Origin of the sequence: Methylobacterium sp. J-001 (genome assembly GCF_022829565.1) — a bacterium.
Lineage (GTDB): Bacteria > Pseudomonadota > Alphaproteobacteria > Rhizobiales > Beijerinckiaceae > Methylobacterium.
The window spans coordinates 1-43,550 of sequence record NZ_JAKSYN010000193.1 but is presented as its reverse complement, the minus strand read 5'-3'; the positions used below and the strand labels follow the sequence as shown (position 1 = coordinate 43,550).

At 66.1% G+C, this 43,550-nt stretch carries 43 protein-coding genes, 1 tRNA gene and 2 pseudogenes; 22 read left to right on the top strand and 24 right to left on the bottom strand.

From position 1 onward, the window contains the following. Positions 1 to 122, top strand: a pseudogene (locus tag MKK65_RS22810) (IS630 family transposase); the annotation flags it as partial. A 338-nt stretch (positions 123 to 460) separates the two neighbouring features. Here the strand turns inward: MKK65_RS22810 and MKK65_RS22805 are convergent. The 3 genes and pseudogenes from MKK65_RS22805 to MKK65_RS22795 all read right to left on the bottom strand — a co-directional run. Continuing rightward, positions 461 to 595: pseudogene (locus MKK65_RS22805) on the bottom strand (cupin domain-containing protein); the annotation flags it as partial. 77 nt (positions 596 to 672) lie between these two features. Beyond that, the gene (gene mdoH, locus MKK65_RS22800) at positions 673 to 2,838 is read right to left on the bottom strand and encodes a glucans biosynthesis glucosyltransferase MdoH (RefSeq protein ID WP_243960328.1); all 2,166 of its coding nucleotides are present in this window, start codon (positions 2,836 to 2,838) and stop codon (positions 673 to 675) included. Between the two features lie 40 nt (positions 2,839 to 2,878). Next, on the bottom strand, positions 2,879 to 4,456 hold the full coding sequence (locus MKK65_RS22795) for a glucan biosynthesis protein D (protein WP_243960327.1): 1,578 nt from the start codon (positions 4,454 to 4,456) through the stop codon (positions 2,879 to 2,881). Between the two features lie 158 nt (positions 4,457 to 4,614). Between MKK65_RS22795 and MKK65_RS22790 the strand changes: the two genes are divergently transcribed. From MKK65_RS22790 to MKK65_RS22780, 3 genes are all read left to right on the top strand, one after another. Beyond that, positions 4,615 to 5,211, top strand: coding sequence for an HPF/RaiA family ribosome-associated protein (locus tag MKK65_RS22790; RefSeq protein WP_243960326.1), 597 nt, complete (start codon positions 4,615 to 4,617; stop codon positions 5,209 to 5,211). A 134-nt stretch (positions 5,212 to 5,345) separates the two neighbouring features. Further along, entirely contained in the window at positions 5,346 to 5,813 is a 468-nt protein-coding gene (gene ptsN / locus MKK65_RS22785; RefSeq protein WP_243960325.1) for a PTS IIA-like nitrogen regulatory protein PtsN, read from the top strand. Beyond that, positions 5,813 to 6,139, top strand: a complete 327-nt coding sequence (locus MKK65_RS22780) for a hypothetical protein (RefSeq protein ID WP_243960324.1) — start codon at positions 5,813 to 5,815, stop codon at positions 6,137 to 6,139. The genes ptsN and MKK65_RS22780 overlap by 1 nt, the downstream gene beginning before the upstream one ends. A gap of 46 nt (positions 6,140 to 6,185) precedes the next feature. Here the strand turns inward: MKK65_RS22780 and MKK65_RS22775 are convergent, their stop codons facing one another. From MKK65_RS22775 to ftsE, 3 genes are all read right to left on the bottom strand, one after another. Further along, positions 6,186 to 6,968 (bottom strand): YdcF family protein, encoded by a 783-nt coding sequence (locus MKK65_RS22775; RefSeq protein ID WP_243960323.1) that lies wholly within the window; start codon positions 6,966 to 6,968, stop codon positions 6,186 to 6,188. A 152-nt stretch (positions 6,969 to 7,120) separates the two neighbouring features. Beyond that, positions 7,121 to 8,089, bottom strand: coding sequence for a cell division protein FtsX (locus tag MKK65_RS22770; protein WP_243960322.1), 969 nt, complete (start codon positions 8,087 to 8,089; stop codon positions 7,121 to 7,123). Beyond that, positions 8,086 to 8,778 (bottom strand): cell division ATP-binding protein FtsE, encoded by a 693-nt coding sequence (gene ftsE, locus MKK65_RS22765; protein ID WP_058193336.1) that lies wholly within the window; start codon positions 8,776 to 8,778, stop codon positions 8,086 to 8,088. The genes MKK65_RS22770 and ftsE overlap by 4 nt, the downstream gene beginning before the upstream one ends. 198 nt (positions 8,779 to 8,976) lie before the next feature. Here ftsE and MKK65_RS22760 point away from each other — a divergent pair, with 198 nt between their 5' ends. The 3 genes from MKK65_RS22760 (at position 8,977) to MKK65_RS22750 (ending at position 12,428) form a co-directional block, all read left to right on the top strand. Then, positions 8,977 to 9,753: a zinc-ribbon domain-containing protein gene (locus tag MKK65_RS22760; protein WP_243960321.1), complete on the top strand. Its 777-nt coding sequence runs from the start codon at positions 8,977 to 8,979 to the stop codon at positions 9,751 to 9,753. Between the two features lie 537 nt (positions 9,754 to 10,290). Then, positions 10,291 to 11,247: a helix-turn-helix domain-containing protein gene (locus MKK65_RS22755; RefSeq protein WP_243960320.1), complete on the top strand. Its 957-nt coding sequence runs from the start codon at positions 10,291 to 10,293 to the stop codon at positions 11,245 to 11,247. 224 nt (positions 11,248 to 11,471) lie between these two features. Continuing rightward, positions 11,472 to 12,428 carry a helix-turn-helix domain-containing protein gene (locus tag MKK65_RS22750; RefSeq protein WP_243960319.1) on the top strand — a complete coding sequence of 319 codons (957 nt, stop codon included), beginning with the start codon at positions 11,472 to 11,474 and terminating at the stop codon, positions 12,426 to 12,428. A gap of 5 nt (positions 12,429 to 12,433) precedes the next feature. Here the strand turns inward: MKK65_RS22750 and MKK65_RS22745 are convergent, their stop codons facing one another. The 3 genes from MKK65_RS22745 to MKK65_RS22735 all read right to left on the bottom strand — a co-directional run bounded on the left by MKK65_RS22745 (position 12,434) and on the right by MKK65_RS22735 (position 14,559). Continuing rightward, positions 12,434 to 13,606, bottom strand: a complete 1,173-nt coding sequence (locus MKK65_RS22745; protein ID WP_243960330.1) for a glycosyltransferase — start codon at positions 13,604 to 13,606, stop codon at positions 12,434 to 12,436. Between the two features lie 140 nt (positions 13,607 to 13,746). After that, positions 13,747 to 14,139, bottom strand: a complete 393-nt coding sequence (locus MKK65_RS22740) for a thioredoxin family protein (RefSeq protein WP_243960318.1) — start codon at positions 14,137 to 14,139, stop codon at positions 13,747 to 13,749. Positions 14,140 to 14,262: 123 nt separating this feature from the next. After that, a complete protein-coding gene (locus tag MKK65_RS22735; RefSeq protein ID WP_243960317.1) occupies positions 14,263 to 14,559 on the bottom strand; it encodes a hypothetical protein in 297 nt (98 codons plus the stop codon). A 263-nt stretch (positions 14,560 to 14,822) separates the two neighbouring features. Here MKK65_RS22735 and MKK65_RS22730 point away from each other — a divergent pair, with 263 nt between their 5' ends. Together MKK65_RS22730 and MKK65_RS22725 are read left to right on the top strand one after the other, a co-directional pair. Further along, the gene (locus tag MKK65_RS22730; protein WP_243960316.1) at positions 14,823 to 15,470 is read left to right on the top strand and encodes a TetR/AcrR family transcriptional regulator; all 648 of its coding nucleotides are present in this window, start codon (positions 14,823 to 14,825) and stop codon (positions 15,468 to 15,470) included. Positions 15,471 to 15,527: 57 nt separating this feature from the next. Next, positions 15,528 to 15,989 carry a DUF2852 domain-containing protein gene (locus tag MKK65_RS22725; RefSeq protein ID WP_058193329.1) on the top strand — a complete coding sequence of 154 codons (462 nt, stop codon included), beginning with the start codon at positions 15,528 to 15,530 and terminating at the stop codon, positions 15,987 to 15,989. A 52-nt stretch (positions 15,990 to 16,041) separates the two neighbouring features. Here the strand turns inward: MKK65_RS22725 and MKK65_RS22720 are convergent, their stop codons facing one another. Next, entirely contained in the window at positions 16,042 to 17,733 is a 1,692-nt protein-coding gene (locus MKK65_RS22720) for a methyl-accepting chemotaxis protein (RefSeq protein ID WP_243960329.1), read from the bottom strand. 556 nt (positions 17,734 to 18,289) lie between these two features. Here MKK65_RS22720 and upp point away from each other — a divergent pair. The 4 genes from upp to MKK65_RS22700 all read left to right on the top strand — a co-directional run bounded on the left by upp (position 18,290) and on the right by MKK65_RS22700 (position 21,847). After that, positions 18,290 to 18,925 carry a uracil phosphoribosyltransferase gene (upp, locus tag MKK65_RS22715; RefSeq protein WP_058193327.1) on the top strand — a complete coding sequence of 212 codons (636 nt, stop codon included), beginning with the start codon at positions 18,290 to 18,292 and terminating at the stop codon, positions 18,923 to 18,925. 160 nt (positions 18,926 to 19,085) lie between these two features. Further along, positions 19,086 to 20,324 carry an ABC transporter substrate-binding protein gene (locus tag MKK65_RS22710; protein ID WP_058193326.1) on the top strand — a complete coding sequence of 413 codons (1,239 nt, stop codon included), beginning with the start codon at positions 19,086 to 19,088 and terminating at the stop codon, positions 20,322 to 20,324. Positions 20,325 to 20,429: 105 nt separating this feature from the next. Then, positions 20,430 to 21,443, top strand: coding sequence for an NAD(P)H-quinone oxidoreductase (locus MKK65_RS22705; protein WP_243960315.1), 1,014 nt, complete (start codon positions 20,430 to 20,432; stop codon positions 21,441 to 21,443). 98 nt (positions 21,444 to 21,541) lie between these two features. Then, positions 21,542 to 21,847 carry a hypothetical protein gene (locus tag MKK65_RS22700; protein WP_058193324.1) on the top strand — a complete coding sequence of 102 codons (306 nt, stop codon included), beginning with the start codon at positions 21,542 to 21,544 and terminating at the stop codon, positions 21,845 to 21,847. Between the two features lie 60 nt (positions 21,848 to 21,907). Here the strand turns inward: MKK65_RS22700 and MKK65_RS22695 are convergent, their stop codons facing one another. From MKK65_RS22695 to MKK65_RS22650, 10 genes are all read right to left on the bottom strand, one after another. Beyond that, entirely contained in the window at positions 21,908 to 22,789 is an 882-nt protein-coding gene (locus MKK65_RS22695; RefSeq protein ID WP_058193323.1) for a 3-hydroxybutyryl-CoA dehydrogenase, read from the bottom strand. Positions 22,790 to 22,979: 190 nt separating this feature from the next. Continuing rightward, complete coding sequence (locus MKK65_RS22690; protein ID WP_058193322.1) at positions 22,980 to 23,933, bottom strand: electron transfer flavoprotein subunit alpha/FixB family protein; 954 nt, start codon at positions 23,931 to 23,933, stop codon at positions 22,980 to 22,982. 72 nt (positions 23,934 to 24,005) lie between these two features. Continuing rightward, positions 24,006 to 24,755: an electron transfer flavoprotein subunit beta/FixA family protein gene (locus tag MKK65_RS22685; RefSeq protein ID WP_243960314.1), complete on the bottom strand. Its 750-nt coding sequence runs from the start codon at positions 24,753 to 24,755 to the stop codon at positions 24,006 to 24,008. Positions 24,756 to 24,963: 208 nt separating this feature from the next. Further along, positions 24,964 to 25,536: a cob(I)yrinic acid a,c-diamide adenosyltransferase gene (locus MKK65_RS22680; RefSeq protein ID WP_243960313.1), complete on the bottom strand. Its 573-nt coding sequence runs from the start codon at positions 25,534 to 25,536 to the stop codon at positions 24,964 to 24,966. Between the two features lie 92 nt (positions 25,537 to 25,628). Then, positions 25,629 to 26,255, bottom strand: a complete 627-nt coding sequence (locus tag MKK65_RS22675) for an acyloxyacyl hydrolase (protein WP_243960312.1) — start codon at positions 26,253 to 26,255, stop codon at positions 25,629 to 25,631. Positions 26,256 to 26,431: 176 nt separating this feature from the next. Then, entirely contained in the window at positions 26,432 to 26,617 is a 186-nt protein-coding gene (locus tag MKK65_RS22670; protein ID WP_058193319.1) for a twin transmembrane helix small protein, read from the bottom strand. Between the two features lie 139 nt (positions 26,618 to 26,756). Continuing rightward, a complete protein-coding gene (locus tag MKK65_RS22665) occupies positions 26,757 to 29,387 on the bottom strand; it encodes a TIGR02302 family protein (protein WP_243960311.1) in 2,631 nt (876 codons plus the stop codon). 135 nt (positions 29,388 to 29,522) lie between these two features. Beyond that, positions 29,523 to 30,731 (bottom strand): polyhydroxyalkanoate depolymerase, encoded by a 1,209-nt coding sequence (locus tag MKK65_RS22660; RefSeq protein WP_243960310.1) that lies wholly within the window; start codon positions 30,729 to 30,731, stop codon positions 29,523 to 29,525. A 246-nt stretch (positions 30,732 to 30,977) separates the two neighbouring features. Then, positions 30,978 to 31,223, bottom strand: a complete 246-nt coding sequence (locus tag MKK65_RS22655) for a hypothetical protein (protein ID WP_243960309.1) — start codon at positions 31,221 to 31,223, stop codon at positions 30,978 to 30,980. A 161-nt stretch (positions 31,224 to 31,384) separates the two neighbouring features. Continuing rightward, positions 31,385 to 31,594, bottom strand: a complete 210-nt coding sequence (locus MKK65_RS22650; protein ID WP_243960308.1) for a hypothetical protein — start codon at positions 31,592 to 31,594, stop codon at positions 31,385 to 31,387. 372 nt (positions 31,595 to 31,966) lie between these two features. On the opposite strand from MKK65_RS22650, the gene MKK65_RS22645 reads away from it, so the two are divergent. The 6 genes from MKK65_RS22645 to MKK65_RS22620 all read left to right on the top strand — a co-directional run bounded on the left by MKK65_RS22645 (position 31,967) and on the right by MKK65_RS22620 (position 35,724). Further along, a complete protein-coding gene (locus tag MKK65_RS22645; protein ID WP_058193315.1) occupies positions 31,967 to 32,620 on the top strand; it encodes a Maf-like protein in 654 nt (217 codons plus the stop codon). Continuing rightward, positions 32,617 to 32,814, top strand: a complete 198-nt coding sequence (locus MKK65_RS22640; RefSeq protein ID WP_243960307.1) for a DNA gyrase inhibitor YacG — start codon at positions 32,617 to 32,619, stop codon at positions 32,812 to 32,814. Before MKK65_RS22645 ends, MKK65_RS22640 begins: the two co-directional genes overlap by 4 nt. Positions 32,815 to 32,920: 106 nt before the next feature. Beyond that, positions 32,921 to 32,996 (top strand) — tRNA-Phe (locus MKK65_RS22635). A 485-nt stretch (positions 32,997 to 33,481) separates the two neighbouring features. Then, positions 33,482 to 34,531, top strand: a complete 1,050-nt coding sequence (locus tag MKK65_RS22630; protein WP_058193313.1) for a ketopantoate reductase family protein — start codon at positions 33,482 to 33,484, stop codon at positions 34,529 to 34,531. A 129-nt stretch (positions 34,532 to 34,660) separates the two neighbouring features. Then, complete coding sequence (locus MKK65_RS22625) at positions 34,661 to 34,876, top strand: hypothetical protein (RefSeq protein ID WP_058193312.1); 216 nt, start codon at positions 34,661 to 34,663, stop codon at positions 34,874 to 34,876. A gap of 359 nt (positions 34,877 to 35,235) precedes the next feature. Next, on the top strand, positions 35,236 to 35,724 hold the full coding sequence (locus MKK65_RS22620; protein WP_313902058.1) for a PAS domain-containing protein: 489 nt from the start codon (positions 35,236 to 35,238) through the stop codon (positions 35,722 to 35,724). 18 nt (positions 35,725 to 35,742) lie between these two features. Here MKK65_RS22620 and MKK65_RS22615 read toward each other — a convergent pair whose 3' ends face one another. Next, positions 35,743 to 36,495, bottom strand: coding sequence for a Crp/Fnr family transcriptional regulator (locus MKK65_RS22615; RefSeq protein ID WP_243960305.1), 753 nt, complete (start codon positions 36,493 to 36,495; stop codon positions 35,743 to 35,745). A gap of 422 nt (positions 36,496 to 36,917) precedes the next feature. Here MKK65_RS22615 and MKK65_RS22610 point away from each other — a divergent pair, with 422 nt between their 5' ends. Further along, positions 36,918 to 37,907: a phosphoribosylaminoimidazolesuccinocarboxamide synthase gene (locus MKK65_RS22610; protein ID WP_243960304.1), complete on the top strand. Its 990-nt coding sequence runs from the start codon at positions 36,918 to 36,920 to the stop codon at positions 37,905 to 37,907. 39 nt (positions 37,908 to 37,946) lie between these two features. Here MKK65_RS22610 and MKK65_RS22605 read toward each other — a convergent pair whose 3' ends face one another. The 3 genes from MKK65_RS22605 to MKK65_RS22595 all read right to left on the bottom strand — a co-directional run bounded on the left by MKK65_RS22605 (position 37,947) and on the right by MKK65_RS22595 (position 40,910). Further along, positions 37,947 to 38,228, bottom strand: a complete 282-nt coding sequence (locus tag MKK65_RS22605) for a DUF2312 domain-containing protein (protein WP_243960303.1) — start codon at positions 38,226 to 38,228, stop codon at positions 37,947 to 37,949. A gap of 55 nt (positions 38,229 to 38,283) precedes the next feature. Continuing rightward, the gene (locus tag MKK65_RS22600; RefSeq protein ID WP_243960302.1) at positions 38,284 to 39,453 is read right to left on the bottom strand and encodes an alpha/beta hydrolase; all 1,170 of its coding nucleotides are present in this window, start codon (positions 39,451 to 39,453) and stop codon (positions 38,284 to 38,286) included. 92 nt (positions 39,454 to 39,545) lie between these two features. After that, a complete protein-coding gene (locus tag MKK65_RS22595) occupies positions 39,546 to 40,910 on the bottom strand; it encodes an MFS family transporter (protein WP_058193306.1) in 1,365 nt (454 codons plus the stop codon). Between the two features lie 240 nt (positions 40,911 to 41,150). Between MKK65_RS22595 and MKK65_RS22590 the strand changes: the two genes are divergently transcribed. Together MKK65_RS22590 and MKK65_RS22585 are read left to right on the top strand one after the other, a co-directional pair. Further along, positions 41,151 to 42,014, top strand: coding sequence for a DUF1236 domain-containing protein (locus MKK65_RS22590; protein WP_243960301.1), 864 nt, complete (start codon positions 41,151 to 41,153; stop codon positions 42,012 to 42,014). 420 nt (positions 42,015 to 42,434) lie between these two features. Beyond that, the coding region (locus MKK65_RS22585; RefSeq protein WP_243960300.1) for a cache domain-containing protein at positions 42,435 to 43,550 on the top strand (1,116 nt) is incomplete at its 3' end.

The following is a 43,550-nucleotide window of genomic DNA, read 5'->3' as shown; positions in this document are numbered from 1 at the left end:
ACCGCGTCTTCAAATCCTACGCCGACATCCTCGACCACTGCTGCCACGCCTGGAACACCCTCATCGACCGACCCTGGCGTATCATCTCCATCGGACTGCGCGCCTGGGCTCATGGGTTCTGATCAATGAGGATCGGTATAAGCGCTATCCCGGCTCGGCCGCTGCCAGGCCATCGCCCGTGAAAGCCGGAAACCGCGTGGCGGTAACGGCGCAGAACAGTCGTCCTCTCGCAGCGATCGATCCACGCTTGCGCTCGCTTCGACCCGGTAAGACAGTACCGCTCACCCCGATCCTTGCGTCACAATGTGAGGGTTCGAGCCGACGGAGCACTCGCGCCGCCGAGCCCTGGTCCGGAAGAGCACCTTTTGTCGCTCGGCTCGCGCGCCCAAGCATTCGCGGCGCGGAGGCTTTCATCGTACGCCCACCGACGGCAGCGGCGCTCCGGACAGAACGCGGCGCGTCAGCTCACCCGCCCACGATACTGATCGTCGCTCACCGCCTCTAGCCACGTCATCGCCTGTCCATCCAGACGCTCTTGAATCGCGATATGGCCCATTGCCGTCGTCGCGGTGGTGCCGTGCCAGTGCTTCTCGCCGGCCCGCACTTGAGAGGGCCGGCCGGCCATCATGAGGTCGCTCGTCGTCGCATTCTTTTCGCAACAGGCATAGCGGTCTAATTCAGCCGCACCAGCCGGTCGAGAAGCGCTCGGTCGTGAAGCAGCGCCATGCGTTCTTTCGGCGTGAGCCAAGCCTGAGCCTCAGTCACGGTCTCGGCCTCGCAGACCTTGGCGGTGGCAAGGGTCTGATCCGGATCGATGACGCCCCGGGGCCGGGACACACCGACCGGCAGCATGCGGGCATGCGCCTCGGCCAGGTCCGGGTCGGCGTGGAGGGCCGCCAGCGCGTCGGCATCGTCGAGACCCTGAGCGGCGTTGCGCGCCGCCAGGATGCCGGCCCGGACTGCAATTTCGGGCGGCGATGCCTCCTCGGGGGTGGCGAGCAGGAGGCGGCGCTTGAGGGCGAGGCCGAGCCCGAGCTGGCCACTCGCCCAGGAGATCGGGATCGCCAGCACGAGGCCCAGGATCGTCGGGCTCATCCAAAGGAACAGCGAGGTCGCGAGAGCGAATGCCGCTATCCCGGCAACGAGGCCGAGGGCCATGTGCCAGCGATGCCGGGCGACGATGTCCCGCATCGGGATCGAGCCGTCGTCGCGGCGCTGCGGGTTCCAGCCTGTGTCGCGCCCGAGCAGGATGCCCATCACCGAGCCGGACTGGATCACCATCGCCACCGGAGCGACTAAGGCCGAAAGCAGGATCTCGACCAGGCTCGACAGGACCAGCCGGCCGGCACCGCCGCAGGCCCTACGTACCGGACCATTAAGCAGGGCGAGGATCAGGCCGAGGAGTTTCGGCGCCAGCAGCACCGCCATGGTCAGGCCGAACAACTGGAGCGCGCGGACCGGGTCGAACCGCGGGAAGACCGGCGAGAAGCCGGCGCCTCCGAAATAATCCGGCCGCTCGGTGGCGGTCTGTAGGACGAGCAGGATGCCGACCACGAGCTGACACAGCCAGAGCGGGGAGGCGAGGTAGCCGGCGATGCCGGTGGCGAAGTGCTGGCGGGTCGCCGGATGCAGGCCGGCGGCGCTAATCACGCGAGCATGCTGGAGGTTGCCCTGCGCCCAGCGGCGGTCGCGGACCGCGACGTCGATTAGGGAGGGCGGGCTCTCCTCGTAGGAGCCGGGAAGTTGCGGCAGCATGTAGACCGCCCAGCCGGCCCGGCGGATCAACGCCGCTTCCACGAAGTCGTGGGACAGGATGTGGCCGCCGAAGGGCGGCTTCCCGGGCAGGTCCGGCAGGCCGCAGGATTGCGCGAAGGCCCGGGTCCGGATGATGGCGTTGTGGCCCCAGTAATTGCCGTCCCGGCCCGACCAGGCGGATAGCCCGGCGGCGATCACCGGCCCGTAGATCCGGGCGGCGAATTGCTGGAGGCGGGCGAACAGGGTGTTGCGGTTGATGATCAATGGCAGGGTTTGGATGATGCCGGCATCCGGGTCGGCCTCCATGGCGGCCGCGAGCGCCACGATCGCCGGGCCACTCATCAGGCTGTCGGCGTCGAGCACCAACATGTGGTCGTAACGGCCGCCCCAGCGGGTGACGAAATCGCCGATGTTGCCTGCCTTGCGGTGATGGTTCTTGGGCCGGTGCCGGTAGTAGAGCCTGGCGTCCGGGCCGAGGCGACGGCGTAGATCGAGGAAAGCGCGCTCCTCGGCAATCCAGGCATCGGCTTGCGTCGAGTCCGAGAGCACGAACCAGTCGAAATGGTCGCCCAGACCGGTGGTCTCCACGGCCTCGCGCATGGCCTCGACGCCCGCGAAAGTTCGCGCGGTGGCTTCATTGTAGACCGGCATCAGCACGGCGGTGCGGGTGTGGAGCGCGGCCGGGTCCGGGTTCGGTCGCGCCCGGCGCAGCAGCATTGCGAAACCGAGCAAGCCGCTGGTGAAGGCGAGCGCGATCCACGAGAAGGTCAGGCAGAACAGCACCACCAGAACGAGCTGGAGGGGGGTCGGGCTGCCGGAAATCGACACGGTTTCGACCATCTGCCAGCCGCCATAGCCCGTTAGAGCCAAAGCGCCGCCGAACACGAACAGTCGGGACGCCCAGGGGCGTCTCGACTTGCGCACCGGCCGATGGGCGGACGAGCGATCCCACGATGCGAGATCCTGCACCGGCATCGCCAGGGGCGCCTCGTCGGGCATCGCGGCATTACGTTCGGGACGCCCGGGGCCGGCATCGGTTCGCGGAGCGGGCGGCGGCAGGGTTATGGTCTCGTCCAGGCGCACGGTCGGGTCTGATCCTCGGGGTGATGGGCAGGACGGAAAATCACGGTGTCCAGCGGAACAGCCAGGTCTCACTCGCGCGATCCTGGCCGCGCCGAAGCCCCAGACGCAATTCGCTCGCCCGCTCGCTGCCCGGATCGAGCTCGAACAGCACCCTCAGGGTCCTGCGCCCGGGATAATGGAATCGGTCCTGACGGGTAATCGTCCCGGTCGAGGCGCTGAGCGCGATCTCGATCTCATCCGGCCGGGTCAGCCCGTCGCCCTCGAAATCGACCGCAAACAGGCGGCGGTTGCCGATGCTGCCGTGACCGCAGCGGCTGTCTTTAACCCGGGCAAGGTCCGGGGGCAGCGGATCGGGCCAGCCCTTGGACCAGTGCTGGCGGCAGAGGAAGCGCATCTCCGCGCCCTTTGCGAGCTTCGCTTTCGGGCGCCAATAGGCAAACACGTTCTCGTTCAATTCGGAATCGCTCGGAATTTCCAAGAGCGTTACCGCACCCTCGCTCCAATCGTCCTGCGGCTCGATCCACAGGGATGGGCGCTGCTCCCAGTGGCGGCGGTCGTCTTCGAAATCGTCGTAGGAGCGAGCACGCTGCATCAGGCCGAAGCCCTTCGGTCCCCGGTCCAGGAAGGCCGAGACCTGCAGCGCCTCGGGATTGTGTACCGGGCGCCAGATCGGTTCACCGTAGCCGTTGCGGATCGCCAAGCCCTCCACGGAGAAGGCGGCGGCGCGCAGATCGTCCACCCTCTGTCGGTCGAGAGGCCCGAACAGGTAGCTGCCCTGCATCCCGCCGAGCCCGATATGGTCGAGTTCGGCCCGAGCGAACACGGTCCCGTCGATCCCGGCCACGGAAGCCTCCCGGCCCGGGGTCAACGTGAGCGTGAATGCGGCAACTGCCGATTCCGATTCAACCAGGGCATGGACGACGATCGGTTGCCTGGGCGCTGGCGCCTCGACGAACAGGGCCCGGAACAGTGGGAATTCCTCACCGCGGGAATCTGCCGGCCGCAAGGCAAGTGCCCGGGCGTTGATGCCGAAATCCTGACCCTCGGCTACCAGGCGGAAGAATGAGGCCCCCTGAAACAGTGCGAAGTTCGACAGGTCCGTCCCGTCGCCGAAGCGCGCGCGAAGGCGGAAGCCGGAGAAGGCGGTGTCGGCGTTCAAGTCCGGCAGCGCGATGTTGGCGGCGATCAGGCTGTCCCGGTCGTAGGCCACCGGCTGGACCCGCCCATTCTCGACGGTGAACAGCGAAACCGGCGTATCGAAGATCGATCCGCGCAGGAGGGGTTCGATCTCGTAGCCGAAGTCTCGGCCGGCCCAGACGGCCCGACCCGGTACCGGATGGATCGCCTCATAGGCGTCCCGGGACAAAGCCTTCAGCACAGCCGGCACGTCATCGGTCTTCGGCGCCCCGTAGGGGGCGGCTGCCCGGGCGCGGGCGATGTCGATCAGCGTGTTCGGCTCAAACGGCGCGCCGGCGCCCGGCAGCGTGATTGCCGGATTGGCGCCTGCGGGCTCGACCGCGCGTGCGATCGTCGGCAGGAAACCCGCTGCGCTACCCACGGCCCCGGCCAACACGGCGCGGCGGGTGGGAGCGGCGGCGAATCCGTCGGCGGTGGTCATGCGGGCCTGCGTCTCAGTTGGCGGAACGGTGCCTGTATACCGGGAGGACGGCTGAACCCAGGGTTAAGCGGCGCCTCAGACGGAACGGGCACGCCTCCGTTGACTTAGCGCAAGCCGGCTCTCTAATTCCGGGGACTGAATCGCACGGGGGAGGCAGCATGGGATCGTTGCGGGTCACGGGCCACGGCGTGGATCTCGGAGAGAGTCTGCGCGGCCGTATCGACGAGCGGATCGCTGCGACGCTCGACAAGTACCTCGACTCGCACATGAACGATTCCTGTACCGGCCATGTAACGCTTCGGCGGGACGGAGCCGCGTACCGAACGGGTTGCGTGCTGCACCTCGCGTCGGGGCTGACGATCGAGGCGGTGGGTGTGTCGCACGACGCAAGGTCGAGCTTCGAGCAGACCGCCGACAAGCTCGAGACGCGACTGCGCCGCTACAAGCATCGGTTGAAGCAGCATGCCAGCGGCCCCAGTGAATCCGCGGCGATCGAGGCGGCCTACGCGGTGTTCGCCCCACCGGAGGAAGTGGACGAAGACGAGCCGGAGGACGGCGACGCCCACCCGCCGATCGTCGCCGAGAGCACCAAGACCCTGCAGCGCCGCACCATCGGCGAGGCGGTGACGGCCCTCGACATGACGGGATCCCCAGTGGTTGTGTTCGTCCACGCTGGCACCGGGCGCGTCAACGTCGTATACCGGCGCAGCGACGGAGCGATCGGCTGGGTGGACCCGCCGGGCGCCGTCGACTGACGCGTGTGGACCGAAAGGAACGGAGCCGGAACCGGCCCGTTCCCCGGCCCATTGATAGTCAGGGACGTCGTGCGAGACGTCCCTGCGACGAGGCCCGTTCCGACGCGGATGGGTAACGGGGCAACGGTCGATCGATGCCAATTCTGGAATTCCTCGACCCCGAATCGGTCGTGCAGTCCATGCGCGCGCGCGCCAAGAAGCAGGTGCTTCAGGAGCTTGCGGCGCAGGCCGTGCGTCGGTTACCGGCGCTCGACGAGCGGCCGGTCTTCGATACGCTGCTCCAGCGCGAGCGCCTCGGCTCGACCGGGATCGGTGAGGGCGTAGCGATCCCGCATGGCAAATTGCCCGGCCTCGACCGGCTCTTCGGCTTATTCGCTCGGTTCGACCGGCCGGTGGATTTCGAGGCCCTGGATGGCCAACCGGTGGATGTCGCTTTCCTGCTTCTGGCCCCGGAAGGAGCTGGGGCCGATCACTTGAAGGCCCTGGCCCAGGTCGCCCGGGTTTTGCGCGAGCCGGGCATGCTCAACCACATCCGCGCCGCTCGCGATTCCAGCGCGCTCTATGCGCTTCTGACCCGCTCAACGGCTCCGCAGGCCGCCTGATGCCGCGGACCCGCTTCGTTGTGTCGGCCGTGATCCTGGCTGGCCTGTCCGGCTCGGCTTGGGCGCAGGGTGACGCCACCTGCGGCCGGGATGTCCTGGTGGCGCAATCGATGCAGCGCCAGGCCCTTGAACAGCTGGAGCAGGCGGACGGCGACGACGCCAAGAACTGCCGCGTCTGGCGCCGCCACGTCGACACGATGCGTCGGGTCGCCAGCGTTTTTGGCCTCTGCCTCTCAGGTTCGGAGCGGGCTCAGCGGCTCGCGCAGGTGCAGGGTTCGGATCGGGAGTTTTCCGCAGCGATCAAGGCACGCTGCGGCGGGCATTGAGGACCAGTTCGACCGGTAGGCCGATTGCCTGCCCGGCATCATAAACTCAATCGACGCGTCGCATCATCAGCGGCTCGGCCACCATCTTCACCGGTTTGCCGCGGCCGATCAAAATCGCGGCACGAGAGCGCTCCGGATCGTCCTCGAAGCGGGTGCGTACCCAGCTCGCCAGGAATTTTACATATTCGGAGGCCAGGAGTTTGGCCGTCGGGGGACTTTGCCACCAGCGATCGGCATCGAGGCCCTCGGTCACGACTGGATGGGGTAGGACGCGGTCGCTGTCCTGCAGGGCGTGGTCCAGCTCGATGAGCGTGCGCGGCATGTGATAGTTCGACGTCACCACTGCGACGGTATTGAACCGGTGCGCCCGCATCCAGCGTCGGGTCTCGATGGCGTTGCCGATGGTGTTGCGGGCCCGGTAATCGAGATCGACGCAGCATGCGATCAGGGAGCGCTGGGTCGGATTCAACCTGGCGATCTCGTCGCGGCTGGTGCGCTCGTTGACCCCGGTGATCAGTAGCCGGCGCCCGTAGCCGCCAGCTAGAAGATCGATCGCATCGCCGATCCGCTGTGCTCCACCGGTGAGCGCGACGATGCCGTCCGCCCGGTCGGCCGGACTGCGCTCATGTCGGGCCAGGGCACCGACGAAGATCAGGAAACCAGCGAACAGTGCTGCGGCGCCGAGACCCGCACCGAAGCCGCACGTCCAAAGCAGCCGATGCCGAGGATGGGATCGCGGAGGGGGCGCGGAGGCGCCGCGCGGAAAAGGCCGCTCGTTCCAGGCCCAGCCGAGGGCGTCGGTCGGGTAGGGGGCCGGTGCGCGTTGCATCCGCGTGGTCATCCTCCGGAGGATCGGCGCCGAATACGGCGGCCCGGAGGCATACGTATCGGCCCCATCCACACCGCCGCGATAACCTTTCGCAATCGTTAACGGTTTACCTGGACCCCCTGTTTCCCCCGCGCGCCCATGGTATCGCGCGATCAAGACAGAAACCGACGCACGGTGATCCGCGACACCACGCCCGTGACCACCGACGCGATCACCCCGATGAGGATCACGCTCGCATAGCCCCGCAGCCCGACCTGGACGGCGCCGAACAAGGCTTCGACCTCCTGGCCGGCTGGTCCAGAGCGGGCAGCGCGGGCGAGCAGGCCGGCGATGGCGAAGGCGAGGATCGCCAGCCCGGCCCCGATCGCGCCGCCGCGCAGGCCCAGCCCGAAGAACCGGCGCTGGAACGCACGGGCGATGTAGTCGTCGTCGGCGCCGACGAAATGGAGCACCTCCACCACCTCGCGGTTGCCCGCCATGGCGCCGCGCGTGGCGAAGGTCACCGCCAGCCCGGTAGCGACCAGCACCAGCACCACCATGCCGACGCCGATGCCCACGAAGGCGTTGGCCGCGGTCGAGAGCCGCTGGAGCCAGAGCGCGTGGTCGTCGAGGCTCGCTACCCCCGGCAGCGCCTCGGTGAGGCGGGTGCGCAGGCGCTTCAGGTCCGCGCTCCGATTGTCGGCGAGCTTGAGGGCGATCAAGCGCGGCACCGGCAGGTCCGACAGGTCGAGGCCGCTGCCCAGCCACGGCTCCAGAAGCCGCTCGGCCTCCGCCTTGGAGAAGACCCGCGCCTCGGCGATCCCGGGCTCGGACTTGGCGATGGTCTCGGCTCGGCTCACGTCGGCATCGACGTCCCGGCCGGGGCCGGGCCGAACCTGGATCGTCACCTCCTGGGCGACGTCGCCCTGCCACTGCCCGGCATTGGTGGCGACGATCTCGGCGGCGCCCGCGCAGAGACTGGCCAGGAAGGTCAGGATCGCGATGACCGCCGCGAGCGAGCGCCCGGCCGCGGTGTCCGTGGGGACCAGAGCGGCGTTGCGGCGCAAATTCGTCGGCAGGCTCGGATCAGCGGGACCGGACGGGGATTCAGCCTGGGCTCGTGTGGTGGCCGGCGCACTCATTCCTCGATCCGCAGCCGGCCTTCGCCCAGCACCATGCGGCGGGCATCGACGGCGTCCATGATCCCAAAATCGTGGGTCGCGATAATCACCGAGGTTCCGAGCTTATTGAGTTCCAGGAACAGCCGCAGCAGCCGTCGCCCGAGACCCGGATCGACGTTTCCGGTGGGCTCGTCGGCGAGCAGCAGGTCCGGCCTCGCGATCAATGCCCGTGCGATGGCGGCGCGCTGCTTCTCTCCGCCGGACAGAAGCGGCGGCAGCGCGTGCATGCGTTCGCCAAGGCCGACCCAACGCAGCAACTCGACCACCTCGGCCCGGTAGCTCGCCTCCGACCGGCCCTGGACCCGCAGGGGCAAGGCCACGTTCTCGTAGGTCGTGAGATGGTCGAGCAGGCGGAAATCCTGGAACACCACGCCCATCCGCCGCCGCAGGCCCGTGAGCGCCTTGGCCGAGATACCGCTGACCTCCTCGCCAAAGATCGAGACGAGGCCCCGAGTTGGGCGAACCGAGAGCAGGATCAGGCGCAGCAGCGTCGTTTTTCCGGCGCCGGACGGGCCGGTGAGGAACTGGAACGAGCGCGGCGCAATCCGGAAGCTCACATCGGACAGCACCTCCGGCCCGAGGCCGTAACGCATGCCGACATTCTCGAACTGCACCACCGGGCGTTCCGCGCCGGGCAGCAGGCTCTTCATGCTTGCCTGTAGGTTCAAAGCCGTGCCGGGTTTCGCCGATCCATCGTTCGGAGATCGCCGGATCGGCAGGCGTTTTCAAGGCCAGCCTCATTTCACAGACGCTTAACCCTGTTCGGGCACGGTTTCTCAACTGATTTTGCGGCTCGGCTCCGGCTTGGCCGATCGGAAACGATCCCCCATGGAACGAATGGCGCGCGTATGCTGATCGTCTGCCCGAGCTGCGCGAGCGAGTACCGGATCGAAGCCGGCAAGGTCGGCAAGGATGGACGCTCTGTCCGTTGTGCAGCCTGCCGTGAAACCTGGTTCCTTACCCCCGCCGACGTTCTAGCCGGCCATGAGGCCGAACTTGCGGAGAAGGGTGAGGCGGAGCCCGATCCGGCAACGGACGCTGTCTGGCAGGAAGCCTCGGCCACGGTCAGAGCCGCCTCTGAGACGTCGGCGCCGTTGTCCGAACGGCGCCGGGCTCCCGTGCGCGCCATCCGCGCCAAGGGCTGGCGCGGTCTTCCCGGCCTCTCGCCCTCCATGGCCGTGGGACTGACGTTGCTGGCGGCATTGCCTCTGCTCTGCTTAGCCCGGACAGGCGTGGTCCGGTTGGTTCCACAGAGTGCCGCCCTGTTCGCCCGTGTCGGGCTGCCGGGGAATGTCCGGGGCATCGAAATTCGCGACGTGGTGGCCTTCAGCAATCCTGCCGAGGACGCCCAGCCTGCTGAACTCGTTATCGAGGGCGACCTCGTCGGCGTAGCCCGAACCGACGTGCCGGTCTCGGCCTTGAGCGTTGAAATCCGCGATGCTGGCGGCCGCGTGATCCGAACCTTTCCGGTGGCTGCGCCCAGGGCTGTGCTCGGGACGTCCGAGACGGCCCGGTTCCGCGCCAGCCTGACGAACCCCCCAGCATCCGGCCGGGCCGTGGTGCTGCGCTTCGCGGATGCAGGATCGTCACGCAGCGAAGTTCGGGCCGACGTCGATCGTCAGTGAACAGCTGTCGCGACTGGACTTTTCTTATGATCGATGATCTTTCGTAAGGAAATTAGATTTCTCACTGAAATTCATTGGGCCTATAAACGGTTTTTTCAGACGATTATGAGTTGAATAAGCGAACCTGTTACGCCGATGAGTGATTGTCTTAACACAAGGAGCTGAAGTTTTTTGGCGCCATCGAATTTGATTCCAATGTTGTCCATTGCCTTTGATTAAGAAGTTACAAATTTCGACCCATTCCGATTGATGCTGCTGATGTTGCGTCCCTAAAGGGCTCGAACGACAAAGCTCAAATGGTTTCTATTTCATGATGCTTGATGAATAGCAAGCAAAAATATCGTCAATCAATTTCAACAATGACATACAGACCTGCCTCAAAGGCTTGATGGCGCGCGTTTCATAGGGTGGGGGTTCTTTTCATAGGCCGTCGCGGGCCGTGTTGCTTCTTGATCTTGGATCTGAAACTCTAGGTCTGTTGTTGTTCGAGCTAGCAATCGCGTGTCCGCGAATTCTAGGTTGCAGGACCACTCAGCCGTGAGCGCCAAGAAAACGATCCCGATCTTTTTCCGAACGACCGATTCCGTTGGGCCGAAGGACGCTTTCGACTATTGGCGCAGTACCGTAATGGCAGGGACGGAACTGGCTCAACTTGATTCGGACCAGCCCTTTTCCGCCTCCCGCAAGGTGGCGGCGTCCCGCCATGGATCGGTCTTCCACACGATCAGTCGCCCCTACAGCCTGGAACGCAAGCCCCATCACGTGCGGGGCGACGGGCGTGAGGATATGGGCATCATGCTGATCATGAAGGGACGGGGCTACATCGAGCAAGGCAACAATGGCGCGCTGCTGGGCGCCGGCGACATCAGCTTTCAGACCTGGGGACGGCCCGGCGGCGGCGGCGGACTGACCGACTTCGAGGAAATCCGTCTCGCGGTGCCCCGCGCGACCTTTCTGGCGCATATCGGCAACGTCGATGATTTCGCCGGCCGCAAGTTCGCCGCCGGCCCGCTGAACGACCTGTTCGCCGCCTATCTCCGCGCTTTCGCAGGGTCGGTCGAGGCGATGTCGGATGCTGAAACCGGGATCGCCGTCGAAAGCGCCCTTCACCTGTTGCGCGGCATCATCAACGGCCAGAACGCACGCGGAGACGGCGACCTGTCGGCAAATGCGCTTCGCTCCCTGGCACTGGCGCGGATCGAGCATCGTCTGCACGATCCAGACTTCGGTCCGGACGCACTGGCCGCCGACTTGAGGGTTTCCCGCAGCCGCCTCTACGCGGCTTTCTCCGGCGGCGAGGGCATCGCGGCCACGATTCGCGACGCTCGTCTGGATCGCGCCCATGATCGGATCGTCATGATGCAGAAGGCCGGAGGCCGGATCGGGTCGATCATGGCCGGTTGCGGCTTCACCGACCCGGCGGCCTTCAGCCGCGCCTTTCGCCAGCGATTCGGCCTCTCGCCTCGGGACTTTCTAGCCCAGTGTGCCGGCTGAGTGGATCTGATCGCTGGGTGTGAGGTTGCGGGACGCCTGTACTGTCGGGCACCGCGCGTGGCCGGGCCAAGCCCATATCGGCAAAGGGGCCGGCGCAGAGACAGGCGGCTCAGGGCTTGGACCTGAGCGCCGGGCGCGCGGCGGCGGATCCGCTGGCCCGGAAATTCTGAATCGTAGGTCGGACGCCCGGAGGGCCGCCTTACGGATTGCAAGGCGAGCGCACGGTGAGTGTCGAACCGAAGATCCCCACCTTCATTCAGACGACCGATACCGTTGAGCAGAAGCATTCCTTCGACTTCTGGCGCGACGTAGTTTTGACCGGTGTCGACGTCACTCCGTTCGAGTCCGACGCGCCCTTCTCAGCCTGCCGCATGGTTGCACCCTCCGCGCACGGGACGATCCTGCGCACCGTGAGCACGCCGGTCGGCGTGGACCGTACTGCGCGCCATATCGGTCGAGACGGGCGCGACGAGATCGCGATCATGGTGGTTGCTGCCGGTCAGGGCTACATCGAGCAGGGCAGCAACGGAGCGCTCCTGCAGAGCGGCGACGTGGCCTTCCATGCTACGGGCCGGCCCGGGATCGCCGGCAGCCGATACGGCTACGAGGAAATCCGGCTGGCCGTGCCCCGGGCCAGCTTCGTGGCGCAGGTCGGCAACCCGCAGGTTCTCACCGGCAGCAAGCTGAGCGCCACGCCGCTGCGCGGGTTGTTGGCGGCCCATCTCGACGCGTTTGCAACATCGGTGTCGAGAATGACGGAAGTCGAGACCGGCATCGCCATCGAAGGTGCGCTCCATATCCTACGCGGTATCGTCCATGGCCAGCATGGGGCGATCGACGGCCGGCTATCCGTTGAAGCTGTACGCTCGCTGGCCCTGTCCCATATCCAGCGTCGCCTGCACGAGCCGGCTTTCGGCCCTGAGTCCCTGGCTGCATCCCTCCAGATCTCCCGCAGTCGCCTCTACGCGGCCTTCGCGGGCGGCGAAGGCATCGCGGCCACGATCCGCGACGCACGGCTGGACCGGGCACATGATCGTATCGTGATGATGCGCAAGACCGGCGCCCGGGTCGCGTCGATCATGGCGAGTTGCGGCTTCACGGATCCGGCCACGTTCAGCCGCGCGTTCCGTCGGCGCTTCGGCTTCACGCCCCGGGACCTCCTGTCCCAGGGTGTCGGTTGAGAGGGTCAGTTCCGCCGACCGGGCGGACTTGCGACTGGATGCGCGGGTGTCGCTGCCGCCCCCATGACCGAACGGGCCAAGCCCGCGCCGCCTTGGAGGAGCCGGATCGCCGCGACGCCCACTCGCGCCAGACGGATCTGGCCCGGTAGCTGGCGCGGACCGATGGGACGGTACACGAGATGAGGACTCACACGCTCGGCTTCCGCGATAGCCTGCCCGAGTGGGAGCGCGGCAATCCGCGTCGCTTCCGCGGGGGCGATCCCGAGGGCGCGTGCCCAGGCCTGGTTTACGCGCAGGCTGCCCCTGCCGTGCAGGCGTCGGAACCGGCGCCGCCACAGGTAGCGGCGTACCGCCCGAGGGAACGTCTCCATCCGGGCGTCGCACAGGGCGTCGGGCTCTTCGCAGCGGGACCGGATCGTGTCGGCGACGCCGCCCGGGGCGCGGCCGGTGAGCCGGGCTGAGATGGTCACGCACACATCGGTGGCATGGCGGACGCGCAAGCCGTGCTGGATCAGCCGCGCAATGAACGCCCCATCCTCGCCGAGCGGAATTTCCGGCATTCCGCCGACTTGTAGATAGGCCGTGCGGGTCACCGCCAGCGTCGCGCCGATCGCAGTCCGATGGCAGGGCCAGGGATCGTGCGGGTCCGGATCGATCCGAGCCTCCGCCTCGGTGATCAGGGCGTCGTAGATGTCCTCAAGGCGGCCCCGGGCGGGGAGGGACGGCGGCAGCAGCGCAGCCTCATTGGCATCCAGCTCGACCCGGCCGGCGACCGCGTCGGCGCCGGCCTCAATGGCCGCGCGGTTGCGGATGACCCAGTTCGGCGACACGCGGCTATCCGCATCCGTCGACAGGATCATCCCCGCATTCCCCGCTTCGCCCAGCCACGCTGCCGCGGCATCCATGGCACGTCGCCGAGCCCAGCCTGCATGAGCACCGGAGAAATCCTCGCTCGCGATCCGGACAGGGATGGACAAGGTCGGCACCAGCCGGGCCACGAGGGCATCGGTCCCGTCCGTACAATTGTTCAGGAACAGCACCAGCCCGAGGCTCCCCGGGGTCAGTCCGACCTGCGCGGCGATGGCCCGGAGGCACGCCTCGATGCGTTCGACTTCGTTGCGGACCGGGATCGCGACGATCGCGCTTGGCGTGCGCGCGGTGTGCGGGGTGGTGCTCATCACCAGGGACGGTCTCCGTTCGGCCGCCGCGGACGAATCGACCCGCGGAGCGAAGCGGCTATGCCGCAAGCCGTCTGAACGAAGCCGGAAGGTTTCGACCGACCGACACTGACCCGCCAAGGCAGCGTGTGGGGATGCTCCTAGAGCGTCTTTTCGAGCAAGCCCTCGATCCATTCAGGCTGCGTTTCGCCCACTGAGCGGCCCGTTTCCGTCTCGCCCTTGAAGGCGATGAGCGTGCTCTGCGTGCGCACGTTCAGGCGCCGCAGCAGATCCTTCTGGCTGTCGAAATCGATGTCGAAGATCTGTAGCTCCTTGAAGCGAGGCTCGGCGGCGAGGCGAGCGAGAATCGGCTTCTGGGTCTTGCAGATCGGGCACCACGGAGCGCTCACCTCCACCAGGATTGGCTTGCCGCTTTTCTGCGCGGCCTCAAAGGCGGCTGTCGAGAACGGCAGGGCCTCACCGGCTTTGGCCGGAGAGAGGCATGAGGCGAGGGCCAGGCAGGCCAGCGCAAGGGTCGCGCGACGGCTCGTCATCAGGTCGTTTCCTCAAATGGCGCCGATCATTTGTCGTCCTTCGGCGTCCGTCCAAGCGTCGTTACACGAATGCGGAGGAAACGCTGCCGCGATGGGTCGGCTGCACGGCCCTGGCCTGTCACATCATCGAGAGGCTTCCTCTCTGCGATCCTGCTCCACCAGTTCCGCGATGGCCTGTATATCTACCGCATCCATCGGACGCCGTATTCGAAGCGCCCGCGTCGGCGCCCCGACCCGCATCACCAGGACGATGGTCTCCAGGTCTGGGCAGCCGGGATCGGTGCAGGCGATCTCGTTCACGGCCAGGGCGTCGGCTTCTGTCAGGCCGAGCGCTACGATCAGGTCCCGTTTCAGCCGCGCCGCGATCTCGGCGCGCTCCGCAGACCGAGTCCGCCACGCTTTCAAACTCACGAACGCCATGCCGAACGGTTTTCCTTATGGCGGAGGCTCTGACGAGATGGCCGTTTCCCCGGTGAGCGACGCGATACGATCCATCGCGCTCCACCTTGGGGAGGATATGACAAAGCCCCTGTCCCCAGAGAGTTTCGCCCGGCACAGCACGGCGCAGCGGGAGTTTTGTAAGAGGCTCTACAGGGGGTCAAGCAGTCGACCCCCCGTTCGCGACCGCAACAAACGTCGTGCTTCGCTCGTAATGCCTGCGCGTGTGCTGAGGACATGAGAATTTGCGACCCTGGCGAGACGGACCGGGCGACCGACGAAGCTACCACCACGGGAACCTCAAGGAGGCCCTGATCGAGGCCGCGCGCCGGTTCATCGCCGAGCGCGGGATCGGCGGCTTTGCCCTGGTGGATGCGGCTCGCCTAGTCGGGGTGACGCCAGCGGCTTTGTACCGCCACTTCCGTGGCCGCGAAGCGCTGCTGGAGGAGTTGGCCGGGCGTGGCTTCGCGGAACTCGCCGCCCGTCTAGCGCGGGCGCTGACCTCCCGGGGGACGCCACTCGAACGCTTTACCCGAATGGGCGAAGCCTACCTGGCTTTCGCCGAAGAGGAGCCGGCCTATTACGCGGCGATCTTCGAGACCCGCGGCTTGCCCGTCGAGCCGACGGGGGCCGAGTCGCCTCCGGGGAGGCCGTCCCCCTTCGACCTTCTGGTCGAGGCACTTCAAGCGACCTTCGCCGATGGGTTCGGCGGCGTTGGACCCCGTTTCATCGCCCTCGAAGTCTGGGCGTTGGCTCACGGCATTGCGACCCTCGCAGCCGCTGGGCACCTGCCGCGAGGCCCCGGCTTTCCGGACAAGTATGAGTTGCTGCGTGCGGGGGTGCTCGCTTTGGTCCATGGGGCGGCACAGCCCGGCGAACGTCTGCGGTCTTGAAAGGCCGCGTGGGCACCCGCATGTTAACTCCGTTCACATGAACAGCGGAGCCAAGCCGTGACCACGCAATCCTCATCTCCCTGGGCAACCGGCAAGCTCTGCCGTTCCGGCCCGTTCCCTCGTCGCTCACTCGAAATCGGCGCTATCGTCGTCGGCTTCATCTACTGGTGGCCGGTCGGCCTCGCGCTCGTGGCATGGAAGATTGCCGGATATCCTGCCTTTGCAGACATGCGTGATGCCGCACGCCGGGGCGTCGCGGGATTTGAAGGCAGCGGCCGCTCGGCCTCGCGCTTCGCCCGGGCCTTCGAAGCGGCCAATTACGGCGGAACTGGCAATGCCGCCTTCGACGCCTATCGACGTGCCGAACTCGACCGGCTCGAGGCTCAGCGGAAGGCCCTGGAAGACGAGAGCCGTGCCTTCGCGGAGTTCGTCGAGGAGCTGAAGCGGGCCAAGGACCGCGAGCAGTTTGATGCCTTCATGGCCAAGCGTCGTGGTGAGGGTGGCTCCTACACCGCTTGATCCGTCTCAGCGACGGGACCCGGCCGGACGGCTGGGCCCCGTCGCTGTTCCTTCAGGCCGCGCGGACCGTTTCGAGGAAGCGGGAGACTTCGGCGCTCAGGTGCTCAGACTGGCGCGACAGTTCCGAGGCCGCATCGAGAACCTGGGTCGCCGACCGTCCGGTCTCCTCGGCGGAATCGGCGACGCCGGAGATGTTGCTGGTCACCTCGCCAGTCCCCTGGGCCGCCTGACCGACGTTCCGGACGATTTCCTGGGTCGCCGCGCCCTGCTCTTCCACCGCGGCGGCGATCGACGTCGCGACGGTGCTGATTTCTTGGATCCGCGCGGCGATTGAGCCGATCGCATTCACCGCTTGCCCGGTCGAGGCCTGGACCCGGGCGATCTGTCCGGCGATTTCTTCCGTCGCCTTGGCGGTCTGCTCCGCCAAAGCCTTCACCTCGGAAGCGACCACGGCAAAACCTCGCCCAGCATCACCGGCTCGCGCAGCCTCGATTGTCGCGTTGAGCGCCAGGAGATTGGTCTGCCCGGCGATCGACGAGATCAGCCCGACCACGTCGCCGATGCGGGCCACGGCACTGCTTAGCTCGTAGATGAGCGCCCTTGTCTGTCCCGCCTCGTCGACTGCGCTGTGCGCGAGCTTGGCCGAACTGTCCATCTGCCGGCCGATCTCTTGGACCGAGGAGCCGAGTTCCTCGGCTGCGGCGGCCACGGTGTTGACGTTGCTGGCTGCTTCTTCCGCTGCGGCCGCCACCGCACCGGACTGTGCGGATGTCTCTCCCGCCATGGCCGACATCGCACCGGCCGTGGCTTGCAGTTCCGTGGCCGATGACGACACCATGCCGATGATGCCGCCGACCGCCTGCTCGAAGCTGTCGGCCATCTGGCGCATACCGGCCTTCCGCTGCTCCTCGGCGGCAGCCCGCGCCTGAGCGGTCTCTACCTCAAGAGCCCGATTCCGGATCAGATTGTCTTTAAACACTTCGACGGCCGCCGCCATGGCGCCAATCTCATCGCGCCGGTCCCGGGCCGGCACCGTCACGCCCGTCTCACCGGCAGCGAGCCGAGACATGACAGCGGTCATCCGTTGGATCGGACGCGAGATTCGCAGCAGGGAGAATGCCGCCGCGGCCAGCGCCGCGAGCACGGAGAGGATCCCGCTGCTCCAGGCGGCGGCGGATGCCGTGTTGGCCCGCTCCACTGCATTGCCGACTTCCTGAGTGGCGTTCCGCGCGTTGAAGACGACGAGGCGCGAAAGCGCGGCGCGGGCGTCATCGTAGAGCTTGACCGTATCGGAGCCCGTGAGCAGCGCGAGTGCGTCCGCTTGCTTGCCGGCGGCGATCAGGCGTCGCATTTCGCCGTCCACCTGCTCATAACGGACCCACTCCGCGGTGAACGCGTCATACAGCGCCCGTTCCTCGGGGCTCGAAATCAGATGCTCATAAGACCTGCGCCGCTCGCCGAGTTGTGTGAGCGTCGTTGCGACCTGAGCCTCGCCGACCCGAAGATGGTCGGCATCGTTGGCGAGGGTCATCAGGCGAAATTGCTTGATGCGCACCTCAGAGGCCGCGATCTCGACTTCGTTGATCCGCGTCATCGACGGCAGCCAATTGGTCGCGACTTCGGTCATCGAATGCCGGATGTCGGCCAGTTCGATGATCGACAAGCCGCCTTGACCTGCTGCGAGCAAAGCGAACAACCCGAAGATCGTCGCAAGCGTCGTTTTGAGAGAAATTGCGAGACGCATGGCTATGGCCGAGTTCATAATGGATGCGCCCATTAGCAGCCCGAAGGTCAGCCTGGAAAGAAGATAATCATTTTGACCATACGATCTGGGGAAGCATATGCAGAAAATGTGTCTTAAATTGAGATTAAAATTTCTTATTTACTGTCGATATATGCCATATTGATGCTTTCATAACTAGTTATTCGTATGATATTGCGGTATAAAAATCAATTATTACTGATGCAAAAAGATTTTTTGCTGCTTCAACTGCGAGAATGGTTCGTCTTTCCGTTTGTTTGCTATCGGTTGAATCCGCCAGGAGCGTGAGCGGCATACTGTCATTTTTCCGTGATCGGCGGCTTCGGAGATTGATCAGCCCCTCATTCAGGTGATGCCCCGAATTCCGCCACGCCTTTCAAGCTGAGCTAGGACGGTGACACATCGAGGATTTGCGATCGCCGGCTACATGCGCGTACCGAGGGGGCCACAGATTCGAATACACGTATTGGTGGGGCGTTCCGTTGCGCCCCGGCTCCCACTCCGGCATTCCTGCCCTTTCGAGTTTGAGGGACGTGCAATGCCGATGGGTCGGGTCACGGTGGTCGATCACCCGCTGGTGCAGCACAAGCTCACCTATCTTCGGGATAAGAATCGGTCGACCAAGGGATTTCGTCAGCTTCTGAACGAGATCGGTATGTTGCTCGCCTACGAGGTGACGCGGGATCTGCCGCTCGAGCCGGTCACCATCGAGACGCCGATTCAGCCGATGGAGGGGAGGCAGATCCAGGGCAAAAAACTGGTCCTCGCTCCAATCCTGCGAGCCGGCGTCGGTTTCCTCGACGGCATGCTGTCGCTGGTTCCCTCAGCGCGGGTCGCTCATGTCGGACTCTACCGCGATCCCGAGTCCCTCGAGGCGGTCGAATATTACTTCAAGGCCCCCTCCGATCTCGCCGACCGGACCGTGCTGGTGCTCGATCCGATGCTCGCGACCGCGAACTCCGCGATCGCGGCCCTCGACCGGTTGAAGGCCAGGGGCGCTTCAGATCTGCGATTCGTCTGCCTGCTGGCCGCGCCGGAGGGCTTGGCCAAGTTCCAGGCTGCCCATCCCGACGTCCCGATCTGGACGGCGGCGATCGATAGCCACCTGAACGACCATGGCTACATCGTGCCGGGTCTCGGCGATGCCGGGGATCGCATGTACGGCACCCGGTGACCTGACTGTCTGCTCACGCCACCATCACTTCGATCGAACATCAGGCCCGTGTCATGCACGCCAGCCGGATGCACATTGTATTCAGCTCGTCGAATGCTACAAAAATCGTCCGACCCCCGATGCGGCGTCAAAAGCCGCACGGCCCGGAGGAGGAAACAGCATGGCGATGGATCGCAGCCCCACACGACAAGCTTTGGCCTTGCTGGCGGCCGGCTTGCTGGCCGCAGGACCGGTGCAAGCGGCGGACCCGATCCGGATCGGTGTAATCGCCGAAGCGCAATCGGTGGTCGGTGCCTCGATCCCGCAGGCAGTTCAGCTCGCCGCCGACGAGATCAATGCCAAGGGCGGCGTCGACGGCCGCCAGATTCAAGTGGTCTCCTACGACGACAAAAGTTCGGCTTCCGACGCCGTCCGGGCGTTCCAGCGTGCGGTCAGCGAGGACAAGGTCCATCTGGTCATCGCCAGCTACATATCCGAAGTTGTGCTGGCCTTGATGCCGTGGTCGGCCCGGCTCAAGACCCCGATGATTACCCCGGGCGCCGCCTCCAACGAGATTAGTCTTGCGGTCCATAAGGATTACACACGCAACAAGTACACCTTCCATGGATACCTGACGTCTGCGGCTCTGGCGCAGTCGATCTGCGACTCGACCAGGGACATGCTCCTCGACCTGATGAAGGTGAAGACCGCCGCGATCATGAGCGAGGACGCGGCCTGGACCCGGCCGCTCGACGTCGGGTACGAGAAGTGCCTGCCTGAAATCGGTGTGAAGGTCGTCGACCACATCCGGTTCTCGCCAGACACGGGTGATTTTACCCCGATCTACAACAAGATCGAGGCGGCAAAGCCCGACCTGATCGTCACCGGTATTTCGCATGTCGGCGTGCAGCCCACGGTGCAGTGGCGTAACCAGCAAGTGCCGCTCGCCATGACCGGGATGAATTCGCAGGCGACCTCCTCGACCTTCTGGGCCAACACGAACGGTGCGACCCAGGGGGTGATCTTCCAGAGTATCGCGGTGCCAGGCGCCGCGATCACCGACAAGTCGCTGGCCTTCAGCGAGGCCTTCAAGAAGCGCTTCGGGAGCGATCCCTCCTACGCGGGCTACATGGCCTACGATCAGGTCTACTACACCGCCGACGCGGTGAAGCGCGCCGGGTCCACGGAAGCCGACAAGCTGGTGGACGCCTTGGAGAAGACCGACTGGGTCGGCACGGTCGGTCGCACGCAGTTCTACGGCAAGGACGATCCTTTCACCCATTCGATCAAATACGGGACGGGCTTCGTCACCGGCCTGATGGCGCAGTGGCAGGATGGCAAGCAGGTGGCGATCTGGCCGACCAGCCTCGCCCAGGGCAAGATCGTCCTGCCCCCGGCCGTGAAGGCGGCGGTACGCTAGGCCCACCCCCGAGCGTGCGCTTGCAAAGCGCCCTCGTTGCCGCAAGTACAGCCGGACCGCGCCTTCAGGCACGGCCCGGACAAAGCACGCGTGAAGGACCCTTCGATGGCCAGCCCCGCCCTGCCCGAAACCATGCGCCGGATCCATTTCACGGGGCCTGGCGGTCCGGAGGTGATCGCGGTCGAGACTGCGCCGCTTCCGAGCCCGGGGCCGGGACAGGTGCTGATCGCGGTGGTCGCCGCCGGTGTGAACCGTCCGGATGTGATGCAGCGCGCCGGCCTGTATCCGCCCCCGCCCGGCGCCACCGAGATCCCCGGCCTCGAGGTTGCAGGCCGGATCGCCGCGCTGGGGGAGGGGGTCGAGGGTCTCGCGGTCGGCGATGAGGTCTGTGCCCTGGTGATCAGCGGCGGCTACGCTGAATTCGCCGTCGCCGAGGCATCACACTGCCTGCCTCGCCCGAAGGCGCTTTCGTTGGTCGATGCTGCGGGGCTGCCCGAGACCTTCTTCACGGTCTACTCCAACGTGGTCCAGCGCGGTCGCCTCACCGAGGGCGAGAGCTTCCTGGTTCATGGCGGGTCGAGCGGCATCGGTGCTACGGCGATACAGATCGCCAAGCATGTCGGCGCCCGAGTGTTCGCCACCGCAGGCTCGGCCGAGAAATGCAGGTTCTGTGAAGAGCTCGGAGCCGAGGCGGCGATCAACTACAAGCAGGCCGACTTCGCCGAGGAGATCAAGCGCCTGACCGATGGACGCGGCGTCGACGTCATCTTCGACATGATCGGCGCGAGCTACCTCGCCCGCAATCTCAAGTCGCTGGCGCCGGACGGCCGTCTCGTCATGATCGCCCTGATGGGCGGCTACAAGGTCGACGGCCTCAACATCACCCCGATCATGCGCAACCGCCTGACCTTCACGGGATCGACCCTGCGCCCCCGCCCGAAGGCCGACAAGGCTGCGATTGCCGAGGGCCTGCGCAGAGATGTCTGGCCGGAGCTTGAGGCCGGGCGGATCCGCTCCGTCACCCACGCCACCTTCCCGCTGGAACAGGCTCAGAAAGCCCACGCGCTGATGGAATCGAGCGCCCATCTCGGCAAGATCCTGCTCACCACCGGTCGCTAACCTTAGCGATCGGCAGGAACCCGTCTCGGCGACGCCGCGTTGGCGGCCGGTAACGAAATCGTGTCGCGCGCGTCGCGTTCGGGCGGGAGAAACTGGATATGGCCGAGAAACTGAACCCGCAGGAGAGCCGGCAGGGCGAGCGCGGCAAGCCCGTGTTGTGGGTCCTGGTCGGTAGCCTCGTCCTGCTGGCGATCGCCACGGTGGGTCTGTTGACCTGGAACGGCGCCAACGCGCCGAAGGATTACGCCAGCCAGAGTCAGGATGCTTCGCGGCGCGAAGTGACCGGCTCGGTCAACGGCCAATCCGGGGGCGCAACGCCGTCGAACAGCAGCGCGGTCCCGGTCGGCAATCCGTCCACCCCGCAACCGGCTCAGCCGAACGCGAATGGCGGCACGGCGAAGTAATTTCTTAATTTGGGACGGCGCTCGGCGCCGTCCCGTCTGACGATCGACTTGTGCCGGCGCCTATCGCGTCGGTATCGGTGTCGGCCCACGATAGTCGTAGAAGCCGCGCTTCGCCTTCCGGCCGAGCCAGCCGGCCTCGACATACTTCACCAGCAGCGGGCAGGGCCGGTATTTCGAATCGGCGAGCCCTTCGTACAGCACCTGCATCACCGACAGGCAGGTATCCAGCCCGATGAAATCGGCGAGCTGGAGCGGGCCCATCGGGTGGTTCGCCCCGAGCTTCATCGCGGTGTCGATTGATTCGACCGACCCGACCCCCTCGTAGAGCGTGTAGATCGCCTCGTTGATCATCGGCAGCAGAATGCGGTTGACGATGAAGGCCGGGAAATCCTCCGACATCGTCGAGATCTTGCCGAGCTTGGCGATGAAGGCCTTGGCCGATTCGTAGGTCGAATCCTCGGTGGCGATGCCGCGGATCAGCTCCACGAGCTGCATGACCGGCACCGGGTTCATGAAGTGGATCCCGATGAACCGCTCCGGCCGGTCGGTTGCCGCGGCGAGCCGGGTGATCGAGATCGACGAGGTGTTGGTCGCCACGATCGCGTCGGGGCGCAGCGACGCGCAGAGGCTGGAAAAGATCTCGCGCTTGGTCGCCTCGTTCTCGGTGGCCGCTTCAATCACCAGATCGGCCGGCCCGAGATCCGCGAAGCTGTGGGCCGGCTTGATTCGAGACCGGATGTCCCGGCTCTCGTTCTCCTCGATGGTGCCCTTCGAGACCAGGCGCGAAAGGCCTCCGTCGACCAAAGCCAAACCGTTATTCAGGCGATTCGGATCCCGGTCGTTCAGTAGCACGTCGAGACCCGCGGTAGCGCAGACCTGCGCGATGCCGCTCCCCATCTGGCCTGCGCCGATGATGCCGACCCGCTTGATCTCCATGTCCATCTGTCGACCCGTGCCCCCATACGGACGTTACCGCGCGCCGGCCCGAAGGGGTGGACTGCGCCGACGCCGTGGCCCGTGCGAAGACGGGCCGTCCCAGACTTCTAGACCATTCTTGTTGGTAGAAGGAACCCGCGGATACGCGTGTCGCAACAACGCTTGCCCGGTGAACCCGGCCGGGCAAGCAACGTCGTTACTGCCCCTTCGCCTTCCCGATCTCGGATTGGAGATCCGGCACAACCTGGAATAGGTCGCCGACCAAGCCGTAATCGGCGACCTGGAAGATCGGCGCGTCCTCGTCCTTGTTGATCGCGACGATGACCTTCGAATCCTTCATGCCGGCGAGGTGCTGGATCGCTCCGGAGATACCGACCGCCACATAGAGATCCGGCGCCACGACCTTGCCGGTCTGGCCGACCTGCCAGTCGTTCGGCGCGTAGCCGGCATCGACCGCCGCGCGCGAGGCACCGACCGCGGCGCCCAGGGCATCGGCCAGGGGCTCGATCAGCGCGTGGAATTTCTCCGAGGATCCGAGCGACCGGCCGCCCGACACGATGATCCGGGCCGAGGCCAGTTCAGGCCGGTCGGACTTGGCGATCTCCTCGCCCTTGAAGGTCGAGCCGCCGGCCGAAGGCGCCGCTGCCGAGACGGCTTCGACGGGAGCCGCCGCGCCGCCCTCTTCGGCTGCCTTGAACGCCGCGGTGCGGACGGTGATCACCGTCTTGCCGGCCGGAATCTGCACCGTTTGAATTGCATTGCCGGCGTAGATTGGCCGCTCGAACGTGTCGGGCGCCACGACCTTGATGATGTCCGAGACCTGCGCGACGTCGAGCAGGGCAGCCACACGGGGCAGCACGTTCTTGCCCGTCGTCGAGGCTGAGGCGATGACGATGTCGTAAGGCTCGGCGATCGACGCGATCAGCGCCGCCACCGGCTCGGCGAGGTCGTGATCGTAGACTGAATCCTCGGCGTTCAGCACCTTCTCGACACCGTCGAACTTGGCCGCCGCCTCGGCCACCGCCTTCGAGCCGCTGCCCAGCACAAGGGCGTGGACCGGCGCCCCGATACTTTTGGCGGCGGTCAGCGCCTTCAGCGTGCCGTCCTTGATCTGCCCGTTGCCGTGCTCGACGAAGAGGAGAGTCGTCATGTGCCCATGAACCTCGTTACGGCTGGCCGCGCTCGACCGTCTCGACGGGAACGCGGCCCAGCTCTGGAAAAGTTAGATGACGCCGGCTTCGACCTTGAGCTTCTGCACGAGCTCGGCCGCGGACCCGACCTTGACGCCGGCGGAGCGTCCCGGCGGCTCGGCGGTCTTGAGCACCTTGAGCCGCGGCGTCACGTCGACGCCCAGCGCCTCGGGGGTCAGGTCCTCGAGCGGCTTCTTCTTGGCCTTCATGATGTTGGGCAAGCTCGCGTAGCGCGGCTCATTCAGGCGAAGGTCGGTGGTGACGATTGCCGGAAGCTTCAGGCTCACGGTTTGGAGCCCGCCATCGACCTCGCGGGTGACATCGAGGCTGCCGTCGGAGGCCTCGATCTTGTACGCGAAGGTGCCCTGCGGCCAGCCGAGAAGGGCGCCGAGCATCTGCCCGGTCTGGTTCGAATCGTCGTCGATCGCCTGCTTGCCCAGGATCACGAGTTGCGGCGTTTCCTTCTCGACCACGGCCTTCAAGAGCTTGGCCACAGCAAGCGGCTCGCATTGCACGTCGGTCTTGACCAGGATCGCCCGGTCGGCGCCCATGGCGAGAGCAGTGCGCAGGGTCTCCTGCGCCTGCTGCGGGCCGATCGAAACGGCGACGATCTCGGTGACGGAGCCCTTCTCCTTCAAGCGGATCGCCTCCTCGACGGCGATCTCGTCGAAGGGGTTCATCGACATCTTGACGTTGGCGAGTTCGACCCCGGAGCCATCGGCTTTCACGCGGATCTTGACGTTGTAGTCCACCACCCGCTTGACGGGCACCAGCACCTTCATGGCGGTCTCGATCCTTCCCCGGGGATTCTTGTCGTCGGACCCGCCGGTCCCTGACGCGTTCGGCGCTCAGGCTGGGCAGGCACGCAAAGCGCGCGGACCGTAACGGCCACATTTCCGCCTTGTCAACGCGGCGTCGTCGAGGGCTTCCGAAAAGGTCCCACCGAGTTCCGGCCGTCTTCGGCGCTTCGATGACCCGTCGTGATCCGGATCAGCGATTGGCGCCAGGGACCCACAGCACATCGTCGGCCCCGTCTGCATTCGCGGTCCGGCTCGCCACAAAGAGAAAGTCCGAGAGGCGGTTCAGGTACTGGATTGCCTCCGGCGAGACCGTTTCGTCCTCTCGGTCGGCGAGGCTCACCGCCAGCCGCTCGGCACGCCGGCACACGGTACGGGCGAGGTGCAGCGCAGCAGACGCCGCAGACCCACCGGGCAGCACGAAGGATTTCAGCGGCGGGATCGTCGCGTTCAGGGCATCGATGTCGCGCTCCAGCCGTTCGACCTGACTGGCGATGATGCGCAGCGGCTCGTAAGGCAAGGGCTTCGGGCTCGGCGGGGTCGCGAGGTCGGCGCCAAGATCAAACAGGTCGTTCTGGATCGCCCCAAGCATGGCATCGAGGGTGCCGTCCGTATGGAGGCGCGCCATTCCGATGCAGGCATTGGTCTCGTCGACCGTACCGTAGGTCTCGACCCTCAGGTCCGCCTTCGACCGGCGCTGCCCGTCCGCCAGGGCGGTGGTACCCCTGTCGCCGGTGCGTGTGTAGATCCGGTTGAGCTTGACCACGGGAGCTGCGCCTCGAAACGGTCGCCACCTTGGCGAATCCGTGTGCGATAGGGCGTAGAGCCGTTCCGCCGGCGGCGCAATCAGCCGGCAATTTAGAACGTATAGCCGATCTTACCGCCGAAATTGGTCAGACCGCGGTTGTTCGCGCAAAGACCGGCATTCGACATGTGCTCGACCGTGGCCATCACGCTCCAATGCTCGGTCAGGCGGTAGCCGAGCGCCGCCGCCTCGCGGAACATCGGCGAACAGCCCAGGGTGTTGAAGCCGTAGGGTGTCAGCGCCTTGGGTCCGGTATAGCCGTTATGTGCGACGCCGCCGAAGAAGCCGTCGAGGAAGACGCGCCGGCCGAAGGTCTCGGGAAAGATTTCGACCGTCCAGGTGGCGCCGAGATAGGCGTAGCTGGTCCGGCCGCCCGTGTTGTAGCTTCCGCCCACCGTCGGGCGCGGCACGAAGGCCTGCCAGAACGGATCGGTGCTGACCTGCGGCTTGGCGAACAGGATCTCGCCGTTAACATTCGCCTTGCTGAAGCCGGGAAGCTTACCCTCGGCGCTGCCGGGATCCTGCACCGCACCGCCGATGCGCACCTCCGAGACGATGCTGAGCGGCTGGGCCGGTGCCGCGTAGGCAGCGGGCCGCTGAGGCGCGTCGGCTGCGAAGGCCGGCAGGATCGCCGCACCGATGATGAGGCTGGCGGTGCAGAGGCGGAAAGCGGCAATCATGGGGCTCGGCCGGTTAGGCAAGTCGGTCTGGCTCAACCGACCGTAGCATGGGCCTCGCCCCAGCCACCGGCCAATTCATCCCGCTCCCCCGCAAAAGACAGGCGGTGCGGCGGCACGGTCACACCGGAACAGTCTGGCGCCGAATGATTGCACCGGATGGTGCGGGTGGGTTGCGGTCAGGCCGACCGCCACCAGACAACGCCCATGATGACCACGATCGCCACGAACTGCAGCAGCACGCGCAGGCGCATGAGTTTCTGGGAGAGGCTGGCGTTACCGCCTCGCATCATGTTGGCGAGGCCGAACACCAGAACCACGGCAACCGCCGCGCAGGCGACGAAGACAAGCAGATTGGACGACATGAGAGGCAGGATCCGAACCCGGCGGGCACCGGGAACCGGCGCGCCGCTCCTTGGCGAGACGATGAGCGTTCATTGCGCGTGCCGCCGATGGAGGGCCGGTTCGGCACCCGCGAGCGTTAAGGGGAGATAGGGCGCGTCCTCAATTGCGCCTGAGCAGGCGCTCGAAATAGTCGAGCTCCTCCCGCGGCCGGGTCGGATCGCCGAGCTTGCGCCGCAGCTCTTCCATGATCCGCCGAGCCCGCTGGACCGCCGACTCGTCGGCGGTCGGCACCCGGACGCGACCATCGCTCATGTCGCGACCTTTGGTCGGGCGGCCGAGCGGGTCGTCGTCGCGGGCGCCAGCTTGGCCTTGCTGGCCGGGCTGCTGGCCGCCCTCCTGCTGACCTTCACCCTGGCCCTCGGCCATCTCCTGCATCTGCTGCGCCATGCCGTCGGCGCCTTTCTTCAGCCCTTCCAGTGCACGGCCCTGAGCGTCGACAGCCTCGTCGGCATCGCCCTGCTTCAGCGCATTCTCGGCCTCGCGCATGGCGTCCTCGGCGTCAGACAGACCCTGCTCGCCGCGCATGCCGTTCTCCTTCATGCGCTGCTCCAGATCCTCCAGCCGCTGCCGCAGGGCCTGCTGGCGATCGCCGACATTTCCCTGCTCGCCCTGACCTTGCTGCTTTTGGCCTTGCTGACCTTGGCCCTGATGCCCCTGATCTTGCTTGCCCTGGCCCTGTCGTGGCTGGCCCTGTTGCCCGCGCTGGTCCTGTTGCTGCTGACCGCGATTCGAGGGCCGCTGCCCGCTTTGGGGTTCCTGCCCATCCTTGAAGGTCTCGTCGCGCAAACCCTGTTGTTCCTGCGCCATGGCGTCGAGGTCGCGCATCTGCTTCTGCATCTCGCGACTGGCCTGATCGGATTTGCCGCCCTTCTGGGCGGTCTGCAAGTTCTCCAAGATGTTGCGCAACTGTTCCATCAGGCGTTGTGCTTCGGCCGTATCGCCGCGCTTCATCGCCTCGGCCATGTCCTGGATCATCTTGTCGAGATCCTCGGGTGTGACCGTCTTCGATTGCTGGCTGCTCTGCGTCTTCTCGCCCGGATCGCGCGGCTGGCGGTTCTGCTTCTCCGCCATCTGCGAGAGAAACTTGTCGAGGGCCTGTTTGAGATCTTGCGTCAGGCGCTTGACCTCGTCGTCGGGTGCGTTGCGCTCGATCGCCTCCTTCAGACGGTCCTGAGCCTGGCGGAGTTGCTTCTCCGCATCCGACAAGTCGCCGTCCTCGATCTTCAGGGCCATTTCCCACAGAAGATCGGCAACCTCGATCAGATCGGCATCGGATCTCGCGCGGCGCAAACGCTCTGCGGCGGTTTTCAGGCCGAGGAACACCGGCGGCTGCGGCGTGAACATGTCGGGCGCGACCAAGAGGGCGTCGAGAGCGCCCTGCACCCAGAGGCGGTCGGTATCAGGCGCCGTGACAAGGCGACGACGATCCTCCGCAAGGGCCCGGGCCAGCGGCTCGCGGAACGGCCGGGCGGGCAATGTGATCTCGGCGGGCGCGGTGCGCCCTTCCTGGCCGGCCTCGTCCTTGACGACGATCTGGTAGCGCACCCGCGCACCCGACCACGGGCTGTCGGTGAGATCGACCAAGGTCTTGGTGTCGGTCTCGCCGGTGGCGTCGGCCGGCAGGGCCAGATTGATCCGCGGGATCGGCGCCAGCGCGCGGCCGGCCTTCAGCGGCTCGATCACCCCCTCGGCGGAGCTGATCCCATAATCGTCCTTGGCCCGATAGGTTAGGTTGAAGGTGCCACGGCCATTGACCTCGGGGCCGCCGATTGCGGTCACCTCGGGCGGCCGGTCCGGGATCGCCTCCACGGTCAGCTTCTGACGCCCTGCCGGAGTAACGATCACCAGTTCGGCGGGGCCGACAATCCGATACCGCTCTTCGCGGAGGTCCGGCCGCTCCTCCTGGCCGGGGATCGGGGTGAGCCCGGCATTCGGCGTCAATGTCGTGTTCGCTGCGGCTCTGCCCTGGCCGGCGATGCGCACGATCAACTGTGCGTTGATCGGTGCCCGCAGATGCTGGTCGCTGCCATCCATCGCGATCAGCAGCGGCGGCAGCCGGGTGTAGAGCGGCGGGTCAATCCAGCCGTCAACGCGGAAATTCGGCCCGGGGGACGCAGGCGCGTGCCAGTCGAAGGCAGCGCCAATTCGCTCGCGCCATTCGGGACCGGCGACGAACAAGCTTGCCACAGCGGCAACTACGATCCCCGCACGCAGGGCGTAGGGGTCGCGCCGGGTCATGCCGGGGCGCGGGAGCCCGACTTTAAGGGACGCGACCGCCTGAGCGGCCCGGCGCTGGTGAAGGGCCCACAAGGTGCGGCTGCCCGGATCCGCGGCGCCAACAGCCAAGGAATCCTGCGCTGCCGAGGCCGGTCCGTGACGCAATGCGGGATCGCGTGCAGCCGCCTCCCGATCGAGCCGCGCCAGGGCGACCCGGCGATCCGGCCGCGCGAGATGTGCGAGGGGCAGGAGTGCACCGACGAGAAGGAGCGCCAGCACGCCGAGCCCGATCTGTCGCCAAAGCGGGGCGAGATCGAGCCACAGGCCAGCCCAGGACAGAACGAGGAACAGCAGGACGACGCCGAGCCCGCGCCAGATCACCGGCCAAGCCTGTTCCCACAGGGAGGCTACCCGCGCCTGTGCCACGAGCCTGTCGAGCCGCGCGGCGGCTGCTTGTCCCGTGTCGGTGCCGGTCGTACCGGTCTTGCCGCCGAAGCCGTCCCTGTCGATCACGCCGACCGTTCCGCCTCATGCCAGAGAATAAGTCGTAGGCAACCCGGGGGCTCCGGGCTCCGACAACCAGAGGCTAGCATGGTGGGCCGCGCCGGTCGGCGGGTCAAATCGGCGCGACCGTCGCGGAGCAACCGTTCAGTTATGCGCCTGAATGAAGTTACGCACCTGCGGGTAGATCTGCGTTTCCCAGCGTTTACCGGCGAAGACGCCGTAATGGCCGACGCCCGCCTGGAGGTGGTGCGTCCGCATGTACGGAGCGAGTCCGGTACAAAGGTCGTGGGCCGCCATAGTCTGGCCAGGGGCACAGATGTCGTCGCGCTCGCCCTCGACGGTCATCAGCGCCGTGCGGCGGATCGCCCCGAGATCGATAGGCTCGCCGCGATAATGCAACGCGTTCTTGGCCAGGGTATAATCCTGGAAAACGGTCTTGACCGTTTCCAAGTAGAACTCCGCCGCGAGGTCGAGGACGGCGAAATATTCGTCATAAAAGGTTTCGATCGCCTCGGCCTTGGCATCCTCGCCGTTGGCCATGTGCCAGAACAGATCGCTATGGCCCTGCACGTGGCGCTTCGTGTTCATCGACATGAACGCCGAGACCTGCACGAATCCTGGATAGACCCGGCGGCCGGCGCCCTTGTGCCGGGCCGGAACCGTGGCGATCAGGTTCTTCTCAAACCACGCGATCGGCTTTGAGGTTGCGAGCTCGTTCACACCGGTCGGGTTGATCCGGCAATCCACCGGCCCAGCCATCAGGGTCATGCTCCGTGGCGCCGCCGGGTCCTTCGCCTGCGCCATAGCAGCGGCGGCGACCAGCGCCTGCACGGCAGGCTGGCAGACGGCGACCACGTGCGAACCCTCGCCCATGGTCTGAAGAAACTGGATCAGGTGAGCGACATACTCGTCAAATCCGAACCGGCCCGCCGAGAGGGGCACGTCCCGGGCGTTGTGCCAGTCGGTGATGTAGACGTCGTGATCGGGCAGCATCGTGCGCACGGTCGCGCGCAGCAGCGTGGCGAAATGGCCCGACAGCGGAGCGACCATCAGCACCTTGGGCTGCTCGGTGTGGATGTCCTTCTTGAAGTGCAACAGCGTCCCGAAGGGTGTGACCTCCACCGCCTCCTCACTGACCGGAACACTCCGGTTGCCGACGGTGACCGATCCGATCCCGTAGGCGGGCCGTGCGAAAGTCAGGCCCGCGCGCATCATCATGCGGGCATTGGCTGACATCCACCGAGCCGGCTCGCTCCAGCGAATCCAGGGCGACCAGGCGTCATTCAGCATCCGGCCCCAGGCCCGGGTCTGGGCGGCGAGATCGGTCTGCAGGTCGAACGCATCGTACAGCATCGGGCGGGCACTCGCGGGCGCCCGGCCCGACACGCGGGCGATCGGGACGGCAAACTTGGGCGGATGCCGGGATGGGAAATGCATCAGCGTGGCCGAGAAGCATCGGCCCGCAGCCGTGGGGCCGCAACTGTCCAAAAGGTTGAGGCTCGCAGGAAACCGTGGCCCGTGGCTTTCATGCACCAGTTCCAATCGGGGCCGTGCACCAAGACGTGCGCACTCATTCCGCGCCACAGACCGTTCGTCCGCTCATGACGCGCGTGGAGTGAGCGGCCGGGGCTGGCCCTCGGACCGGCGATGCTCGCAGGATATCTTGAGGTAGCGGTCGCTGCCGCCCGGCAGCCCCGCCTGGGCCGCCATGCTCTGGGCGTGCATCAGGCACTCCATCGGGGAGTGTGCCGGCGCGATCATGATATCGAGGGCGGTATCGCGGGAGCAATCCTGCGCCAGCAAGGTACCGGCACAGACGAGGGCAACGGACAACAAGTCGGACATGACGGACCTCGGCTTCGATGGATCGAAAGGTCCGCGGGGTGCTCTGGCGCCCGAGCCGCCGCGTTGTCGTTGCCTGGATGTTTCCTCGCCTGTTCCGAAAATCCGTAGCATGCGGCATGCCAGCCGCGCCGAGTACGGCGAACCGATTGATTGCGCCGGGCTCAGTTTCGGGACGGAAGCCACTCGGTCTCCGGCTCGACGGCCGGGAGGAGGGCGGCCACAGCGTCGAGATCGACGACGTAGTGGTTAGTGAGCGCCTGCCACATCTCCGCCGACGAGTTGACCTGTGGCCTGAGGCTGTCGAGGGCTCGGGCGACGAGCGTCGCATTCAACAGTTTCGGGCGTGCCTGGAGCGGATCAGCGTTCAGCATCGGAATCGACCCCGTTTCGATGGGGGGCACTCTCCGCCGCGCTTGGTTAATGCCGGGTTACGGACTACTGGCAAACCTTGAATTTGTCTTACGCCGATTAAACAACGACTTTCCGCCTCAATAAATCGCGCCTGTAGCGCAGTCGTCGATACAGCTGCGCGAGACAGCCTTCATTTCAGCTCTATGAACGACCCAATAGTTTCGTGTTTGGAGGTTTCTTCCGGTACCAATCGGTCCGGTTCACAAGCCCGACCCCATCCCTTATCAGGCGGGGGAGATCGAGACGGCCCCGGCGGAACGGGGAGGCGCCGCCCCTTCGCGCGATCATCCGCACTGCGGGGCGGCCTCGACCGAACGTGCGAGCGAAACATCATGGACGCCACACCTGAAGCGATCGGCGCGACGCAGGGGCCGGCCAGCCGGTTCGTTCTCGCCTCCGGCTCGCCACGCCGCTTGGCGCTGCTGCAGCAGATCGGCATCGAGCCGGATTCGCTTCTGCCCGCCGACATCGACGAGACGCCGCGCAAGGCCGAGCCGCCGCGCGAATTGGCCCGGCGCCTCGCCCGCACCAAGCTCGCGGCTGCAGAGGGCGCGCTGCATCACAAGGACCAGAAAGTACCGACGTGGCTGCTCGCCGCTGATACCGTGGTGGCCGTGGGGCGGCGGGTCCTGCCCAAGGCCGAAGGACCTGACGAGGCCGCCGATTGCCTGCGCCTGCTCTCCGGACGGCCGCACCGGGTCTTCACGGCGATCTGCCTGCTGTCGCCGAACGGCCGGCGGGAGCGGATCGTCGAGACCCGCGTGCGCTTCAAGCGCCTCTCCGGCCGCGACATCCAGGGTTATCTCGCTTCGGGCGAATGGCGCGGCAAGGCGGGTGGCTACGCGATCCAGGGCCTGGCGGGCGCCTTCGTGGTCAAGCTCGTCGGCTCCTACAGTGCCGTCGTCGGCTTGCCGCTCTACGAGACGATGAGCCTGCTGGATGGCGAAGGCTATCCGGTCCGCGCCGCCTGGGGCAGCCTGGCATGAGCCAAAGCCCGTTTGTCCGCGACGGCCGCCCGACCTGCCCGATCTGCCGACGCCCGGGGGCCGCAGATTTTCGTCCGTTCTGCTCTCAGCGCTGTGCCGATGTCGATCTCGGCCGCTGGCTGAATGAGCGCTACGCGATCCCGGAGGAACTCGATTCCGACGCGCCGCCTCCGGAGCCGGACTCGGAGGGCTGAAATTTTTCCGTCGTCCGCGTCACGCCGATGTCACTGCAAGGCTGGACAGGCCCCAAACTCCTGACTATACCCCGCGGCGTCCGAGGCCCACAGCGGCGCGGGCGACGCCCAGGTAGCTCAGTTGGTAGAGCATGCGACTGAAAATCGCAGTGTCGGCGGTTCGACTCCGTCCCTGGGCACCATCATCCCGCTAAGCGGTAGATGGTGCCGATTGGAAGCTTCAACGCAAGACAGATCGCCACGAGCTTGGAACGCTGACGCTTGGCGTTTGGCATAGTCCTGAACGTCAATCGAATGCGACGGCCGTAAGATCATCCGTTTCCGAGCCGATGGCATGAGCGGTGATCGCCCGCTTACGACGCCGTCTCACCGATACATAGCTCAGCCTTGAGAAGCGGCCGTCGACGTCGCCCTTAAACGATCATGACGCGAGCAGGTGATCCTGTTCGCTTAATGGGTGTTCGTAGTCCGTGTCCGATCACCAGCCATCGAAAATCCGGCTCACCAGCGCCGACAAATTTTTTGGTATACCAAGTGAGTGGCATCCCAGGACAAGCTTCGCTACCCTGCCGATGACGCGGCTGAAGCTGGCATGCGGAAAGGCTGAACCCGTACGCCATACGGGAGCGCCGCAGGACACAACAAAGACGACCTTGGGAGTGGAAGCATGCCGCGCAACATCCTGATCCTGGGAGCCTCCTACGGCTCCCTGCTGGCGACCAAGCTTCTAATGGCCGGTCACAACGTAACTTTGGTCTGCCGCCGGAAGACCGCCGACCTCATCAACCAGGAGGGGACCGAGGTCCGCATCAAGTTGCGGGACGAGCCGAACCACCGCTCAATCCTGTCGCGCGACCTGCCCGGCACCCTGGACGCTGCTCCCCCCGAGGATATCGACCCGTCGCGCTACGACCTGGTCGGCCTCGCCATGCAGGAGCCGCAATACAACAACCACACGATCCGGGTGCTGATGATCAAGATTGCGGCGGCCAAGCTGCCGTGCCTGTCGATCATGAACATGCCGCCCTTGCCCTATCTCAAGCGGATCCCGGCCCTGGCGGCGATGGACCTTGAGGACGCCTACACCAATGCCGGCGTCTGGGACCGCTTCGAGCCGGGCTTGGTATCCCTCTGTTCCCCCGATCCTCAGGCGTTCCGCCCGCCGGACGAGGGTGCCAACGTGCTCCATGTCGGTCTCCCGACCAATTTCAAAGCCGCGACCTTCGCGGACGAGGCGCATAACCGGCTGCTGCGCGAGTTGGAGGCCGATATCGACGCCGTGCGCCTCGACGGCCACGACGTGCCGGTGAAGCTCAAGGTGTTCGATTCGCTGTTCGTCCCGCTGGCGAAATGGTCGATGCTGCTCACCGGCAACTACCGCTGCATCACGCCCCAGGAGCCACAATCGATCCGCGATGCCGTGCACGGTGATCTCGCCAAGTCCCGGGCCATCTACGAGCACGTGGACGGCATCGCCCGGAAGCTGGGTGCTGATCCGCAGGATCAGGTTCCGTTCGAGAAATACGCTAAGGCCGCGGAAAGCCTGCTCAAGCCGTCTTCGGCCGCGCGTGCAGTGGCCAACGGCACGCCGTTCATCGAGCGGGTCGACCTGCTGGTGAAACTGATCTCGCACCAGCTCGGCACCCCCGATGCCGAGATCGACCGCACGGTTCAGATCGTGGATCGCAAGCTCGATGAGCGTGTGATCGAGGGCTGATTGGTTGCGGCGTCGGATGCTGATTGTGTCCGGCGCCGCGCACCCGTGAATAGTTTGCCAGGTACGGTTGTCGCTGGTCCTCGGCCCAGGTAGATGCGCCCGCTCGGAAGCGAGAGGCGAGGCGCATGGATGGGCGATGACGTGGCCGCTCTGCTCCTGGCACTGGCCACCGAGAATGCCGAACTGCGCGCCCAGCTGGCCGCCGCCCAGGACATGCTGATGGAAACGGCGATCGATGCCGGTCATCTCCATGCTCGAATCGAGGCTGTTCAGACAGAGCGCGATTCCTGGCGCGCGGAAGCCGAGCGGCTGGCACGGCCGGGCACCGCAACCGGCTCACGGTGACGGCTTGAAATCTCTACCCGGTCGGGAAACCTGTCGAGCCGGTGCGCCGTAGAAGGCCCCAGCGTGACGGCGCGGCGCAAACCGGGATCAATCGCCGCATCGGTATCGCCGAACACAGCGCCGCGCAGTCGCTGCCCCGCGAAGGTTGCGGTAAGACTCAAACATTCGTCTTGAAGTTGTGAAGCGTTGGCCTAAACCCGGTGTGATTCCGGTTCGGAACCGCTCACTGCATGCCAAAATCGAAGTTCTCCGAATACCAGACCTGTGGGGCTGCGTTTCAGGGCGCGCTCGACGCCCTGGATGTGATCGGTACGTGGGCTTGGGATGGTGACTCGGATCGCATCCAGGCCGACCTGTTCGTGGCGCTGCTGTTCAACGTCGATCCTGAAGAGGCTGAGCTCGGCTTGCCGCTCGCCGCCTTCATCGCCGGCATACACCCGGAGGATCAGGACCGGGTACAGACGCATTTCCGCAGAGGCGGTCGCGATGGGGGGCTCTACGTCATCGAATATCGGGTCTGCTCGGCCGACGGCATCACCCGCTGGGTGCTCGGCCGGGGTCGTTTCCTGCACGATCACCGAGGACGGCCGATCAGCGGACGGGGGATCATCGTGGACATCACCGACGTGCGGTCGGGTGAAACCGCAGCCGGCGCCGTCCGGATGGCAGAGCCTCACGGGACCGAACCGCCGTTGGAGCGCGCGGCCGACTTCGCCATGGCCGCGCAGCGGGCGATCTGCGAGCTGGAGGACCCGGCCCTCAAGGCGCGGGCCGATGCGCTTCTGCTCGATCTCGGGAGAAAGCTTGCCGAGCAGGAACAGCGCCTGCGCCGCACGCAGATGAACTGAGGGCTGTCTGGCTTTACGTCAGGCCGGGTCCCGGTCGGTCACATGAAGGTAGGTCGGGTCGAACTCGGCCGCAGCCATCAAGCCGTCCCAATCGTGGACCGTCAGGCGCCGGCTCCGCAGGGTGATCAACCCGGCAGCCTTAAGGTCGCGGATCGTCCGGTTGACGTGGACCGGGGTGATCCCGAGAGCATCCGCAAGTTCCGGCTGGATCATCGGCAGCTCGCAGGTCCGATCGGGGGCGAGGCCGACGACACCGAGGCGCGTGATGAGCTCGCAGAAGAGGTGGGCCATGCGCGCATAGGCGTCCCGGCGGCCGGTGTTGAGCATCCACTCGCGGACAATGGCGGCGTCGATGAGCGTCGCGCGCCACAAGGTATCGCCCAGCCGCGGGAAGGCCCGGAGCAGGGCCCGCACCGCGTCGTGCTGAACGAAGCCGACCCGGCAGGGACCCACCGTGCCGATGCTGATGTCGAGGACCTTGAGGTGCAGGCTCTGGATGTCGGGTATGTCGCCGGCGACGTGATACGCCATGACCTGGCGCTTGCCCCCCAGCGTGGTCTTGTAAGTGCAGGCGATCCCGTCGAACACGGCGAAGCAACGCGCGGGAGAATCCCCCTCGCGGACGATGTCCTGATATGCCTCGAACTGCGTCATCTGCAGGGGTAGGGCCAGCAGCGCCGCCCGTTCGTCGTCCGTAAGGGCGAAAAGGGCAATGCTTTCGATCTTGCGGACGAAGGGGTGCATGTCGGTTTGTTTAAGAGTTCCCGTCATCGCGCCTCCGCCGGACAACGAGTGCCTCTCGTCTCGCCGCCCTCGGCGCACATGGATAGCGCCGATCCGGCGATGACATAGCAGCCACACTTCCCCCCTGCCATAGTGGAAGAACGCATATTCACCGTCCAAAAATGTATAGAACACGACTTTCCGTCGAAAACGTATTATCACGTGTTGCGGCCGAGATATCGAGACGCGTGAAGGCCCTGACGGACGGCATTCGCAAAGTATAAAACGAGCATGCTTGGATAACGGACTGCAACGAAGCAGCCGACGCGCACGGTAGCCGGGAATTTTCACGACGCGTGGCCCATCGTTCTGTTCCGGGCAAAGGCGACGTCGGGGGCTGGAAATCTCCGGCTGGTCCGCGCACACACGCGGGACGGCGCGGTTGCCGTGCAGCCTGACGGAATGGCCCGATGAACACGGCAGATCTCGCCCCGCACGCCCATCAGGTCCTGCGCGAGGCGACGCTGCCCGAGTTGCCGAACCATTACCGTGGCAAGGTCCGGGACAATTACGACCTGCCGGACGGGCGGCGCATCCTGATTACATCGGATCGGATCAGCGCCTTCGACCGGGCGCTCGCCGCGATCCCGTTCAAGGGCCAGGTGCTCACGCAGACCGCCCGTTACTGGTTCGAGCGCACCGCCGACCTCTGCCCGAACCACGTGCTCGCCTATCCGGACCCGAACGTCGTCGTCGGCCGCCGGCTGGAGATCATGCCCGTGGAGGTGGTGGTGCGCGGCTATCTCGCGGGCACGACCTCGACCTCGGTGCTCACGCGCTACCGAGCGGGCGAGCGGGAGATGTACGGGCATCGCTTCCCCGACGGGATGCGCCCGAACGAGCAGTTGAAGCAGGCTGTGATCACGCCGACCACCAAGGCATTCGACGGCGGGCACGATGAGCCGCTAACGGAGTCCGAGATCCTAGAGCGCAAGCTGCTCACCCCGGAGCAATGGCGGACCGTGTCCGAGGCGGCGCTGGCGCTGTTCGCCAGGGGCCAGGAACTGGCGGCCGAGCGCGGGCTGATCCTGGCGGACACAAAGTACGAGTTCGGCACCGACCCGGAAGGTCGCATCGTCCTGGCCGACGAGATCCACACGCCGGACAGCAGTCGCTACTGGTTCGCGCAGAGCTATCCCGAGCGCTTCCAGGCCGGTGCCGCGCCGGAGAGCTTCGACAAGGACTTTGTGCGCAACTGGGTCGTGGCCCGCTGCGACCCCTACAAGGACCCGATCCCCGAGATCCCCGCTGACGTCGTGCTGGAGACCGCCGCGGTGTACATCCGGGCCTACGAGACGATCACCGGTGCGCGCTTCACGCTACCCGATCCGGGGGAGTCGCCGCTCGATCGCGTCCGGCGCAACATCGCGACCTATCTGGCGAACAACCCGATCGCCTAAGGGCGGGACGGCGCTCGAGCGCCGTCCCCCTCCATCCCGTCAGGCGGCCGCCTTGATCGGGGCCGGGGCAGGCGCATCCATGGCGCGCAGATAGACGTCGAGCAGCGTCTCGTGCTCGTCGCGCTCGTCCTTGTCCTGCTTGCGGATCTTCAGGATATCCTTGAGTATCTTGACGTCCAGGCCCTCGCCCTTGGCCTCGGCGAAGACCTCCTTCTTGGCCTCCATCAGATCCTTGATCTCCTCCTCCAGCCGTTCCACGCGCTCGATGATCGAGCGGATGCGGTCGCCCGCGACGCCCACGGTGTCGGTCATGTCGGTCATGCAAAGCCTCGTCGTATGACGGGCGCCACCCTCGCGGGAGAGGGTAAGCAGGGGGTTAAGGGCGCGGGGTACCGGGACTCGTCCGCGCCTCGATCCACCCGACGATCGCGTCCGCCACCTGATCGCTGTTCGATTCCAGCATCATCATGTGGCCGTTGCCGCGGATGCCGTGCTCGGCCAGCGCCAGCCGGTCCGGCTTGGCGCCGGCCTGCGTGAGGAAGGCCGCCGTGCAATCGTCCATGGTGGCTCGGAACGAGGCTTCCGCGGTTACGATCACGGCCGGCACCTTGGCCAGGTTCGGCAGGGCACGGGCGGGCTCCGCCTGAAGCCAGCAGCGGATCCGGTCGGGAGACGCCGCGCGCTCGGCCTGGACCACGGTCAGGTCGGTCGGGCTGCTGACCGGCGGCTCGAAATGCAGCGGCACCCGGGTGATCCCGTAGGGGCGGGCCCGGGCGTCGCCGACCCGCTCGTACCAATCGGTGCCGCCCTTGAAGCGGATGTCGAAGAAGGTCGGCCCGTTCGGCTCGACGGCGACATGCGCCTTCACGAGGTCCGGCCGCTGGTCCGAGACCGCCCAGCCGAATACGCCGGCCTGCGAATGAGTCAGGACGATCGCCGGCCCGATCTTCTCCAAGAGGGCGATCAGCGCGGGATCGACCAGTTCCTCGCTCTTCAGGGCACTCGCGATGTAGGGCACCTGCGAGCGGTAGAATTGGTCGAAGGCCGCGTTGCCGCGCAGGCCCGGGCCGCCCGGCCATTGCGTGTGCAGCGTCGCCTGCGGGTAGAGCGCCGACCGCTCCTGCCCGGTGAACACCGTCTCCAGATCCTCCACGGGTAGGCGGGCGTAGGGACCGTAGGTCTCCGTATCGCCGCCCGAGCGGCCCCGGCCGACCTGATCGACCAGGTAGACCGCGAAGCCTTTGGCCGCGAACCGGTCGGCCCAGCCCGGCCGGCCATCGGGCGTGCCCAGGAAGTTGGTCCCGGACTGTGCCGTGCCGTGAACCATCACCACCGGATAGGGCTGCGTGACCCGCTCCGGGGCGCGGTACTCCACGAACATCTGCCCGAGCGCGGTGGTCCGGTTGTTCGCGGTCTCGTAACGGCCGCCGACGAAGAAGTAACCGGAGGGTGAGGTCGGCTTGAACGGCCCGGCCTCTTCGGCACGGGCCAAGCCCGCCCCGAGGCAGAACAGCGTCAGCGCGCCGGCAGCGGCGTTCTTGAGCATGATATCCTCCCGCGGACGTCTGACGCGTCCGGCGGGGGGTATATCAGCGACAGAATACCAGTCGGTCCAGCCGAACCTCCCGTCCGCCGGTTTCAGGCATGGGCGAAGCGACGCTTTTTCCCGAGGGCCTCCTCGACGGTACCGGCACCGTCGAGATAACCGTGCACCTTCGGGTTCGGCATGATCAGCGAGCCGACGAAGGCGACCGCCATCAGCACGGTCACGTACCAGAAGAACGTGCTCTCCATGCCGTTGTCCTTGAACCACAGGGCGACGAACTCGGCGGTGCCGCCGAACATGGCATTGGCCAAGGCGTAGGACAGCCCGACGCCCAGCGCCCGCACGTTGGTGGGAAACAGCTCGGCTTTCACGATGCCGCTGATGCCCGTGTAGAACGACACCACGGAGAGACCGAGCGTGATCAGCGCGAAGGCCAGGTAGGGATCCTTGTTGGTCCCCAAAGCCGTCATCAGCGGCACCACCATGAGTGTGCCGAGGCCGCTGTAGAGCAGCATGTTCGCCTTGCGGCCGATCTTATCGGACAATGCGCCGAACAGCGGCTGGATCGCCATGTAGACGAACAGCACGACGGTCATCACCTGCGATGCCGACGTCTTCGGCATGCCGGCCGTGTTGACCAGATACTTCTGCATGTAGGTCGTGAACGTGTAGAAGCTCAGAGAACCGCCGGCCGTATAAGCCAGAACGACACAGAATGCCCGCCAATGCTTGAACAGCTCGGTGAAGGTGCCGGCGGTCTCCTTGTCGCCGGCCGCCTTGGTCTCGGCGAGCGAGCGCCGGAGGTAGAGGGCCACCACCGCCAGCCCGGCACCGATGAAGAACGGGATCCGCCAGCCCCAGGCCGACAGCTCCGGCGCGGTCATGACGGTCTGGAGCAGCACCAGGACCAGCGAGGCGAGCAGCTGTCCGCCGATCAGCGTGACGTACTGGAAGGAGGCGAAGAACCCGCGCTTCCCCTTGATCGCCACCTCGCTCATATAGGTCGCCGAGGTGCCGTACTCGCCGCCCACCGACAGGCCCTGCAGCATGCGTGCGAGCAGCAGGAGCACGGGCGCGAGCGTGCCGACATGCTCGTAAGTCGGCAGGATGCCGATCAGGAGCGAGCCGAAACACATCATCAGCACAGAGACGACCATCGAGGTCCGGCGCCCGACACGGTCGGCGATGCGGCCGAACAGCCAGCCGCCCACGGGGCGCATGAAGAATCCCACCGCGAAGATGCCGGCGGTCTGTAGGAGCTGACTGGTGGAATCACCCTTCGGGAAGAAGGCGGGCGCGAAGTAGAGCGCAAAGAACGCGTAGCAGTAGAAGTCGTACCACTCGACCAAGTTGCCCGAGGATGAGCCGACGATCGCCCAGATGCGACGCTTGCGGTCGGCCGCGTCATCGGCGGCACTCGGCGCGATACCGATCGTATCGTCCCTCAGGGCGGACATGGCGTCTCCGTCACATGATTCAACGGCCGGTAACAGCCGGCCTATTCTTCGATAACCGTGACGTTACAGGCGACGATCCTGATCGCAAGGCCGTGATCCGACTTTGACCGGGACAGCGGCCGGCTGTGTCATTTCTTCCCGGCCCCGTTGGCGGGCTGAGACGGAACGGTTTCGCGCGGGACCCCGTTGCGGCCCGGCACGGGTGCCGTCGGCACCACAACCACAACGGGATGAAATGCCATGACGCGGATCTTCAGGGACACGGTGGCGGCCGCCATTCTCATCGCCGGCGCGGCGACGGCTTTTGCGCAGGGCGGCCCGGGTGGCGGCGGCGGTCCGGCCGCCGGCGGTGGCGGCGCGGGTGGTGGTGCCGGGCCGGCGGCAGGCGGCGGCGCGGGACCGGGTGGAGCCGGCGGCGGCGGTATGCGCGGCGAAGCCGGCGGAGCCGAAGGCGGCGGCATGCGCGGTGGCGCGGACGGCGGTGCGCGCGGCGCCGAGCCCGGTGCTCCGGCCGCGCGCGGTGCCGACGGCCCCGGCCGCCCCGGCCAAGGTGGCGGCGCGGGCGATCGGAACGGTCCCGGCGGCAATCCCGGCAATGCGGAGCGAGGCGGCCGCGACGGCGGCCCGGCCGAGCAGCGCGGCGGACGTGATGAGAGCGGCCCGGGCCAGCGCGGCGATCGCAATGGACGTGACGAGACCGGCCCGGGCCAACGCGGCGATCGCAACGGGCGTGATGAGACCGGACCGGGTCAGCGCGGCGATCGCGGTGCAGCGGGCGACCGCGGCGATCGGGGTGGTCGCGACGGCGCGCGCGGTGCACGGGGCGGCGGCTCGCCGCGCGGCGCGGTCAATCGGCTCGACACGCGTCAGCGGACCGCGTTCCGCGGCTCGATCACGCGCCTCGGCGTCTCGCCGCTGCGCGACGTTGCGTTCGGTCTTGCGGTCGGCACCGCGATCCCGCGCTCCATCGGTTTGCACCGCCTACCGCCGGCCATCATCGAGATCGTACCGGAATACGAGGGCTACGACTTCATTCTGGTGCGCGACGACATCGTGATCGTCGATCCCGACACCTATGAAATCGTGGATGTGATCCCGGCGTAAGTCGCTTCTCCACCGGCTCACCACGCACGCAAAGACAACCGAACAAAACAGCCGACGCTGGCAAGATGAACGCCAGCGTCGGCTGTTTTGCGAATGACCGTAAGAAAAACTTTTTGGATCACGTGTTGTATTTATTATTTATAAGAAAATATCAAATATATCGCATCGATGTAGCACGTATGGCACACCAATGATCATTTTTTGCCACTATAACGACTGATGTTGCGGTCGATTATTAGATAGTTGCGGCAATCATTGCAGTGATAGGTGATAGGTTACATTGCCCGATCTGGTGTTCATGATATGAGGGTTGGTCGAACGCTTCTGTTGCAATGAAGGCAAGGCATGTCGGAACCGGATTTGAACGCCCCCGGACTTGCGCGCTTGCCGCGATCGCGCCTCGGTGTTTCCGGTCGTGCCTTGCTCCTGATCCTTGTCGTGGTCTTCGCGACCTTCGGGGCGAGTTCTGCCTATCTGTATTCCAAGCAATCCGCCGCCCTGCGGACCAATCTCGAAGCGAATATGGCGAGCCTGAGTGCCGCGTCGGCGCGAAGTGTCGGCAACTGGCTGCGCGGCAAGCTCGAACTGACGCAGCTCATGGCACAGCAGATCGCCGCCGTCGGGGTCGGCCCGAAGGCGAACGACGTGCTCGGCTTGCCGTTGGCACGTGAGAGTTTCTTGAGCGCCTATCTCGGACGTCCCGACGGCTTCTACACGGAGATGCCGAAAACGGAGCTGCCCGCCGGCTACGATCCGCGTCAACGTCCCTGGTACAAGGATGCGCTGGCAGCGGGACAGGCGGTGCTGACCGAGCCCTACAACGATGCGAGCACGAACGTCCTCACCATCACCGCGGCGGGTCCGATTTTTGGGGAGGACCGGTCGGTCCTCGGCGTGATCGGCGGCGATTTCGACAGCGCGGCCCTGGCCCGAATGATCGCAGAGGTCGCAACAGGCGGCAAAAGCTACGCCTATCTGGTGTCGGGCGCCGGAACGGTCCTCGTCCATCCGCGCACGGAGCTGATCGGAAAGCCGCTCGCGGACCTGATCGCCGGGCCGCCCCCGAAGATCGGCGGCGACGTGGCCGAGACCCGGGAAGGCGACCGGGCGACGTTCACGGCCTTCGCCCGGGTCCCGAATCTGCCGCCCTCGCTGGATTGGTACGTGGCGCTCTCGGTCGACAGCGCCACGGCTTTGGCCCCGATCACGACGCTGGCTCGGGACTTGGCGGTGGCCACTCTCGTGGTGCTGCTCATCCTGGCGCTCGTGATCGGCCGGCTGATGACGATCACCCTGTCGCGTCCGCTGAACCGCCTGGTCGGCGTCCTGCAGCGCATGAGCCAGGGCGAGATCGATGCCGAGATCGCCGAGGCCCGGCGCAACGACGAGATCGGCTTGGTCGGCCGTGCCGTCGAGGGCATCAAGGCGCGGGTGGCGCAACAGGCCCGCGACCAGGTCGAAGCGCAGCACCTGGCCGACGAGGCCGCCGCAGCCGAGCGCAAGCGCGGCATGATCGCGCTGGCCGACGGCTTCGAG

Excerpts from the sequence above, each read along its gene's own strand:
- MKK65_RS22675 (WP_243960312.1), bottom strand. The coding sequence starts at position 26,255 with ATGATTGCCGCTTTCCGCCTCTGCACCGCCAGCCTCATCATCGGTGCG.
- MKK65_RS22640 (WP_243960307.1), top strand. The coding sequence starts at position 32,617 with ATGAGCCAAAGCCCGTTTGTCCGCGACGGCCGCCCGACCTGCCCGATC.
- upp (WP_058193327.1), top strand. The coding sequence starts at position 18,290 with ATGCCGATGGGTCGGGTCACGGTGGTCGATCACCCGCTGGTGCAGCAC.
- MKK65_RS22745 (WP_243960330.1), bottom strand. The coding sequence starts at position 13,606 with ATGAGCACCACCCCGCACACCGCGCGCACGCCAAGCGCGATCGTCGCG.
- MKK65_RS22780 (WP_243960324.1), top strand. The coding sequence starts at position 5,813 with ATGCCGCGGACCCGCTTCGTTGTGTCGGCCGTGATCCTGGCTGGCCTG.
- MKK65_RS22625 (WP_058193312.1), top strand. The coding sequence starts at position 34,661 with ATGGGCGATGACGTGGCCGCTCTGCTCCTGGCACTGGCCACCGAGAAT.
- ptsN (WP_243960325.1), top strand. The coding sequence starts at position 5,346 with ATGCCAATTCTGGAATTCCTCGACCCCGAATCGGTCGTGCAGTCCATG.
- MKK65_RS22740 (WP_243960318.1), bottom strand. The coding sequence starts at position 14,139 with ATGACGAGCCGTCGCGCGACCCTTGCGCTGGCCTGCCTGGCCCTCGCC.
- MKK65_RS22645 (WP_058193315.1), top strand. The coding sequence starts at position 31,967 with ATGGACGCCACACCTGAAGCGATCGGCGCGACGCAGGGGCCGGCCAGC.
- MKK65_RS22595 (WP_058193306.1), bottom strand. The coding sequence starts at position 40,910 with ATGTCCGCCCTGAGGGACGATACGATCGGTATCGCGCCGAGTGCCGCC.
- MKK65_RS22705 (WP_243960315.1), top strand. The coding sequence starts at position 20,430 with ATGGCCAGCCCCGCCCTGCCCGAAACCATGCGCCGGATCCATTTCACG.
- MKK65_RS22770 (WP_243960322.1), bottom strand. The coding sequence starts at position 8,089 with ATGAGTGCGCCGGCCACCACACGAGCCCAGGCTGAATCCCCGTCCGGT.
- MKK65_RS22610 (WP_243960304.1), top strand. The coding sequence starts at position 36,918 with ATGAACACGGCAGATCTCGCCCCGCACGCCCATCAGGTCCTGCGCGAG.
- MKK65_RS22600 (WP_243960302.1), bottom strand. The coding sequence starts at position 39,453 with ATGCTCAAGAACGCCGCTGCCGGCGCGCTGACGCTGTTCTGCCTCGGG.
- ftsE (WP_058193336.1), bottom strand. The coding sequence starts at position 8,778 with ATGAAGAGCCTGCTGCCCGGCGCGGAACGCCCGGTGGTGCAGTTCGAG.
- MKK65_RS22655 (WP_243960309.1), bottom strand. The coding sequence starts at position 31,223 with ATGTCCGACTTGTTGTCCGTTGCCCTCGTCTGTGCCGGTACCTTGCTG.
- MKK65_RS22695 (WP_058193323.1), bottom strand. The coding sequence starts at position 22,789 with ATGGACATGGAGATCAAGCGGGTCGGCATCATCGGCGCAGGCCAGATG.
- MKK65_RS22690 (WP_058193322.1), bottom strand. The coding sequence starts at position 23,933 with ATGACGACTCTCCTCTTCGTCGAGCACGGCAACGGGCAGATCAAGGAC.
- MKK65_RS22760 (WP_243960321.1), top strand. The coding sequence starts at position 8,977 with ATGCTGATCGTCTGCCCGAGCTGCGCGAGCGAGTACCGGATCGAAGCC.
- MKK65_RS22795 (WP_243960327.1), bottom strand. The coding sequence starts at position 4,456 with ATGACCACCGCCGACGGATTCGCCGCCGCTCCCACCCGCCGCGCCGTG.
- MKK65_RS22605 (WP_243960303.1), bottom strand. The coding sequence starts at position 38,228 with ATGACCGACATGACCGACACCGTGGGCGTCGCGGGCGACCGCATCCGC.
- MKK65_RS22670 (WP_058193319.1), bottom strand. The coding sequence starts at position 26,617 with ATGTCGTCCAATCTGCTTGTCTTCGTCGCCTGCGCGGCGGTTGCCGTG.
- MKK65_RS22650 (WP_243960308.1), bottom strand. The coding sequence starts at position 31,594 with ATGCTGAACGCTGATCCGCTCCAGGCACGCCCGAAACTGTTGAATGCG.
- MKK65_RS22590 (WP_243960301.1), top strand. The coding sequence starts at position 41,151 with ATGACGCGGATCTTCAGGGACACGGTGGCGGCCGCCATTCTCATCGCC.
- MKK65_RS22630 (WP_058193313.1), top strand. The coding sequence starts at position 33,482 with ATGCCGCGCAACATCCTGATCCTGGGAGCCTCCTACGGCTCCCTGCTG.
- MKK65_RS22720 (WP_243960329.1), bottom strand. The coding sequence starts at position 17,733 with ATGCGTCTCGCAATTTCTCTCAAAACGACGCTTGCGACGATCTTCGGG.
- MKK65_RS22700 (WP_058193324.1), top strand. The coding sequence starts at position 21,542 with ATGGCCGAGAAACTGAACCCGCAGGAGAGCCGGCAGGGCGAGCGCGGC.
- MKK65_RS22775 (WP_243960323.1), bottom strand. The coding sequence starts at position 6,968 with ATGCAACGCGCACCGGCCCCCTACCCGACCGACGCCCTCGGCTGGGCC.
- MKK65_RS22615 (WP_243960305.1), bottom strand. The coding sequence starts at position 36,495 with ATGACGGGAACTCTTAAACAAACCGACATGCACCCCTTCGTCCGCAAG.
- MKK65_RS22790 (WP_243960326.1), top strand. The coding sequence starts at position 4,615 with ATGGGATCGTTGCGGGTCACGGGCCACGGCGTGGATCTCGGAGAGAGT.
- MKK65_RS22685 (WP_243960314.1), bottom strand. The coding sequence starts at position 24,755 with ATGAAGGTGCTGGTGCCCGTCAAGCGGGTGGTGGACTACAACGTCAAG.
- MKK65_RS22660 (WP_243960310.1), bottom strand. The coding sequence starts at position 30,731 with ATGCTGTACGATGCGTTCGACCTGCAGACCGATCTCGCCGCCCAGACC.
- MKK65_RS22735 (WP_243960317.1), bottom strand. The coding sequence starts at position 14,559 with ATGGCGTTCGTGAGTTTGAAAGCGTGGCGGACTCGGTCTGCGGAGCGC.
- MKK65_RS22710 (WP_058193326.1), top strand. The coding sequence starts at position 19,086 with ATGGCGATGGATCGCAGCCCCACACGACAAGCTTTGGCCTTGCTGGCG.